37 protein-coding genes, 1 tRNA gene and 3 pseudogenes are annotated in these 49,649 nt (G+C 48.9%); 20 read left to right on the top strand and 21 right to left on the bottom strand.

What is annotated here, in order from left to right; translation table 11 throughout:
• Positions 1-119: 119 nt before the first annotated feature.
• The 3 genes from BWI93_RS11165 to BWI93_RS11155 form a co-directional block, all read right to left on the bottom strand.
• The gene (locus tag BWI93_RS11165) at positions 120-974 is read right to left on the bottom strand and encodes a sialate O-acetylesterase (RefSeq protein WP_094811255.1); all 855 of its coding nucleotides are present in this window, start codon (positions 972-974) and stop codon (positions 120-122) included.
• A gap of 230 nt (positions 975-1,204) precedes the next feature.
• Positions 1,205-2,761 (bottom strand): glycoside hydrolase 43 family protein, encoded by a 1,557-nt coding sequence (locus BWI93_RS11160; protein ID WP_094811253.1) that lies wholly within the window; start codon positions 2,759-2,761, stop codon positions 1,205-1,207.
• Positions 2,762-2,874: 113 nt separating this feature from the next.
• Positions 2,875-4,548, bottom strand: a complete 1,674-nt coding sequence (locus BWI93_RS11155; RefSeq protein WP_094811251.1) for a glycoside hydrolase family 43 protein — start codon at positions 4,546-4,548, stop codon at positions 2,875-2,877.
• A 423-nt stretch (positions 4,549-4,971) separates the two neighbouring features.
• On the opposite strand from BWI93_RS11155, the gene BWI93_RS11150 reads away from it, so the two are divergent.
• On the top strand, positions 4,972-8,148 hold the full coding sequence (locus BWI93_RS11150; RefSeq protein ID WP_094811249.1) for a TonB-dependent receptor: 3,177 nt from the start codon (positions 4,972-4,974) through the stop codon (positions 8,146-8,148).
• Between the two features lie 11 nt (positions 8,149-8,159).
• Positions 8,160-9,713, top strand: a complete 1,554-nt coding sequence (locus BWI93_RS11145; protein ID WP_094811247.1) for a RagB/SusD family nutrient uptake outer membrane protein — start codon at positions 8,160-8,162, stop codon at positions 9,711-9,713.
• Positions 9,714-9,938: 225 nt separating this feature from the next.
• Here the strand turns inward: BWI93_RS11145 and BWI93_RS11140 are convergent, their stop codons facing one another.
• From BWI93_RS11140 to BWI93_RS11130, 3 genes are all read right to left on the bottom strand, one after another.
• Positions 9,939-13,790 carry a hybrid sensor histidine kinase/response regulator transcription factor gene (locus BWI93_RS11140; RefSeq protein ID WP_094811245.1) on the bottom strand — a complete coding sequence of 1,284 codons (3,852 nt, stop codon included), beginning with the start codon at positions 13,788-13,790 and terminating at the stop codon, positions 9,939-9,941.
• 44 nt (positions 13,791-13,834) lie between these two features.
• Positions 13,835-14,086, bottom strand: a complete 252-nt coding sequence (locus tag BWI93_RS11135; protein WP_094811243.1) for a two-component regulator propeller domain-containing protein — start codon at positions 14,084-14,086, stop codon at positions 13,835-13,837.
• Positions 14,087-14,377: 291 nt separating this feature from the next.
• Positions 14,378-16,807, bottom strand: a complete 2,430-nt coding sequence (locus tag BWI93_RS11130; RefSeq protein WP_255157802.1) for a glycoside hydrolase N-terminal domain-containing protein — start codon at positions 16,805-16,807, stop codon at positions 14,378-14,380.
• 336 nt (positions 16,808-17,143) lie between these two features.
• On the opposite strand from BWI93_RS11130, the gene BWI93_RS11125 reads away from it, so the two are divergent.
• Positions 17,144-17,770, top strand: coding sequence for a sterol desaturase family protein (locus BWI93_RS11125; RefSeq protein WP_094811241.1), 627 nt, complete (start codon positions 17,144-17,146; stop codon positions 17,768-17,770).
• Positions 17,771-17,816: 46 nt separating this feature from the next.
• Here BWI93_RS11125 and BWI93_RS11120 read toward each other — a convergent pair whose 3' ends face one another.
• The 3 genes from BWI93_RS11120 to BWI93_RS11110 are packed head-to-tail and all read right to left on the bottom strand — an operon-like array spanning position 17,817 to position 20,071.
• Complete coding sequence (locus BWI93_RS11120; protein WP_094811239.1) at positions 17,817-18,749, bottom strand: carbon-nitrogen hydrolase family protein; 933 nt, start codon at positions 18,747-18,749, stop codon at positions 17,817-17,819.
• Between the two features lie 18 nt (positions 18,750-18,767).
• Positions 18,768-19,169, bottom strand: coding sequence for a DUF983 domain-containing protein (locus tag BWI93_RS11115; protein ID WP_233207734.1), 402 nt, complete (start codon positions 19,167-19,169; stop codon positions 18,768-18,770).
• Between the two features lie 17 nt (positions 19,170-19,186).
• Entirely contained in the window at positions 19,187-20,071 is an 885-nt protein-coding gene (locus BWI93_RS11110; protein ID WP_094811265.1) for an AraC family transcriptional regulator, read from the bottom strand.
• Between the two features lie 464 nt (positions 20,072-20,535).
• Here BWI93_RS11110 and BWI93_RS11105 point away from each other — a divergent pair, with 464 nt between their 5' ends.
• The 3 genes from BWI93_RS11105 (at position 20,536) to BWI93_RS11095 (ending at position 23,119) form a co-directional block, all read left to right on the top strand.
• Entirely contained in the window at positions 20,536-21,414 is an 879-nt protein-coding gene (locus BWI93_RS11105; RefSeq protein WP_094811237.1) for an AraC family transcriptional regulator, read from the top strand.
• A 70-nt stretch (positions 21,415-21,484) separates the two neighbouring features.
• Positions 21,485-22,468, top strand: a complete 984-nt coding sequence (locus BWI93_RS11100; RefSeq protein WP_094811235.1) for a type I glyceraldehyde-3-phosphate dehydrogenase — start codon at positions 21,485-21,487, stop codon at positions 22,466-22,468.
• A gap of 36 nt (positions 22,469-22,504) precedes the next feature.
• A complete protein-coding gene (locus BWI93_RS11095; RefSeq protein ID WP_094811233.1) occupies positions 22,505-23,119 on the top strand; it encodes a pyridoxamine 5'-phosphate oxidase family protein in 615 nt (204 codons plus the stop codon).
• 194 nt (positions 23,120-23,313) lie between these two features.
• On the opposite strand, the gene BWI93_RS11090 is transcribed toward BWI93_RS11095, so the two are convergent.
• Positions 23,314-23,387, bottom strand: a tRNA-Ala gene (locus BWI93_RS11090).
• A gap of 242 nt (positions 23,388-23,629) precedes the next feature.
• On the opposite strand from BWI93_RS11090, the gene BWI93_RS11085 reads away from it, so the two are divergent.
• From BWI93_RS11085 to pgi, 3 genes are all read left to right on the top strand, one after another.
• Positions 23,630-24,265 (top strand): peroxiredoxin, encoded by a 636-nt coding sequence (locus tag BWI93_RS11085; RefSeq protein WP_094811231.1) that lies wholly within the window; start codon positions 23,630-23,632, stop codon positions 24,263-24,265.
• A 205-nt stretch (positions 24,266-24,470) separates the two neighbouring features.
• Entirely contained in the window at positions 24,471-25,259 is a 789-nt protein-coding gene (locus tag BWI93_RS11080; protein WP_094811229.1) for a glycoside hydrolase family 25 protein, read from the top strand.
• Positions 25,260-25,421: 162 nt separating this feature from the next.
• A complete protein-coding gene (gene pgi / locus BWI93_RS11075; protein ID WP_094811227.1) occupies positions 25,422-27,068 on the top strand; it encodes a glucose-6-phosphate isomerase in 1,647 nt (548 codons plus the stop codon).
• Positions 27,069-27,317: 249 nt separating this feature from the next.
• Here the strand turns inward: pgi and BWI93_RS11070 are convergent, their stop codons facing one another.
• Both BWI93_RS11070 and hisS read right to left on the bottom strand, forming a co-directional pair.
• Positions 27,318-28,736 (bottom strand): WG repeat-containing protein, encoded by a 1,419-nt coding sequence (locus BWI93_RS11070; protein WP_094811225.1) that lies wholly within the window; start codon positions 28,734-28,736, stop codon positions 27,318-27,320.
• Positions 28,737-29,302: 566 nt separating this feature from the next.
• Positions 29,303-30,664 (bottom strand): histidine--tRNA ligase, encoded by a 1,362-nt coding sequence (hisS, locus tag BWI93_RS11065; RefSeq protein ID WP_094811263.1) that lies wholly within the window; start codon positions 30,662-30,664, stop codon positions 29,303-29,305.
• Positions 30,665-30,921: 257 nt separating this feature from the next.
• Between hisS and BWI93_RS27755 the strand changes: the two genes are divergently transcribed.
• Positions 30,922-31,068, top strand: coding sequence for a hypothetical protein (locus tag BWI93_RS27755; RefSeq protein WP_176454194.1), 147 nt, complete (start codon positions 30,922-30,924; stop codon positions 31,066-31,068).
• Between the two features lie 57 nt (positions 31,069-31,125).
• On the opposite strand, the gene BWI93_RS11060 is transcribed toward BWI93_RS27755, so the two are convergent.
• A complete protein-coding gene (locus BWI93_RS11060; protein ID WP_094811223.1) occupies positions 31,126-31,530 on the bottom strand; it encodes a hypothetical protein in 405 nt (134 codons plus the stop codon).
• Between the two features lie 167 nt (positions 31,531-31,697).
• Here BWI93_RS11060 and BWI93_RS11055 point away from each other — a divergent pair, with 167 nt between their 5' ends.
• From BWI93_RS11055 to BWI93_RS11045, 3 genes and pseudogenes are all read left to right on the top strand, one after another.
• The gene (locus BWI93_RS11055; protein ID WP_094811221.1) at positions 31,698-32,474 is read left to right on the top strand and encodes a DUF1080 domain-containing protein; all 777 of its coding nucleotides are present in this window, start codon (positions 31,698-31,700) and stop codon (positions 32,472-32,474) included.
• Positions 32,475-32,634: 160 nt separating this feature from the next.
• Entirely contained in the window at positions 32,635-33,399 is a 765-nt protein-coding gene (locus BWI93_RS11050; RefSeq protein WP_094811219.1) for a class I SAM-dependent methyltransferase, read from the top strand.
• Between the two features lie 52 nt (positions 33,400-33,451).
• Positions 33,452-34,740 (top strand): annotated as a pseudogene (locus tag BWI93_RS11045) (aminopeptidase P N-terminal domain-containing protein).
• Positions 34,741-35,184: 444 nt separating this feature from the next.
• Here the strand turns inward: BWI93_RS11045 and BWI93_RS11040 are convergent.
• Together BWI93_RS11040 and dacB are read right to left on the bottom strand one after the other, a co-directional pair.
• On the bottom strand, positions 35,185-35,709 hold the full coding sequence (locus tag BWI93_RS11040; RefSeq protein WP_094811217.1) for a DUF1003 domain-containing protein: 525 nt from the start codon (positions 35,707-35,709) through the stop codon (positions 35,185-35,187).
• Between the two features lie 43 nt (positions 35,710-35,752).
• Positions 35,753-37,231 (bottom strand): D-alanyl-D-alanine carboxypeptidase/D-alanyl-D-alanine-endopeptidase, encoded by a 1,479-nt coding sequence (gene dacB / locus BWI93_RS11035; protein WP_094811215.1) that lies wholly within the window; start codon positions 37,229-37,231, stop codon positions 35,753-35,755.
• Between the two features lie 294 nt (positions 37,232-37,525).
• On the opposite strand from dacB, the gene BWI93_RS11030 reads away from it, so the two are divergent.
• The 5 genes and pseudogenes from BWI93_RS11030 to BWI93_RS28705 form a co-directional block, all read left to right on the top strand.
• Positions 37,526-38,944 (top strand): MBL fold metallo-hydrolase RNA specificity domain-containing protein, encoded by a 1,419-nt coding sequence (locus BWI93_RS11030; protein ID WP_094811261.1) that lies wholly within the window; start codon positions 37,526-37,528, stop codon positions 38,942-38,944.
• Positions 38,945-39,094: 150 nt separating this feature from the next.
• Entirely contained in the window at positions 39,095-40,048 is a 954-nt protein-coding gene (locus tag BWI93_RS11025) for an acetyl-CoA carboxylase carboxyltransferase subunit alpha (RefSeq protein WP_094811213.1), read from the top strand.
• Between the two features lie 66 nt (positions 40,049-40,114).
• A complete protein-coding gene (locus BWI93_RS11020; protein ID WP_094811211.1) occupies positions 40,115-40,726 on the top strand; it encodes an HAD family phosphatase in 612 nt (203 codons plus the stop codon).
• A 36-nt stretch (positions 40,727-40,762) separates the two neighbouring features.
• Positions 40,763-41,911 carry a site-2 protease family protein gene (locus BWI93_RS11015; protein ID WP_094811209.1) on the top strand — a complete coding sequence of 383 codons (1,149 nt, stop codon included), beginning with the start codon at positions 40,763-40,765 and terminating at the stop codon, positions 41,909-41,911.
• Between the two features lie 98 nt (positions 41,912-42,009).
• A pseudogene (locus BWI93_RS28705) lies at positions 42,010-42,363 on the top strand (1-acyl-sn-glycerol-3-phosphate acyltransferase); the annotation flags it as partial.
• 199 nt (positions 42,364-42,562) lie between these two features.
• Here BWI93_RS28705 and lpxB read toward each other — a convergent pair.
• On the bottom strand, positions 42,563-43,669 hold the full coding sequence (lpxB, locus tag BWI93_RS11005) for a lipid-A-disaccharide synthase (protein WP_094811207.1): 1,107 nt from the start codon (positions 43,667-43,669) through the stop codon (positions 42,563-42,565).
• A gap of 141 nt (positions 43,670-43,810) precedes the next feature.
• On the bottom strand, positions 43,811-44,230 hold the full coding sequence (locus tag BWI93_RS11000) for a 6-carboxytetrahydropterin synthase (RefSeq protein WP_094811205.1): 420 nt from the start codon (positions 44,228-44,230) through the stop codon (positions 43,811-43,813).
• Positions 44,231-44,582: 352 nt separating this feature from the next.
• On the opposite strand from BWI93_RS11000, the pseudogene rfaD reads away from it, so the two are divergent.
• Together rfaD and nspC are read left to right on the top strand one after the other, a co-directional pair.
• Positions 44,583-45,547 (top strand): annotated as a pseudogene (rfaD, locus tag BWI93_RS10995) (ADP-glyceromanno-heptose 6-epimerase).
• A 133-nt stretch (positions 45,548-45,680) separates the two neighbouring features.
• Entirely contained in the window at positions 45,681-46,814 is a 1,134-nt protein-coding gene (nspC, locus tag BWI93_RS10990; protein ID WP_094811259.1) for a carboxynorspermidine decarboxylase, read from the top strand.
• A gap of 30 nt (positions 46,815-46,844) precedes the next feature.
• Here nspC and BWI93_RS10985 read toward each other — a convergent pair whose 3' ends face one another.
• The 4 genes from BWI93_RS10985 to BWI93_RS10970 all read right to left on the bottom strand — a co-directional run.
• The gene (locus BWI93_RS10985; RefSeq protein WP_094811203.1) at positions 46,845-47,261 is read right to left on the bottom strand and encodes a hypothetical protein; all 417 of its coding nucleotides are present in this window, start codon (positions 47,259-47,261) and stop codon (positions 46,845-46,847) included.
• A gap of 19 nt (positions 47,262-47,280) precedes the next feature.
• A complete protein-coding gene (locus tag BWI93_RS10980; RefSeq protein WP_141217432.1) occupies positions 47,281-47,640 on the bottom strand; it encodes a hypothetical protein in 360 nt (119 codons plus the stop codon).
• 143 nt (positions 47,641-47,783) lie between these two features.
• Entirely contained in the window at positions 47,784-48,329 is a 546-nt protein-coding gene (gene hslV, locus BWI93_RS10975) for an ATP-dependent protease subunit HslV (protein WP_094811199.1), read from the bottom strand.
• 160 nt (positions 48,330-48,489) lie between these two features.
• Positions 48,490-49,649 (bottom strand): dihydrolipoamide acetyltransferase family protein (locus BWI93_RS10970; RefSeq protein ID WP_141217431.1); only part of this gene is annotated, 1,160 nt, incomplete at its 5' end.

Raw genomic sequence — 49,649 nt, 5'->3', positions numbered from 1 at the left:
CGATGCCCGGCATGGAATGCATACGGACTAAATCACCAGCCGTGTTTGCAGGACGAAATAGTGATTCTTTGATGGGTGTTATTAGCAATTTCGAAATAGGCGACGTAACTAACCCATCCTTATTCCTTCACCTCATACCCCTGCAACGACAGCATCCGCACGGCGTAACGCTTACCCAATTCTCGGATGCTTTGGGAAGTAAAGTGGAGTTTATCCGGAACCGCCGGGAGGCCCGCCGAGGAAATGACGTAGGTCTTCGGAATCGTTTGGGGTAGCGTCGCGATGATGGCATTCATGCTGGCACATTTTCCACCCTGATCCTGGCTGACTACTTCGCCCGCGAGTAAGGGTACTGAATCCGGGGCCAGACCCAGATCTTTTAATAAGTCAGCGTATACTTTCTGAACTTTACCCGGCCAGGCTTCATCACCCGTATTGGACTCTCCCTGATGGAGCAAAATGCCTTTGATTACACCCTGTTTCTGGGCTAGTCGGGCCATGGTCAGCAGTCGTTCGTAGGGGTTGCCGCCGTACGCATTCGCCATATTGATCATCCAGGGTCTTTCAGCGGCCGAAGAATCCAGATACGCCCGATACTGGACTTTATCAAAAATCTCGATTTTACTACCACCCACCGCTACCGGTACGACACCCACCCGTATCGAGTCAGGTAAATGGGCGATCAGCGTACGGCCAAAATAGTCGGCCGGTGACAGGCGGGTATTACACCGAAACAGGGGTGGTTTAGCCGGGTACCATTGGCCCTGGCTTCGTCCCAGCTGCGGGCAATCCACCGCGGCCAGTACCTGAAACCGACTACTGACTGTGCTATCCTGAGCCTCGATCGCCGCGGGGCCTTCCATGTTCGACTGCCCCAGGCAGAGGTAAATATGAAAGTTAGGGTCTTGGGCAAACGCGTGTTCACGACCAAGCCAGGCGAAGAGCAACAACCCAAGGATACGGATCATTTTCATAGATTTAGGGGCAATTGAAAGGGTTGAAGGTTGAACCGGCAAAGGAAGACATACCCTCCAGCGTTTTTAAAGGCACGATTTAATGGTAGGAGAAACTTCTCTCTATTTCACTCAAACCCAGCGATAAAGCCTATCCAACCCACTTTATTTTTTGGCTTACGCCTTTCTATGTTGCTTGAAATAAAAGGCTTTGGAGCAGGGTCTGCTATTTCAATCATGAAGGGTCGCTTCTACGGTTGAGTGAGCGTATCACTGATGTGGAAGTAATCGAAATCAGCGTAGCCACCCGTCTGTTGCGTGGCGTAATTGAACAGGCCAAACCGGTAACCCATAAAATGCGGAATGGTATACGGCATTTTAAGCGACTCTCCGATACGCGTCCAGGTTTTGTTGTCGAGGCTGTAGAAGAAGTTTGCCGTGTCCTTCCGATCCCGGAAATTACATTCAGCCTTCAGGTATACCATCTTCTGAGGTAGCGGAATAGTTTGAAGCTCTGTCGGTTTTCCTTCCTTCATTTTAACCATCACTACGGAAGGTTTTCCCTGGATAATTTTGACCCCTACCAGACCATACTCCTTTTGCAACAGGCCTAAACCAGCAAAATCACCCTCCTTCATTTGAGAAACATCCAGGGCCGTCGTACTAGCTGATTCCGGTCCGATGGTCCGTTGGGTGAGGGTATTGCGGGCCTGCGTAAAGGACGTGTCGATTCGTCCGGTTTTCAGTCGTAAAAACCCTTTGCGTTCGCTGAGTGACCAGAGCTTCGGTTCGGGATTATGATTCCACTGCCAGACCAGTGGCAAGGTCGGTTCACCCTTTTTACGATTGAATTCGTCGGAGGCAACGATACCCGGAATCAGTCCTTTGCTCGCGGGCAAAGCCAGCTTTTCGGGCACTTTGCCGTTCTCTCCCAACACGGGCCAGCCATTTTCCCATTGTACCGGCACCAGGTACGGAATCCGACCCACGCCGCCAAAATCCCGGAACAGATAAGCGTACCATTTTCCGTCGGGCGTATCGATCAAACCACCCTGTGCCACGCCCAAATCCTGCAAGCCGACTTTGCCTTCCCAGGGGCCCGTAATTTTATCCGCCCGGTGAATCACTACCGTACGCATGCTTCCCTTGGGCCAGGTGATGTTGAAGAGGTAGTATTTCCCATTTACCTTGAATAACTGCGAACCTTCGGCGGGCAGTCCTCCGCCCGTACCGGAGGGTGCACTGGCATTTTCAATGATCACCTGTTCGGTAGTACCGGGCTTTACCCCGGAAAGGTCCGCCGAAAGTTCGATCAGCTTGATTTTGCCGCCGCCGTAAATCATGTATACCCGACCGTCATCGTCGAAAAACAGACTGTGATCGTGGTACGACGGTTTGAACGAGATCTCTTTCCAGGGACCTTTTTCAATATTCTGGGTGGAATAAATATAGGTTTTACCCGTCGTCTGAGCGAACGTCGTGACGTAGTACGTACCCTTGTGGTACCGCAGGCTACTGGCCCAGGAACCCCGGCCGTACGTACTCTTGCCGTTCGTCAGATTGAGTTCATCCATTTCCCCCAATCGATCATACGCGTAGCTCACCAGTTGCCAGTTGATTAAATCCTTGGACTTCATCAGGGGTAGGCCCGGACTCATGTGCATGGTGGTACTGCTCATGTAATACGTATCCCCTACCCGAATCATGGAAAGATCCGGTACATCGGCGAAGATGACCGGATTATGGGCCTGGGCGAACAAAAGCTGACCTGAGCAAAGCAAAAACAGTAGTATAAAGCTTCTTAGCATGTGTATCGGGTAGAGGTTAGGTAATGAAAGGACCTACAGAAAGCCCTAAATGGGCTCAGGAATAGGTTGCATCGCCCAGGCGACCTACCTATTCCTGCATTTTCCAACTCACTTTATTTATACATCGGATCCTTTCCTTCGTACTTCAAATAACGGAACGAAGCGGTATTGGAACTACTTTCACCGGAAGACGTAGCGTACATGCCGTACACGCAGCCAATGAAACCTCCCGCTACCTTGGTACTCAGGAACTTTCCGTCCATCTTATCTTTCAGCACTTGCCAATTTTTACCGTCCGTTGTATACGAGAAGCTGTAGGAATCGCCCTGCGAAGCAATACGGAGGTTTACCTTGTCAGCCGTGGTATTCAGCGGGGCTTCCGTCACTAGCTCCATCGATTTTTCGCGGGGTACACTCTTGAAAAGCTGAATGACGGGTTTTCCGTCTTTCTGGCCTTTACTCAGGAAATAGAAATGATGCTCATCCTGAAGGATTACCAGTCCTGCTTTTTCGTATTCTGCTTTTGGACTAAAACTCAGTTCGGTTTCAGCCGTGCTAAACAGGTGTTGCTGGCGTTTTCCTACGAAAGACGGATTACCCATTTCCATGCAGGTTTCGGGTTTCAGCTTCAGCGTCAGGCCCTGCTTTTTGGAAAGCGTATACGAGCCGGGATCTACCGTTCGCATGAATAGTAACGAAGGGTCCAGCGATTTTTCAAAGGTCATCGTATACCCAAAGTTACCTGACTGAGGCAGCAGATCTTTCGGCTTGCTTTCGGCGTAGTTGACCGGATAGGAATACTGAATTTCCTTATGATCGGGGTTGATGATTGGCCAGTCTTCCTTCCATTCTACGGGGGCAATGAAAGTTTCACGACCAGTATTGTAGAAATCACCCTCGTAAGGCCGAACGGCTAAAAAGATGGAATACGTCTTTCCATCGGGACCTTCCACAAACTGAGCGTGGCCAGCGGAAGTAACGGGGTTTTTCCGGTCTTCGGGTAAGCCTTTCTGCGTCAGGATGGGATTGTGCTCGTAGGGTATGTAAGGCCCCCAGACGGATTTACTCCGGAACACTACTTCGGAGTGGTTCACCGACGTGCCACCTTCGGCCGCATACAGGTAATACCAGTTGTTTCGCTTCAGAATATGCGGCCCTTCAATCCATACGGGCTTTTTGCTGATGTCTACCCCGCCGTTGACCAGTTGCTTTTCCTCACCTACTACTTTCAGATTCTGGTAATCAAATTCGTACATCCGAATGGTACGGTGGCCGGAATACTGGGGTTTGTTGTCGGGAGCGTCGCTGTTGTAGAGAATATAGGCCTTGTCGTTGTCATCGAAATACAGCGAAGGGTCGATGCCCCGAACCTGCGGAATCCGGACCGGATTACTCCAGGGTCCTGCCGGATTTTTAGCCGTTACGACAAAGTTACCGTCGTGATCAATGTCCGTACAGGTCACGTAATACGTGCCCTTGTGATAGCTGATGGCTGGAGCAAACAGGCCGCGTGTTAACCGCTCGCCCATGAAATCCATTTGGGAGGGGCGGTCAATGACATTGCCAATCTGCTTCCAGTTTTTTAAGTCTTTACTATGAAAAACGGGAATGCCGGGAAAGTAGGAAAACGTAGAATTAATGAGGTAATAATCTTTATCCACCTGCACAATACTCGGATCCGGATAGAAGCCCGATAGAATGGGATTGACTAAAGTAGTTTTCTGAGCTATTCCAGAATTCAGGCCCCAAAGGCAGAAAAAAAGAATGGACAGGATAGGTTTTCTCATGTTTCTGTAAGATCGATCCAATGATGTGTTAAGGTTCCTTTGTACTGGTACTATTCCGTAACTCTCCAGCATTCATTTGTAGCGGTCAGCGGAAAAAGCACCGGCTTCAAATGTAGCCTTAAGTAGAAAAAGCGGTAGGATAAAAATCTTCAAAAAAGGAGAAAAAATGTTTAATTAATTAAATATCAGCCCCTCCCAAAGGGTGTTTTTTTACATTATTTCTATATTTTTTTACATTTCTGCTACCTTTTGGCTTCTTCTGCACTCTAGTTTTGTTAAAGAATTTCAGCTCCCCTAAACGAGCGTAAGGCTTTTCAAAACGGCGATAAACCCGAAATTTTTAGCGTATCTACCCCACCTTGCAGGTACCTGACTGCACTCCTAATCCTATACCATTACTTCACAAAAGTTTCATTAAATGCTATGGATAAACCTGTAACATTCCGAGAACATCCGATCCGATGGATGATGATTCCGCCCGTCGTTTGTCTGCTATTACACATGCATTCGACCAGTGCAGCACCCAATTATGCCAGGCACGCTTTCGCTCCTACCCCCAGTACATGGAAGACGAACGCCCGGGTTGATCGGGTCATAACCGGGAGTATTAAAGATGAGCAGGGCCAGGCCGTGCCGGGCGTGAGTCTGTCCATTAAAGGCACGACGCAGGGTACGGTCACTGACGAACAGGGCCAGTTTCGGTTAATGATCCCCAATGATAACGTGACGCTGGTCGTCACGCATGTGGGGTATGCCAGTCAGGAAATCGTTGTGGGTACGCGATCGACGGTTGAGATCGTTTTGAAAAATGACCAGCGAGTCCTGAGCGAGGTCGTTGTGGTGGGTTATGGTACGCAACGCCGGGGAGCCATCACCGGAGCCGTTTCATCGGTTACCTCCAAAGCCCTGAATGAGTTACCGGTGGCGGGAATCGATCAGGCCTTGCAGGGACGGGTCGCGGGCTTAAACGTGACTAACAACGGATCGCCGGGGAGTGCTCCTATCGTTACCATTCGGGGGATTAGCTCCATCAGCTTTGCTTCCGATCCACTGTACGTGGTCGATGGGTTTCCCACGGCGATTTCCAACATCGACCCCCGCGACATTCAGTCGGCTGAAGTGCTGAAAGACGCCAGCTCCGCCGCCATTTACGGTTCCAGAGCTACCAATGGGGTCATTCTGATCACGACAAAAAAAGGTTCTTTACAGGATCGTTTGCGGGTTTCCTTTGATGCTTATTTCGGGGTTCAGAGTCCCACCCGGGAATTCAATCTGCTCAACACGCAGCAATACACGCAGTACGAAAGAGCCCTGAATGGTGCGGGCAGTTCATTGCCGCCTCGTCTGGAATCGGCTAATTTCAATCTTCCGATTTACGAAGGTGCTACGCAGACCTTTGCCCAGACCAATACCAACTGGCAACGGGAGTATTTCCGAAGAAACCAGCCGCTTCAGCAGTACAACGTCTCCCTGAGTGGCGGCAATGGGGCTTCGCGTTTTTATACAGGAGCGGGTTACTTCGATCAGCAGGGTATTGCTCAGGGCCTTAATTTCAAGCGTTTTAACTATCGTTTGAATTCGGAACATACCTTAAGCAAGATATTTACGTTCGGCGAAAATCTGTACATCAGTCAATCCAAACAGCGTTTCGACGTTTCGCAGGGAAACCGTACGCCCATTGTAAACCTCATCCGGATGCAGCCCTATCTGCCCGTGTATAACCCCAACAACCTGGGTGGATTCATGGGGCCGCAGAATAGCTTCGACGCCTCCGATCCGGTCAATCCCGTGGAGCGGGCTTTCCTCGTTGAAAACATCAACAATACGACCCGCATTCTGGGCACAGCGTACGTAAAAGTGAACATCGCCCCCTGGCTCCGATTCACGTCTACGTACGGTCTGGATTATTCAAATGCCTACATCACGAACTATACACCCATCCACAACGATGGCGGTACTTCCATTGCGGCAACGGCAAGTATCCAGAATCAGCGGCTGTTGACGAATACGCAACTATTCACCCAGCAGTTAACCTTCGAGAAGTCGTTCGAAGGCCATAACCTCGGGGCCACGGTTGTCTACGAAACCCAGAGTCAGAATGTGCGGAATGAAACCGCCAGCGGTACCCAGAGCACGAACGTGGTCCGTACGCTCAACGGAGCCAACAACGTGACCGCCAACAGCATTTATGAAACCAACTACATCCGCTCCATGGTGGGTCGGGTGACGTATGACTACAACGAGCGTTACATACTGGCGGCTTCACTTCGTCGGGATGGTCTGTCCGTATTTGCTCCGGGTAAGAAGTTCGAAAACTTTCCGGCCTTCTCTGCTGGCTGGCGAATCGACCGGGAAAACTTCATGAAAGAGGTACGTGGTATCTCGGAACTGAAACTCCGGGGCGGTTACGGAATCACCGGCATCAATGGCGTGCTGCTGGGTAACTATCCGTATCTGCAACCCATCCAGCGGAATCAGGCCACTTATCCGTTCAACGGTACGGTTATCAACGGCAACGGTTCGTTCTATAACGGTCTGAGCAATCCGGATCTAGCCTGGGAAAAAACCAAACAAACCAACGTGGGTCTGGACATGGGTTTTCTGGAAAATCGCTTAACCGTTGTGGCGGAGTACTTCCGGCGTCAAACGGATAACCTGATTCTGACCGTTCCTACGCCGACCAGCTTTGGTTTTGGCGGAGCCGGAACTCTGGCGAACGTAGCGGCGATGGAAAATAACGGAGTTGAATTTCAGGTGGGTTACCGTAAAACGCGGGGCGATTTCACCTGGAATGTGACGGGTTTAGTAAGCGTCATCCGAAATCAGGTGGTACGGCTGAATAACGAGAATGCCTCCATTACAGCCGGGGGTGATGCTGATTTTGGCGGCGGTGGTCCTTTGACGAATACCGTAGCCGGTCAGCCCGTGCAGTCGTTCTACGGTTACATCGTAGAAGGTATTTTCCAGAACGAAGCGGAAGTAACGTCCCACGCCACGCAAAGTGGAGCCGCTCCCGGGGATTTGAAGTTTAAAGATCTGGATGGCAACGGCGTTATTAATGATGATGACCGTACGTTCATTGGCAGTTTCCTGCCGAAATTCAGTTACTCGCTCAACTACGCGGCTAACTACAAAAACTTTGATTTCACGGTCTTCTTTCAGGGCGTACAGGGCAATAAAATCTTTAACGCCGCCCGGATTATTCGCGAAGGGATGCCTCGCCTGTTCAATGCCGATGTGGCCGTTCTAAACGCCTGGACACCTTCGAACACTACTACGGACATGCCAAGAGCCGTGAACGGAGACCCGAACCAGAACGTACGTCCCTCCACCCGCTGGATTGAAGACGGCTCGTATTTACGGTTTAAAAATGTCATGATTGGCTACAATGCCCCTGAATCCTGGACGAAACGTACCGGTGCTCTGGGCCTCAGCCGATTGCGTCTTTACCTCTCTGCTCAAAACCTGTTTACTATTACCAAGTACTCTGGTCTGGACCCGGAAATCGGTTCGAAGAACGGAACACTGACGAATGGTGTGGATTACGGTCAGTACCCCACGCCCCGATCATTTCAAGCAGGAATCCAGGCCACTTTTTAATGCATACTTGTATGAAACTATCTAAGCGAAGCATTCGGACGGCGTGTATAATGGTTATGCTGCCCATTATGTACTCCTGTAATGATAATACGTTGAATACCATTAACGAAAACGTGGTATCCACTACTGATTATTTTAAAAACAGTGATGAACTTCTGGCGGGTACCAATTCCATTTATGCCACGGTGCGTAACATTTCGCTGGTGGCCCGGGAGTGGTTTTTCCTCCATGACCTGCGAAGCGATGAGGTAGCCGCTGGTGGAAGTCAGCTGGAAGTACCCCGCTTTCAGATTCTAAGTGGCAATACAGATCCCACCAACAGCGTCATGAACTCGGTCTGGAATGGCTTGTATACCGTCATTCACCGGGCCAATACGGTTATCGAAAACGGGCCTAATGTGACGGATAATGCCGCCGTACGCGACCGGGCGGTGGCCGAAGCCAAATTCCTGCGAGCCTGGGCTTATTTTGAACTGGTTACTTTTTGGGGAGGCGTACCGCTGTACACAGCACCCGTTAAGTCGCCATCCGACTACCAGCCCCGAGCAGAGGTCAATGCGATCTATACCTTAATCATCGAAGATTTGCGTCAGGCGGCCGGTGCCTTACCCGGTAAAGCGGCTACGGATAAAGGACGAGCCACCAATGGTGCTGCCCATGCGTTGCTGGGCCGGGTGCTGATGCAGCGAAATGATTATGCCGGAGCCAAGGAAGCCTTGCTTAAAGTCACTACCTCCGGTGCGTATACGTTAACGGATCGCTACCTGGACAATTTTGAAGAGGAGACGGAATTTAATGCCGAGTCCATTTTCGAAGTTGCCTACGTCGATAAGGGGGATAATGATTTTAACTGGGGCGGCAACGATACCCCCAACTCCGCTCAATCGACCATTCGTAACCAGGAGTACAATCCGGTAGCGTGGCGAAACCTGATTCCCTCGGACAAGCTGCTGAATGAATTCGAAAACACGGCCACCGGAGCCGCCAAAACCGATCCCCGATTCAATTTCAGTTTCTACCAAACCGGTGATCGTTACAACAATGATGCGGATGTACTGACGGATGCGGATCAGAACGGTAATTCATCGGTAGTCAATGGTGTTCGCAAGAAAGTCAGCATCCGGAAGTTTATGATTCTGTACAAGGAAGGCAAATCCCGGGCTAGTTACCACCCCGGCGGTAATAATCAGCGGATTATCCGCTATGCCGAAGTACTGATCAACCTGGCCGAATGCGAAGCCGAGCTGGGGAATCTTACGGCGGCCGTTGGCTACCTCAATCAGGTTAGAGCCCGCAAAAGTGTAGCGATGCCCGCGTATCCGACGAGCCAATATCCCACCAGCACTAAAGCTCAGGTGATCAAAGCCGTCATGCACGAGAAAATGGTTGAACTTTCCGTGGAATGTATGCGTAGCATCGATATTCTCCGCTGGCGACCCAAGGGTTATTTCACGCAGGAACCATTCTCCTATTTCCGGGCGGGTCGGGATGAATTACTGCCCATTCCGGTGGCAGAACTGGACAATAATCCGCTGGTGAATGGCAAGCAAAATCCGGGTTATTAAGCAGTTCTGAATCCCTTGTCTGTTGTGTAGGCAAGCGGGAAAAGAAGGGAGCCTAGCTCTTATCCTGACCGCTGTACCACGGGCAAAAAATGAAAAGGCTCCAGAGGCAAATACGCTTCCGGAGCCTTTTCGTTTCACTGTTTCGCTTTGGATCCTTGTCTAAGTGTTTTATATGGATTTAGGTCATTACTCAAGCAGTACTACAGGTGAAATGCAGGCTCTGCTTTATACTGGATTTTCGGCTTTCATTCTCGCTTTCTGTATATACTCCGAAGGAGTCATGTTAAACTGAGCTTTGAACACCTTGGTAAAGTAGTTCGGGTTGGCGAAACCGATTTCGTACGCGACCTCGGCAATGTTCATATCGCTTTTGTGCAAGAGCAAAGCGGCCCGTTCCAGCTTGATGGATCGGATGTATTCAACCGGTGTCATGCCCGTAAACTCAAGCAATCGGTTGTACAGCGAAGCCCGGCTCATGGATAAGTGACTGCTTAGGGTTTCCACCGATAGCTGGGGATTGGCCAGATTGTCGTGTACGTAAGCCAGTACTTTCTCCAGGAATCGCTCCCGTTCCGGAACAATTTCCGGATTGGGCGAAGTCATGACGACCTGCTTGGTGTACGTATCCTTGAAGACCCGGTTGAGGGCGATCAGGCTATTCATCTTTGCCTGTAATACCGCAAAGTCAAAGGGTTTCGTAATGTAGTCCGTGGCCCCGGATTCCAGACCCGACAGCGGACCATTCTCTTCGACGGCCGCGGTTAACAAAATGATCGGAATGTGCTTCGTACGCTTATCGGCTCGCAGCTTTCGCGTTAGTTCCAGACCATTCATCTCGGGCATATTAATGTCACAGACGATTATATCGGGATGATGAAACAAAATCCGTTGCCAGGCTTCTTTCCCATTGGTAGCCTCGTAAAGCCGGTAAAAAGTCTTCAGATTTTCCTTGATGTAAAAACGAAAATCTTCGTCGTCTTCAACAATCAGTACCAAGGGTTGATCTGCATTTTTGGTGGACACGTCCACGGCTGGTAAATCTGCCAGCGGGTGCGTTACAGGCACTATCGTTTTGGTTACCTCGGCAACCTCCGGGCTCTCTTCCCGTTTCAGCCGTAACCGAAAGGTAAATTTGCTACCCAAGCCCACGGCACTTTCTACGTTGATTTGGCCGTCGTGCATTTTGACAAACTCTTTCACAATCGACAAACCAATGCCCGTACCCTGATTCAGGATGGCCGGCCCCGTATCATGCTGGAAAAAGCTTTCAAAAATCCGATCCTGAGCTTCGAGCGGAATGCCAATGCCTGAGTCTTTGATGGACACGCAGATGCAGGCGACCTCGGCGGTGGATTCCTCCGGGCATGCTTCCAGGTTTACCCGAATCGAACCTTTCTCCGGCGTAAACTTGAACGCATTAGATAACAGATTAAACAGGATTCGCTCGACTTTATTTTCGTCGAAATAGAGCGTTTCTTCCTCCATTTCACTCGAAAATGACAGGATGATATTCTTTCTTATCGCCAGATCATTGAACGCATACACGACGTCTTTTAGAAAGGCTACGATCGGGCCTTGCTTCAGGTGAAGTTTCAGCTCTTGTTCTTCCAGTTTTCTGAAATCGAGCAGCTGATTCACCAGATTACTCAACCGCCGGGCATTCCGATTGATGAGGTTTAGCTGATTGGCTGCACTTTCGTCAAAATTCTGTTTGAGTAGTTTTTCGGCCGGACCAACAATCAGCGAAATCGGCGTTCGGAATTCGTGACTGAGATTCGTCAGAAACTTGATTTTCATCCGATCAAATTCCCGCGAATATTCGGCCTCTTTACGCTGTTGTTCCAGCAATTGACTCGCCCGTAGTCGCTCCTGCTGGATGGCAAATTTTTGTTTCAGATTGTTGATGCTCCGGCGACGGATTAAATACAGAATGCCGAAAACAACCAGTACGTAAAAAGCATAGGCGTAAATCGTTAGCCAGAAGGGCGGAGCTACCCTGATTCGAACGGAGGTACCCTGGTTATTCCAGAGGCCATCGTTATTGGAAGCAATCACCTGAAAGGTATATTCCCCGGGGCTTAGGCTCGTATAATAGGCACTGTGTTCTTTCCCCGCATCAATCCACTGATTATCCACGCCTTCCAGTTTGTATTTGTACTGATTGTACTCGGGAACGGTGAAATTGAGGGCTTCGAAATTGATGGAGAAGTTCTGCTTGTAGGCCAGCCGAATTTCGCTGGCAGTCAGTAAGGACTGATTAATCGGCCCCTTCGGGGACGGAACCACGGCCTGATTATCAATCTTCAGTTCCGTCAGTACCACCTCGGGAATCTGGTTATTGATCTTGATATCCGATCGCTTGAAGTGATTGAATCCTCCCTGTCCACCGAAATACAACTCCCCGGTTGAAAGCTGTAAACCCGAACCCAACACAAAAGCTCCACCCTGCAAGCCGTGGTGATGGGTGTAGTTTTTAAATCGTTTGTTAACCGGATTGAAGCAGCTCAGACCTTTGTTCGTACTGAGCCAGAGTTCGCCCGTGGGGGTTTCGATGATTTTCAGAACTACCCCGTTAATCAGCCCGTCACTTTCCGACAATACCTGGAATTGCCTGCTTTGGGGACTCAGATACGCGAGCCCGTTTCCGTTGGTTCCTACCCAGATCGTTCCTTTGGCGTCTTCCTTGATGGACAGGATGTAATTGCTGGGTAAACCGCTGTTTCTTTTGTTGTAGAACGTAAAGGTTCTGGTTTTGGGGTCGTACACCGAAAGGCCGCCACCGAAGGTACCCGCCCAGATTCGGCCCGACTTGTCTTCTTCAAAGGCCCGGATGTAGTTGTTGGAAGGTTTGGTTTTATCATCCGTATGATCACTCGGATTCACCAGTTTTTCAATGGTGCTGGTCTGCACGTTGAGAATATTGATTCCCCCACCGTTCGTTCCAATCCAGAGATTCCCCTGCCGATCTTCTTTCAGGCAGAAGATGTCATTACAGTTCAGATCTTTTTCGCCAGGCCCTTTTTTAAACCGGGCATAGTGCTGCGAACCGGGTTGGTAACAAAACAATCCGTTCAGGTACGTACCAACCCATAATTGCTGGTTACGGCCCATTTCCAGAGCCAGAATACTCAAATCGTGTCTGATGTTCTTCCGATCGTCGGGTAACTGAATCGGTCTGAATACCTCTTTCTGCGGTAGGTATTCGTGCAAGCCTCCCCCATCGGTTCCCACAAAGACGCGGTCCCGGTACTCCGCAAACGAGGTCACCGTGGATGACCGCAGGCCAAATGCATCAAACGCGTTGCTTTGTTTGAGTTTGAAATGGCTCTGGCTTTTATCGTATTTATTCAGCCCGCCCTGATACGTTCCTACCCAGTAAATGCCCTTGTCATCCACCAGCACGGAACGGATGGATCGGCTACTCAAACTATGCGGATCGCGACTGTCGGGACCGTAGCTAACGATGTTCTCCGTATTCAGATCCAGCACGTCCAGGCCTTCGTCGGTTCCTACCCACAGCTTGCCGTTGTCATCCGCGGCCAGGGCGTAAATGGTGTTACTGCTGATCGAGCTTTGGCCCGGGGCGTACGTAAAATTTTTAAAATGATTCCCGTCCGATTCCAGCTTACTTAAGCCGCCAATGGTACCTACCCAGATCTGATTGCGGCTATCCTGAACGATCGCCGAAATGTAGTTGTGCGTAAGACTTCGGGGGTCCTGGTCTTCGTGCCGGTAATGCCGGAGGAGGGTATAGTTTTTATCGTATAGCCACAAACCCTTGTCGGTCCCGATCCACATCTGGTGCTTCTGATCCTGGAAGGTATAAAGCGAGGTCTGCCCTTCGAAGTTTTTCAGCAGCTTCTGGTAGGGCTTCTGAAGAATCAGTTTTTTGCTAACGGGATCAATGATATACAAGGCTCCGTAACTGGTCACCCAGAGATTTCCTTTATCGTCAGCCGTGATATGCGTAATGGCGGGCTGTATCTTCCGCTTATCCCCTACGGCTTCAAACGGAATAATGGAGTCGGAAAGTCGATCGTAATAGCTGAGCGAACCTCCATTGGTACCAATCCACAAATCCCCGTTCGCACTTTCAAACAGTACCGTAATATGATTAACCTTTAAGCCTTTGTTTTTTCAGCATCATGTCGGTAGATTTTGAAATTCGTACCGTCAAAACGATTCAATCCATCTTCAGTAGCCAACCAGAGAAAGCCGAAATGGTCCTTGCACAAACTGTAGATGGTACTGGAAGAGAGTCCATCTTTATTGGAATAACTTTTAAAGCCCAGAGGCAATTTCTGGGCGAATAACCCCGCATCATTCAGGATCGTTAGGAGGATCAGGAGGAAAAAACGTATGACTATCTTCATGCCTACTTGCAGCTATCGAAGCACTGATCCAGCCGTGAAGCCTATAGTAATACACCGTTGTAAGAACGGACTTCAGCCACTGGAAAAAGCTGGATTCACGGAGCAACCCTGACAAGGTGCTATCAAATAAGTCCAAAAGTTAATCTTTTTAATCCAGTATACGTATATCCGTCTCTCATTCCTTCAAATCTTTACTTGTTATCTCGTGCGGGAATAGCTGGTTTTCATGAATCCATCTGTTGGGGAAAATCGCACGAGACCACTTTCCCCAACAGATGAAACGCCCTTATCCTACTGACGGATCAGCGTGATCTGTTCCCCTTTTCGGGTGGGAATGTCGTACAGTTGGGTTGGCTTGAGGGTAAGACTAGTACGTGGAGCCTGATCCGAAATGACCGCCGCCGGAATATCTTCCGTATAATAATACGGATTGGCATTCGAGCCCGTAGCCTGATGTAACGTGAGTCCGCCCGTCCCCTGCAAGGCATTGGGCGTGCGAACCCGCAGGTTCCCCCCCAGCGTCGAGCGAATGACTACTTTCTTGATCTGGCCCTTTTCCCACTCCATCGCCAGGACTTCAAACCCGCCCCGGGCCCGTAGGCCTGCAATGCTACCCTGGGGCCACGCATCGGGCAAGGCCGGTAGTAAATGAATGGCCCCGTCGGCACTTTGGAGTAGCATTTCGGTAATGCCGGACGTACAGCCAAAGTTTCCGTCGATCTGGAACGGCGGGTGGGCATCGAATAAATTGGTATAGGTACCCCCACCCCCTTTATTGACACCGAGCGGCGTTAACTGATTCTGGATCAGTGTATACGCATGATTTCCATCCTGAAATTTAGCCCACCAGTTCACTTTCCAGCCCATACTCCAACCCGTGGATACATCACCGCGATGTAGAAGCGAAGTCCGGGCGGCAGTGAACAGCTCGGGCGTGCGATAGGCTGAAATCTGGCTGGATGGGAACAGGCCGTACAGATGCGAGACGTGGCGGTGCTTATCCTCCGGATCGTCCACATCGTCGAGCCATTCCTGCAATTGTCCGTGTTTGCCCACGTGCATCGGCGGCAGCTTACGCCGTTTTTCCTTGAGCATCGTTACAAAATCCGCATCCTTATTGAGGAGCTCCGCCGCTCGTATAGCCGTGCTGAATACGTCGAAAACAATCTGATTATCCATCGTGGTACCCGCGTCCACCGATGAGCCGCCGTGAGCCTGGGGAGCGTTTTCGGGCGACGTACTCGGCGTCACCACGAGCCAGTGGTACTTGGGGTGTTCGATCAAGAAATCGGCGTAGAACTGGGCCGCTCCCTTTAGAATGGGATACGCAGAAGCCAGAAATTTCTGATCGCCCGTGTACAGATAATGCTCCCAGAGGTGCTGACTCAGCCAGGCTCCGCCCGCCGTCCACATGCCCCAGAAGGCTCCGTCGATGGGGCCGTTAATTCGCCAGAGATCCGTATTGTGGTGAGCCATCCAGCCCCCGGCTCCGTACATGACCTTCGCCGTCTCCTGACCCGTTTCGGCCAGTTCCCGAACCAGGCGGAACAAGGGTTCGTGCATTTCGGACAGGTTGGTTTTTTCGGCTGGCCAGTAATTCATCTGGGTATTGATGTTAATGGTGTACTTACTGTCCCAGGGCGGTCGCATCCGGTGATTCCAGACCCCTTGCAGGTTGGCGGGCTGGCCACCGGGCTGGGAAGACGAAATCAGCAAATAGCGTCCGTATTGATAGTAGAGCGTCACGAGCTGCGGATCGTTCGTGAAGCGAAAGTTCTTCAGCCGTTCGTCCGTGGGCTGACTAGCCGCATCCGTAGTACCCAAATCAAATTTCACCCGATTAAAAAACTTCTGGTAGGCTTCGACATGCGGCTTTCGAATCGCCGGATAGGCTTTGGTGTAGGCCTTGTTCAGGTACGCCGCGGCCCGGGCATCCGCGTCCCCACCCAGGTCTTTGTAACTGTTGAAATTCGTAGCAATGGAGATGTACACGATTGCCTCGTTGGCTCCACTAACTACCAGCGAAGTATCCGTACCGGAAAGGCTTCCACCCGTGGTTTTCAGACGGGCGATGCTTTTAAATTTCACCATGCCCTTCACGCCTTCGTGATCGGAGGTGATTCCGGCCAGGGTAAGCTCCCGATTGGAGGTCCGGTTGCGTTCGGCTTTCAGGTGCGGGGAAGAAAAAGAAGCGGTAAAGGATAATTTCCCCGGCTTGCTGGCGGTCAGCCGCATGACGATCACCTGATCGGGAAAGGAAGCCAATGCTTCCCGGGTATAGGTCACATCCCCAACCGTGTAGGTGGTTCGGGCGATGGCCTGTTCAATATCCAGTTCCCGGGAATAGTTGGTAAAGGCCGTATGACCCTCGAAGGTAAGGTTCAGATTACCCACGGGCTGAAACATCTGTCCATGGGATTTCTTCGTCAAAATCGATTGATTGGCTCGCTGCTCCGCCTCCTTGTGTTTGCCATCAAAAATCAGTTGCCGTATCTCGGGCAGAGCCGCTAACGCATTGGGATTATCATTGCGGTTGGGGCTACCGCTCCAGACGGTATGTTCATTAAGCTGGATCGTTTCGGTACCCACGTTTCCGTACACCATGGCTCCCAGCCTGCCGTTACCCAGGGGCAAGGCGTTTTCCCAGACGGTTCCGGAGGGTTCTTTGTACCAAAGTTTCAGGGCTGGCTTTTGCTGCGAAAAGCCCAGGGCAGGTAGCATTAATAAAAGTAGGCAGAGGTAATGTCGGATCATCATTAGCAGTATAGAATAGGTTACTATAGGTATTACGTATAAATGTATAGGGTCATACTCCTATTTGGAAGTTGGTCCGTACACAATTTTTTTCGTCGAATCAAAATGACTTCATACTCGCTTGCGTACGGATTCATGACTGGCTTCTTTACCGCCGAATCCCTAGTAAGGAGATGGCGTATAGACGCTCCGCTTGTTAACCGCATTTCGCCTAACTTGTACCAGGATATCCCTATTGGGTACCATTAGCCGGGAAAAGAGCCGCTCTACCTTTGCTGATCGATTCGCTCCACTCGTCTTTCTATGGAAATAAACGCAGAAAACCCCCGGCCTAAGCACTCCGGTACCAAATCCCTTTTTACGAATCCAGTCTTGGAAGCCCTGTCGCGTACGCATATTGCGGTTCCTATTTCGATCTACCTACTTAGTTCGGCTGGTTTGGGCTGGTACGCCTTTACGCATACGGCATTACAGCGGATCATGATACTGGGTTTGTTTGGGCTGGGGATACTCGTCTTTACGCTGGTGGAATACGTCACTCACCGGGGCATTTTTCACATGGATCCTACCAACGCCATCAAATCCCGGTTGCAGTATACCTTCCACGGTATTCACCATGAGTACCCGAAGGATCAAACGCGATTAGCCATGCCGCCCGCTCTGGCCGTTTTGATTGGCTCCTCTTTATTTGGCGTTACCTTTTTGCTTTTAGGGGAAGCGGCTTACGCGTTCTTTCCCGGTTTTCTGGTGGGCTACGCGGGCTATCTGTTTGTACACTTCATCGTACACGCCTATCAGCCGCCCCGCAACTTATTCAAATGGCTTTGGATCAATCACGCCATCCATCATTATAAAGATGATACGCTGAACTACGGCGTTTCGTCTCCGCTGTGGGATTACATTTTCAGAACCTATTCTTCAAAAGGATAAAAGCAAAAGGCCCGGAACGTTGCTCCGGGCCTTTTACGCTATGCATTTACCGATCCACTTTCTGGGTATCGGGCTGGCCGTTCACCGTAAGCTGAAACACATCCGGACGCGAATAGTGACCCACGCAGTCAAAATCCAGCTTACTCTTGGCAAGGGTTGCAAAATCCAGCTCAGCGGTCAGCAATCCTTCCTGATTCCAAAGCGGCCCCGCGAGTACTTCCCCCATGGGTGAAAGTATCACACTGCCACCCGCACTCATGATCTCGGGCTCCTGACTCAGCTCGGCCTGATAGCGTTCGGGGTAGTCGCTTTTGCGTACAAACTGATTACAGGCCAGCACGAAACAACGTCCTTCGAGGGCAATGTGCTGCATAGTAGACTGCCAGGATTCCCGCGAATCGGCGGTGGGAGCCAAATACATTTCGACGCCTTTCTGATACAATGCCGTTCGGGCCAGGGGCATGTAGTTTTCCCAGCAGATCAGTCCACCTATTTTTCCCAGACGTGTATCGAGCGTAATTAGCGAACTTCCATCGCTTTCACCCCAAATGAACCGCTCCAGTCCCGTGGGTTTGAGTTTGCGATGTTTGCCCAGAATCTTTCCGTCGCTTCCGATGTAGAGAAGCGTACAGTACAACGATCCGCCGATGGGGTCCTTCTCCGTAATGCCCAGCCCTACCATGATTCCAGCCACCTGCACCGCTTGCTGGATGCGTCGAATGGCCTCCGAATCGACTTCGGGACTGTTTTTCCAGTAATCAAGCCAGGTTTCCCGGCCTTTTTCCGTACGACGGCCAATCATCGCCTCGAACGTGAGTCCCCTGGGATACGCCGGAAGAAAAGATTCCGGAAACAGCAGTAGTTCGCAATTCTGCTCGGCACCTTTTTTAATCCAGCTAAGGACCACTTCGACACTCCGCTCCAGGTCAAACAAAACGGGAGTAGCCTGTACTACGCCTACTTTTACTACATTCAGCATTCCTTGCTACGTTTAGAACTACACTTCCTTTTCCCGGGTAATCAGGCGGGGATTTTCCTCATATTCAATGCCCGAGAATAAGTAAATGTAAATTACGCGGGCTACTCTAAAGTTAAATGGCATAGTCGCCAGCATTAAGCCAATGGCTACGGATATGTAAACAAAGGCGGAGGGGTCCCCAAAGAAGTTAAAGAGAACGATGGCCGTACCCAATACTATCCCCACGGAGAGGGCATAACTGACATACGTGGCTCCAATAAAAAAGCCGGGTTCGTTTTCGTAACGTTGTCCGCAGTGCGGACAAAACGTGTACATCTGATCGAATTTTTTTACGTTCCAGAACGGGTATTTAAACAGATTTCCCTGTCGGCAATGGGGACATTTCGCGAGTACCATTCCCTGCAATTGACTTCGTTTCATTAGACTTGGGTGCTTGGTTAGGTATTACGTTTACGGAATTCTTCGGGAGTCGTTCCCGTATATTTTTTGAAAAACTTAGTAAAGTAGGAATTATCGCTAAAATTTAAGGCATAGGCGATTTCCGATATGTTCATTCCAAAGTTCATCAGCAGACGTTTCGCTTCGAGTAAAATTCGGTTCCGGATGAGCTCTCCGGCCTGCATTCCCAGGTGTTCCTTACATAGGGCATTCAAGTGATTGGGCGTGATGTACAGTAGCCGTGCGTACTCCATGGGCAGACGCAGGGTCATAAAATTCCGGTCAATCAACTTCTGATAATTCTTGAGAATGACGTAGTTATAGTTAGTAATCGGAAGGGTCGTTTTGGTCGCCGTGTGTGCTTCGACGGCAAAGAAAATTTGTAGTAATAGCACCTTTAAAAGATCCGACCGCTGCGGTACAGATTCCTGCTGCTTTTCCAGGAGTTGCTCAAACAGACCAGTCAGCGATTTCTGAATGGATTCGGGCAGATGAATAACGCTCTCCCGGGCGATTCCACTGAAAAACGAAAAGGTGTCCAGATAATCCGGACGCAACAGAAAGGATTGAAAAAAGGTACTGGAAAAGTTAATTACGTAGCCTTCCACCTCTCCCGTAAAATCCCAGGAATGCACCTGCCCCGGAATCATAAAGTAAATCTGAAAAGGCAGTACCGGAAAGCTTTCAAAGTCAATGGCGTGACTCCCCGCTCCTTTCGTAAACAGAACCAGATGGTAAAAATCGTGACGATGCAGCAGCCGCAGGTTTTTATGCTCCTGTACATATTCCGCAAACCGCTTGATTAAAAAATCCTCCGGCCGGTACTCGGCTAAAGAATAAATATTAACCATGGGAATGGCGAAGGATTCGGTTGACTGTTTCATACGGGGAACGTTAAGCATCTGGGTTGATTCAGAACCGCATTTTCATCTCGCTCTGTCCTAACAATCGTATCCAGCTAGTACCCGAAACGCAGCCGGGCAGGCAAAGCCCGGGAACGCTTACGGAGATAGGGTCAAAAGTAGAAGGGCTGGAGGTACGCTTCAGCGTACAGATTCTCGTTTTTGTGGTACTATTTACCGATGGGCTCTCATTGGGGCCATTTTTAAGGGTTAGTAGGAAAGGTAAGGACGGGCATATAAAATCTGTTATAACGCGTTGTCGAGGTCTATTGCTTCCGTTTATTAGTTAGTGTATCTATTCATCCGGGAACCTATTTTTCTCTCCTGTACTATGTTTAGTATCCCTTTCTAGATTATTCATTGGAGAAGGTAAACGTTCATAGGGGGCGATCGCTAACGATAGATTGAGCTCCTTTGTATCACCCTATCCATCCTTACGATCACCTATGACCTTCGAACATGACACCAACGAGCGTATACGCGTGTATGAACTCGATCCAAGCAACAGCCCATCGGTTTTCGAGGTTAAAGCGACGGATTTGACGTTTATCTGGAATACCGGAGAACGACTGGATCTGACCGTTGATAAAGTCCCCTATCGCCTCGCTCGAAATCAGATCATTTTCCTGACCGAATTTCATCACATTGATAGCATTGAATTGGAATCCGCCCGTATGGTTCGATTCAACCAGCCTTTCTACTGCATCATCAATCACGATAATGAAGTAGGCAGCAAAGGCTTTCTCTTTTTTGGGGCTTCAGGAATTCCGATTATCTCCATTGATGAAGCAATACTTTGGGAATTTGACATCTCCTGGCAATTATTTGAAGCCGAGATGCAACGAACCGATATTCTGAAGAAAGATATGTTACAGTCCATTCTTAAACGGATGCTGATTCTTTCGGCCCGGATCCTGCGAAAATCTACCGACTTTCATAAGCTGGAAAAAGGGCAAAGCGATCTCATTCGCGAATTCAACTATTTGGTGGAAAGACATTTTACCGAGCACCACGACGTGGCTTTTTACGCTTCTCAACTCAACAAATCGCCCAAGACCATTTCGAATGTATTTTCTGTAATTTCCAGCCGGGGACCGCAGCACATCATTCACGATCGCATTATGATGCACGCCCGGCGACAGATTGGCTACACGAACCTGTCCATCAAGGAAATTGCCTACGAGCTTGGCTACGAGGACATTCATTCCTTCAGCCGCTTTTTCAAGAAAAAAGAAGGCATCTCCCCCCTTCAGTATCGGGAAAAATTTTTAGCGAATACAACCTCGGAAGGAAAGATTGCTACCACCTCAGGAATCTATGCCTAACCCCGGCAATGAATTATGCTGCTATTTTGAAGCATGAAATCACTCTGGTTTCCTTCCTAAACATAGCATCATGAAAAAAATAGCCATTAACGGTTTTGGACGTATCGGCCGGGCCGCTCTTAAAGTAATCTTTGAAACCACTGATCTGGAACTGGTAGGGATCAATGACCTCATGAGCATTGAAAACGCTGCCTATCTGCTTAAATACGATACCAATTACGGTAAATACGAAAAAGAAGTCACCGTCGAGGGAGATACGATCCTAATTGATGGTAAAGCCATTCAGTATACCAGCATTCGGGATATTGAAAACCTGCCCTGGAAAGAACTGGAAGCCGAAGTAATCATTGAAAGCACGGGGATTTTTACCTCACAAGCTGCGGCAGATCAACACCTTGCCGCGGGAGCGAAATTCGTGGTCATCTCGGGTCCGACGAAAGATACGCCTACGGTGGTACACGGCGTAAATACGGAAGAGGGTAAAGTAGCCGTATTCTCGTGTGCGAGCTGTACCACCAACAACATCAGTCCCGTAATCGAAATACTGGGCCGTAGACTGGGTATTAAAAAAGCCATCCTCAACACGACGCACGCGTATACGGCCTCCCAGACCCTAGTGGATGCTCCTTCCAAACGCGAACCCCGGATGGGACGGGCAGCGGCTAATAACCTGGCCCCGGCGGCTACCGGTGCCGCCATTGCCACCACGAAAGCCTTACCGCAGTACGCCGGAAGATTCGACGGCATTGCCGTACGCGTACCCGTGGCCGTCGGTTCCATTTCGGACATTACCTTTATTGCCGAACGCCCAACCAGCGTTGAGGAAATCAATCAGATTCTGACCGAAGAAGCGGCTACGCCCCGGTACGAAAAAGTCCTCGCCGTTACGGATGAACCCCTGGTTTCCAGTGACATCGTCAAAAGCCCCTTTGCGGCAACGGTTGATCTGGAGATGACGCGGGTAGTGGATGGCGATCTGGTCAAAGTTATGGCGTGGTACGACAACGAATGGGGCTTCACCAACCAAATGATTCGACAAATTCAGTCCCTGTAGTAGAGTAACTTCCGTCGATTCTTAACCGTTACTACCATGAATTACGCAGCACTTGCCTTTACCGATGGCATCAAAGCAATCCAGGAACGCATGGGGAGTCGCAATGCCTACGAGCGGATGGAAAGAATGACCTACACGGAAGGCTTGACCGCCGTTGAGCGTAACTTCATTGGTCAGCTGGATAGCTTTTACCTGGCTTCTTCGGGAGCGAACGGCTTCCCCTATATTCAGCACCGGGGTGGGCCGAAGGGTTTTATTAAGGTACTTGATGACCAAACGATCGGTATCGTGGATTTTAGCGGAAACCGGCAGTACATTTCAGTCGGTAACATCGAACACAATCCAAACGTATCGCTGATGTTGCTCTCCTACCCGTTACGGGCCCGTTTGAAGCTATATGCCGAGGCCGAAATCGTGGAAATCCGCGACAACCCAGAGCTTTACGCATTACTCAAATCCGAGGATTATAAATTCAAATCCGAGCGGTTACTGCTGTTTCACATCCAAGCGTACGATTGGAATTGTCCGCAGCACATTACGCCTCGGTACACGTTGGAGGAGCTGGAAAAGGTTAATCAACCCAAAGATCAGTACATTCAGCAGTTGGAGCGGGAAATTAAAGTACTGCGGGCAAAACTCGGCGATTCGTAATAGGGACAAAGAAATCTTTGCTGTCGGGCAGGTTAACGCAACCATTCTCTGAAAATAGACTTGAGACCAGTGATGGAAAACTCAAGTCTATTTTCATTTTCCAGTACGCCGATTACTGGGCTAAAGGCGTATTCGTTCGTCCGATGCAACAAAAAAGGCTTTCAGAGGAATCCCTCTAAAAGCCTTCAAGGAAGTGGAGAAGATCGGGCTCGAACCGACGACCTCTTGCATGCCATGCAAGCGCTCTAGCCAACTGAGCTACATCCCCTTCTGAAATGTGGGTGCAAATATGTGGCTTTGAAAGGGCCTTGTCAAGCAAAAGACGAAGAAAACTTTCAATTTTCGGCGTTTTCGTTCTTCCCTCCAAAAAGATACCTGATAACCAACTAACAATCAGTGCAGTTGCAAAAAATAGAATAGTCTGGTAAACTAATAGAGTACTTGACTTGTTTATCTCAACGGAACGTTGAACCTTTGCGGACGTTCGATAAACCTTAAACTGATTCGATTATGTCCTTACGACTTGGAGACATCGCACCCGATTTTGAAGCAGATACCACCCAGGGCCACATCCGTTTTCACGAATGGCTGGGCGATAAATGGGGCTTACTCTTTTCACACCCCGCTGACTTTACGCCCGTATGTACGACGGAGCTTGGTAAAACCGCTTTACTGAAAGGCGATTTTGAAAGACGTGGTGTGAAAGTGATTGCCGTATCGGTAGATGATCTGGATTCTCACAACCGCTGGACGCCTGATATTGCCGAAGTAAGTGGTACGGAAGTCAATTTTCCCATCATCGCCGATTCGGACCGTAAAGTCGCTGAACTATACGATATGATTCACCCGAATGCCAGCGAAAAAGCAACGGTTCGTTCGGTGTTTGTCATTGGTCCCGATAAGAAAATCAAACTGACCCTGACCTATCCCGCATCCACGGGTCGTAATTTCCAGGAGATTCTGCGGGTCATTGATTCCCTGCAACTCACGGCTAATTACCAGGTAGCCACACCGGCCGACTGGAAAGACGGCGAAGACGTCATTGTAACGCCTGCCGTTTCCAATGATGCTCTGGCAGAGAAGTTTCCGAAAGGCGTTACGCACGTAAAACCTTACCTGCGTGTTACGCCGCAGCCGAATAAATAATAGGATTTACCATTTTTCGTTAAAAACCACAGCGTTACTCAATTATAGAGCGACGCTGTGGTTTTTGTTTAAGAACGTACCCGCTCTGTACACGAGCGGATGGCTTACCTAACCGCTTTACGTACAAATCCACCGGAAAACTGTAAACTGAAAACCGTAAACCAAGAACTCTCCCTTACTTTTACGGGCTCTTTTTCAAATTCGAATGCCTGCTCCAGTCAAACGCCGCTCACCGTTCAACGTAAAATTGCTCCTTGCCGTCAGTCTCCTGTGCATTGGGCTGATTGCCGCTTTTTTGTATTTCCGGTATCGCAATCCTACGCAAATTGAGTGGGATTACTCCCGAACCGCCAGCATTCGCATTCCCACGGAATATCCCGTCCACGGCATAGACGTGTCCAAACATCAGGGTAAAATTGAGTGGAGCGTGATTCGGGAGTCGGCTCTGGCGGACGAAGCTCGCCTGGAATTCGTATTTATCAAAGCTACCGAAGGCATTTCCATTCAGGATAAACGCTTCAAAAACAACTACAGCAGTGCTCGCCAAACGGGTTTACGCGTCGGTGCCTATCACTTTTTCATCCCCTGGCGGGACCCGGTTCCGCAGGCCGATAATTTCATCGAAACGGTACAACTGAAATCGGGTGATCTGCCACCAGTGCTGGACGTCGAATCCTCACACCCGCTCAAATCGGACGAACGGACCATCCGCGACATTCGTACCTGGCTGGAGTTAGTCGAAAAGGAATACGGCGTCAAACCCATCATTTACACCAATCGCCGCTTTTACCAGAAATTCATTCGGGGCAATTTCGACGAATATCCACTCTGGCTGGCCCATTACTCATCGGAACAACTGGCGGGTGATATCTCCGGGAAAGTCTGGTTCTGGCAGTATTCCGAACTGGGTCAGCTGAAAGGTATCAAGGGAAAGGTCGATTATAACGCATTTCTGGGAGATCTGAGCGAGCTGGAGCAAATCTGCCTTCCCTAGTCCAAAAAATTTCCCGAAAAGTTTTATTACGGAACTCTGCCCCCATTTGTTGGTTTTTATGGATGCAGTAGCCATTTTTGGCCCGCTTAAACGCAGTAGCATGAACCGGGGTTAATTATCCACTCATGCCCTGACGTATCCTATCATTCAGAGCCTTATCTTATGCTGAAGTCTATTCCATTTACTCAGAATCCTGCTTACGCAAAGCTTCTTGCTCATTTTGAGGCTACTCAATCCGTTCAGATTAAAGAATTATTTGCGGAAGATACCGAACGGTTCAATCGTTTTTCGACTCGTTTTGAAGACATCCTGCTCGATTACTCCAAAAACCGGATCACGGAAGAAACGAAACAGTTATTACTGGAACTGGCTCAGGGAGCCGAGCTGAAAGATGCCATCGAGCAGCTGTTCACCGGCCAGAAAATCAACGCGACCGAAGATCGGGCCGTACTCCACGTAGCCCTGCGGAACCGCTCGAATACACCTATTGAAGTGGACGGTGCGGATGTGATGCCCGAGGTGAATGCCGTACTGGATAAGATGAAAACGTTTTCCGAAAAAGTCATTTCCGGTGAGTGGAAAGGCTATACGGGCCAGGCTATTACGGATGTGGTGAACATTGGTATCGGGGGTTCGGATTTGGGTCCGGTGATGGTGACGGAGGCTCTGAAACCTTACAAAAATCACCTGAATCTGCATTTCGTATCCAACGTCGATGGTACGCACATTGCCGAAACGTTGAAGGCCGTCAATCCCGAAACGACCTTGTTTCTGATTGCTTCCAAGACGTTCACGACGCAGGAAACCATGACTAACGCCCACACGGCCCGTACCTGGTTGCTGGATGCGGCTGGTGATGATTCTGCCGTAGCGAAACACTTCGTGGCCATTTCAACCAACGAAAAAGAAGTCAGCAAATTCGGTATCGATACCGAAAACATGTTTGTCTTCTGGGATTGGGTAGGTGGTCGGTACTCCCTCTGGTCGGCGATTGGTTTGTCGATCATTCTGAGCGTAGGCTACGAAAATTTCGTGGAATTGCTCGAAGGGGCTCACGCCATGGATAACCACTTCCGGACGGCTGCTTTTGAAGAAAATATTCCCGTAACGCTGGCTTTACTGGGAATCTGGTACAATAACTTCTACGGTGCCCAAACGCAGGTTATTTTGCCCTACGATCAGTACCTGCACCGCTTTGCGGCGTACTTCCAGCAGGGCGATATGGAATCCAACGGCAAGTACGTCGGTCGCGATGGTCAAGCCGTAGATTACCAAACGGGACCCATCATCTGGGGTGAGCCCGGTACCAACGGTCAGCACGCCTTCTATCAACTCATTCACCAGGGTACGAAACTGATTCCGGCGGATTTCATTGCTCCGGCGATCAGCCACAACCCCATTGGTGAACACCATAAGATTCTGCTTTCTAACTTCTTCGCCCAGACGGAAGCGTTGATGAACGGTAAAACGTCTGAAGAGGTCATCGCCGAATTCCAGTCGAAAAACGTGAGTCCGGAAGTATACGAGTCGCTGGTAGCCTTTAAAGTATTTGAAGGAAACCGTCCGACCAACTCCTTTCTGGTCAAATCCATTACGCCCCGTACGCTGGGTAGCCTGATTGCTGCCTACGAACACAAGATTTTTGTACAGGGTGTCATCTGGAATATCTACAGCTTCGATCAGTGGGGGGTGGAACTGGGCAAGCAACTGGCCAGCAAAATCTATCCTGAACTGCAAAACGATGAGCCAGTCAACGATCACGATGGATCTACCAACGGCCTCATCAACGCTTACAAAGCCTGGCGTTAGTAAAAATACCGGAACGTTGTAACGTTCCCTGAATAAACGGCGTATCGTAGGTCAAAGCCCCTTTGCACGTATGATACGCCGTTTTTTTGCTTGCTTCGGCCCTTCCTTCGGACTGTTTGGAAGAAAATTCCCTTCGTTATCAACCTTTAACTCAAAGCCAGTCTGCCCCCTGCCTTACTGAGTTAGAGTAGAAAGACTCTTCCTCAAAGACGTGATCAATAGTCAGCATCCGTTTAAATTCGTACACTCCTACAATTTACGAGTGAATAGCTTTTCTTGACTTGCGTAACTCTTTCTCGTTTTAAAGAAATAAACCAGGTGCAGCAATAGCATCGTCCCTATTCCTAGTACATACACAATGTTATTAAAACCCTGTTCAAGTTTAGTATGGTTTTTATCAATGGTAAAGTGTCTGAAGAATGTTTTAACCGTAGCTTTTCCATTTCTGAAATAGGTTCCGGAAATATATTGAGGAGAAGCAATCGTTTTACCACTTCTGCTCACGTAGCCAATTCGATTATCCTGTACCACGATAGCTACATCTTCGTAGAAAGGCGATACGTTATCAAATGTAACGGGCACGACAATTTTACCTGTGGAATCCACCACGCCTTTTTTAGTCCCTTCCTGTACAATGGAATAATCGTCTTTAATTGAAAGAATGGAGTCTGCTTTTAAAGGGTAGATAAACTCATTATTTTTCTGAAGTAAGCCCCATTTATTATTTTTCTTCGCCCAAATTTTCGAAGAAGGTGTATGGATGAAATCCTGATAGTGAGGTTTTATTACTTCCTTTCCCGCGATCACATCAACATAACCATACTTATTATGCAGTTTGGTTTTATATAACCCATTCCAGTGGGTTGAAGCAGAGGTGTCAATCAGATCATAGGATAACTTTAATGTTAACTCAGCCTTTTCACCCAAAAGCCCATACTTCCCATTTTTTGCAACTACCTGCTTTGCATTCCAGTCGCCGGGCAGATCAATAAAATCATAAACTTTAGGGATGAGGTATTCTCCTTTGTGGCTAATAAAATTATACTGTTGATGGCCTAAACGCACATGACAAATACCATTTTGAAAATTTGATGAATGATAGGGACTAAATTCTTTCTCAAAGACTCTTCGATTGTTAGCATCAACAAAATATCCTTTAGTATAGGTACTATCAACGACGTAAACTAATCCTTCTCTAAAATGCCAAACGTCTCTATACATTAGTGGGATAACTAAATGCCCCGATCTATCTATTAAACCCATCCGGGTCGGCTCCAACAGGAAATCAAATCTCCCATCGTGATCAGGATTTCGCTGGACTACTCTTGCAAAACCATCGCTAAACGCCGAAATATCATCGTAGGGTTGCCTGGAAAGCCTCACGCCTTCTTTAGTATGCAAATAGGTCAGATAGCCTTTCTTAAAGTAAATCGTATCATTCGTTTTCCGAATGACTGGCATGTTGATAATCTTTTTGCAGATAAACAGATCGTCACTTGCGTAAACCTCGTCATACTGATTAGCCCAATCGGGCAGATTAATAACTCTTTTCCGTTGAGGTATATCATTCGTGGATGATGATTGGTATTTTGTCGTTTGACTATAGCTATACGTTGCCATAGCAAGCAATAAAAATAGAATTCGCATGAATTTAGAAGGCTGTACCATAATCAATCATCGGGTTTATTCTAATTAATTACATCAATTGTTTCGCTGAATCGCTAGTCAACTTAGTGAATAATTACCTATAAATTATACCTATCCTGAACTGCATTTAAAATTGGCAGTGCATCAGAAATGTATATAAAATAAAATCAACCTCATGCTGGAATAAACTTCAGCAGCCGAGCTCATAATTAATCGACTTATGTCTTAGCAAACCTTTTCTATCAGACTATCACCGAAATCGAGCGTTTACCCAGATAATTCCATTCATTTTCCTGCTTCTAGACCTCCTTGTACGACGTAAAGGTCTTTTTCAACATCATTTACGCACCTTTGCCCAGCGTTTTGTTTTCCGCTTAGAGTCGTAACCTAGCCGCCTGACTCAGACTTGATCTGAGACGAATAGTTTGCCCGTATCTGAATAGCGTCGCTAGCTTCGGTTAAAGCCCGAGACTAGCCAGGGTTTGTTACTTTAACCCTTTCTTCCAAAGCATAGAAAGAATGACGGTATTCGCCTAAAAAAGAGGGCATCTCCTTTCGGAAATGCCCTCTTTCAGTATCAAGTGCTTTTACTTCAGTGCATCAATTAAGGCCTCAGCGGTTACTTTCTGCTGCTCGCCCGTCGTCATATTTTTCAGCGTTAACTGACCAGAGGCGATTTCCTCTGAACCAATGAGTACCACGAAGGGAATTTTCTTTCGGTCGGCGTAATCGAGCTGCTTTTTGAGCTTGGACGACTCCGGATACAACTCGGCGTTGATGCCGGCTTGCCGGACTTTTTGTAACAACGGCAGCGAATAGGTTTCGCCCGCAGCATCGAAATTAGCAAAGAGTACTTTCGTCGTTACGCTCTGATTTTCCGGGAAGAGTTGTAGTTCTTCCATCACATCATAGATCCGATCTACGCCTAGCGAAATCCCTACCCCGGACAGATTGGGTACCCCAAAGGCCGCCGTCAGGTTATCATACCGCCCCCCGCCGGAAATACTACCGATCTGGACGCCGCCCGCTTTTACTTCAAAAATGGCTCCAGTATAATAGCTAAGTCCACGGGCCAGCGTAATATCGAGCTGAATTTTTTTGTCCGAAATTCCCATCGTCCGAATCATCCGCCAGAGCGTTTCCAGCTCCTGCACACCTTTCATCCCAACCTGCGAATTCTGTAACCAGTCTTTCAGGTTTTCAAAGGTTTCGCGATTGGAGGTCATTGGGCCGAACAGCGGCTGTAGCTTCTTGATGGAAGCATCCGAAAGCCCTTTCTCGCTTAACTCCTCCTCTACTTTTTCCTTGCCAACTTTGTCGAGTTTGTCGATGGCTACAAACAGAGCGGCTTCCTTACCGGCTACCCCAATCACCTCAGCAATCCCGCTAAGAATCTTCCGGTTATTGATTTTGATCGTGAAATCGTTGATCGATAAACCTGCGAAAATTTCGTGCAGCATCGCTACGATTTCCGTTTCACACAGCAGGGAATCCGTACCTACAATATCCGCATCGCACTGGTAAAATTCGCGGTACCGGCCTTTCTGGGGCCGATCCGCCCGCCAGACCGGTTGCAACTGGTAGCGTTTAAAGGGAAACGTCAGCTCGCCCCGGTTCATCACGACGTAGCGGGCAAAAGGTACGGTCAGGTCATAACGAAGCCCTTTTTCGGCGATTTTGGGCGTCAGTTTCTTGTATCCTTCTTCCACATCAGCTGTTTCAATTTTATCCAGAAAATTACCTGAATTCAGAACTTTGAAGAGTAGCTGATCTCCTTCTTCGCCGTATTTACCCATCAGTACCGACAGGTTTTCCAGCGTAGGCGTTTCGAGGGGTTGAAATCCATATTTCTGAAACGTGCGGCGGATGGTATCGAAAATGAAGTTTCGTTTCACCATTTGCTCCGGACCGAAGTCACGGGTGCCGCGGGGTAAGCTTGGTTTTTGTATACTCATGATCTATGTTTCACAGGAGTGGGGATTTGCTCTCCTGAAGGGCTCTGGTTCATCCTGGGCCACAAAAATAGCATTCAAAGCCCGAAGCGAGGGGGATTCGTTTAAAATTCCTTCATTTTTAAACGACTCTTTACTTGATTTGTGGATAAAAACAAGTATTTTTGCGGCTCATTTTGAGGTTCTGAGTATGAGTATCTGGTATTCCTGGATTACTCGAATCGGTGACCAGTCATACCAAACTGAACAAAATCATGGGTGTATCACAACTGAAGCGTAAAGACCGCAGAAACAAGTCTATCGCTAACAACCGCATCGCTACGATCAAACGCCTCACGCTGAAGCCGACGATCAAGAAAGTAGATGTTGAAGCCATCAAAGCTTCTTTCGAACAGAAATAATTGGCAGTTCGGGCATTCTTGCCTATTCTGCCTTTCTATTGATGCATTGAAACCCCGCTAAATGGATTTAGCGGGGTTTTCTTTTTCCTTCTCTTTGTGGGATTTCTCCTCTTTAGGCTTTTGCTTTTTAGCCGCCGCTTCTTTCCGATGAGCCAGCTCCCGGCGATTTTTCCGAAAAAACCGACGCATTTCCTTCCGCGTATCTACCCGTACCCGCATTTGCAGGGCATTGCCGTACATAATCATTCCGCCAACCACGAGGGCAATCGCGTAAATGCCCAGAAGAAACCAGCGATTAAAGACTTCGTTGGTAGACTCTAGCCATACGGCTTTCGCCAGCACAATGATGCCGTAGACAAATACAATCAGGCTCACAATCGATAACAGCGTGGATTTGGTCTGCAAACTCATGCGTTTAACGATCTTCCGGCCCGGAGCTTTTTTATATTCAACAATTTTCATAGTTCGTACAGGTTCTTTAAAATACAACCCTGAAAAGAGCCGTATAGTTTGGGGGGTGAAGTACTAGAATTACGCTAAAAAATCCTTTTTTTTCAAAAAGTAGCTGTACACCCGCTAACATCACGTAATTTTCAGTCGCAATCTTACTTTCAAATTTGATATTACCAATGCAGATCGCTCAAAAGCTAACTCTCACGCTGTGCTTATCCGTCGCAGCACTGGGCTTTACCTCGGCTCAGGACCAACGAGCTGTCAAGAAAAACTATCTCGTTAAACCGGAAGAAACGGAATTCTGGGATCCCGAAATCCCAACGGTTACGCCCGGTCAGTCCTATGGCCTGCCCCCCTCGGATGCCATCATTCTCTTTGATGGTAAAAACCTCGACAACTGGGTTACCGTGAAAGACGGCAGTCCTGCCAAATGGGAAGTGAAAGACGGAGCCTTCTCGGTGGTGAAAGGAGCGGGTAACATTTCAACCAAGCAGGATTTCCAGGATTATCAATTGCACATCGAGTGGCGTTCACCCAATGAGCCCGAAACGCTGAAGAGTCAGGGTAAAGGGAACAGCGGTATTTTCATGCAGGGGATGTACGAAGTACAGGTACTCAACAGCTACAAAAATCGCTCGTACCGTAACGGTCAGGCCGGATCGATCTACAAACAAACGCCCCCGATGATCAACCCCATTCGTCCGATGGGTGAATGGAATACGTACGATATCATCTATACGGCTCCCCGCTTTAACCAGAATGGTGGTGTGGAAACGCCTCCGTACGTAACGGTTATTTTCAACGGAGTCATCGTTCAGAACCATACCAAGATTCAGGGTTCAACGGAGTACATCGGTGCTCCGAAAAACGTTCCCCACGGTAAAGGCCCAATCAGTTTACAGGACCACGGCAATGCGGTAAGCTTCCGTAACGTCTGGATTCGCGAACTGTAAGCGACTACCGCGGACAACCTTGAGAGGACAGATTATAGAGAATAGGCATTAGATTCTGGAAAGTCAGCGTCTGATGGCTCTGCTCTATAATCTGTCCTCTTCGATTTAAATCTGTCCGCCGCCGTTTATCTTTGTCGCTTATTCCGTAATCTTTACTCCAGTGAAGCGTCTCATTTCCTTTATTCTTCGTACGGTTCCCCGGCCCGTTTTGCAACGGGTGAGTTATATTCCCCTGAAAATCACGGCGTTTTTCCTGAAAGGTACCGATAAAGAATGTCCCGTTTGTGGCCAGACGTTTCGGCGGTTTCTCCCCTACGGCCGTTTGCAGTCGCGGGCCAATGCCCTGTGTCCCAACTGTCTGGCTCTGGAACGGCATCGGCTGATGTACCTGTATCTACAGGAACGAACCGACTTTTTCAAAGGGAAAAAACGGGTACTGCACGTCGCTCCGGAGCACTGCTTCATGGAACGCTTCGAGAAAATACACGGTGAAGGATACATCACCGCCGACATCGAAAGTCCGCTGGCGAAAGTCAAAATGGACATTCACCAGATTCCTTTCCCCGACAATAGCTTTGATGTTGCGTTTTGTAATCACGTGCTCGAACACGTGGACGACTATCATCAGGCAACCCGCGAATTACACCGCGTACTGAAACCCGGCGGCTGGGCGATTATCCAGTCACCGCAGGACTGGTCGAAACCGCATACGTTCGAAGATCCTACCATCACCGACCCGAAAGAACGGGAACGTATTTTCTGGCAAAATGACCACCTCCGCCTGTTCGGACAGGATTATGGTCAGGAGCTGGCCAAGGGTGGATTCAAGGTTACTGAAGACCGCTTTGTATTGGAAATGCCTCGCGAACGGGTAGAACGGTACGCCCTGCCGAGTAAGGAGATTATTTATTATTGTCAGAAGTAAACTTTAGACTACCCCGGGTATCCGTATCATACCCGTAAACAACCTGAAAAGTATGAAGTACCATCCGATTCCGAATACCCTGTTTATCAAAAACCGGCAACGGCTTAGTACCCTGCTGAAGCCCAAGTCGATCGCCATTCTTCATTCCAATGACGTATTACCGACCAACGCCGATGGTACGTTGCGGTTCCGTCAGAACAATGATCTCTTTTACGTATCGGGTATCGATCAGGAAGAAAGTATCGTCGTACTGTTTCCGGATGCTCCCGACGAAAAACACCGTGAGATTCTGTTCCTGCGGGAAACGAACGAACACATTGCCGTTTGGGAAGGCTACAAATACACCAAAGAACACGCTCGGGAAGTATCGGGCATTCAGACCGTATACTGGACCCGGCAATTCGACAGCATTCTCCGCACGCTCATTTTCGAAGCCGAACATATTTACCTGAATACCAATGAACATACGCGGGCTGACATCATCGTGGAAAGCCGCGATGCCCGGTTCATCAAGCAGTATCAGGAACGCTTCCCTTTACACCAATCGAGCGGCTGGCTCCGCTGATGCACAATCTGCGGGCCATCAAACAAAGCGAAGAAATTCCCTTGTTGCAGGAAGCCATGCGGATTACGGAAGACGGCTTCCGTCGTTTGCTGAAGTTTGTCAAACCGGGTGTTTGGGAGTACGAAATCGAGGCTGAACTCCTGCACGAATTTGTTCGCCAACGCTCGAAAGGGTTTGCGTACGAACCCATCATTGCGACGGGAGCGAATGCCTGCGTATTGCACTACCTCTCCAATGACCAGCAGTGCCAGGCCGGCGAAGTCATTCTGCTGGACGTGGCAGCCGAATACGCCAATTACAACGCCGACCTGACTCGCTCGATCCCCGTATCGGGCCGTTACACGCCCCGGCAACGGGAGGTATACGAGGCGGTACACCGCGTGATGAAGGAAGCAACGGCTATGCTCGTACCCGGTAACTTATGGGATGAGTACCACAAGGAAGTCGGCAAGATCATGGAAAGCGAGCTGAAAGGCCTCGGACTCATCACCCAGCACGATATTGACCACCAGGACCCCGACTGGCCCGCGTACAAAAAGTACTTCATGCACGGCACTTCCCACTTCCTCGGACTGGACGTGCACGATGTAGGCAGCAAATACCGACGCTTCGAAGCGGGCATGGTATTCACCTGTGAGCCAGGCATTTATATTCCGGAAGAAAAACTGGGTATTCGTCTGGAAAACAATATCTTGATTACCGAAACGGGTAATATTGATATGATGGCAAACATTCCAGTGGACGCCGATGAAATTGAAGCGTTAATGAACGCTTAACCAAAAAAGGGAGCCGAAACGCTCCCTTTTTTTATGTTTTCCAGGGGTGCAACCCCTGGCTATTAGCATTAAACCCTTCGGTGTTAGGGAACGTGCTATCCCACCCAGGTCGCTAGTCACCCTTCGAGCATCCAACCCCGGAGGAGTTTAATCTGATTAACCCCGTATGCAATGCGGGGTACTGCAACCGCACTCAATCCTCCTATGCAATGCATGAGCACCTTATTTACTTCCCCACTGGTGCAGGTTTCTTAACCTGTACCCATAATCAGGCAGGTTCTTACCTGCCTTTATGCTTTCATTTATTGCCATAACTGGACAGTTGGAAACGGGTACAGGTTGGGAAACCTGCACCCGTTTCTCCTTACTTCATCACACCCTTCCCTACCGAAGACTCAACTCCAAGAAGTTCAACAAACAGAGCTTAGTTGCCACGTGGGCGTGCTATGCACCTTTCTTACTCTGCATTTCCTTACGCATCTCCAGCACTTCTTCCAGCAGACAATTCATTTTCTCATGCAACTGCTGAATTTCAATTTCCGCTTTCAAATTAATGGCGTAATCGTTGCGGGCCCGTTCGCGGTCTTTGGCTTCCTGCCGATTCTGACTCATCATAATAATGGGTGCCTGAATAGCTGCCAGGCAGGACAAAATCAGATTGAGCAAAATGAAGGGATACGGATCAAACGGTTTTTGCCACAAAAACAGGCTGTTCACGATAATCCAGAGCAAAAGAAAGCTCATAAATCCAATGATAAACTTCCAGCTTCCCCCAAACTCGGCTACGCGGTCAGCCATTTTGTTCCCCCAGCTTTCTTCACTTTCTGCTTCCGTATCCGCTACCGTTTGCGTAATCAGCGACTCATCCCCTAGCGTTTGCTGGACCAGTTGCTGCATCTCCAGTAATCGCTGATTCGAGGCAGAATCCTCCAGTTTCCAGTTCTTTAAATGCCGATGCGACTTATTCATCTTATTAATTTTTAACGTTACTATATCGTTTTAATAACTAATATTACAAATCAACCATTTGTACCATTAGCTTTTCCAACTCACGATAGGCACTACCGAAATCAGAATCATACTGTTGCAGATTTAGAGCAAAGGTGTACTGTTCACCGTTTTTACCAGTGAAATACCCCGCATAGGCTCGAGAGCCGCCAATACTTCCACTTTTGGCCCGTACGTTACCAGCAGCTCGGGTGCCTCTGCCCAGATTCTTAACGGTACCGTTTTTCCCGAGAATAGCAATCGTTGAATAAAAGGCCGCGAAGTACGGCTCTCGGGCTGCATAAGCTAGAATTTCAGTCATGTTATCCAGGGTGAGTACACTCTGGGGAGAGAGACCGCTGCCATCCTTGATACGAAAACCGGGTAATTTCAGTCCTTTGGCTTTCCAGACGTCCTGCAAAGCCCGCACCCCTTCTTCGGTGGTATTACCATAATTGAGAGCGACCCCAACCGTTTTCAGAAAAGCTTCGGCGTATAAATTGATACTCTGAAAGTTACACTCCGTGATTAAGTCTTTCAGTACGGGTGATTGTACGACACTCAGGGTATCCCGTGTAGCCGGTCGGGCATTTGTACGCAGGTAGTCAAACGCCGTTGTGGGCTCCTGACCCGTCATGATTCCGTTTTCTGCCAACAAATCCCGTAGCGACTGGGCCGCGTACAGGCCCGGATGGGCAATGCTGCCGGATACGCCAAATTCCTTCGGACCTTTGGGTACAAATCCATCCAAAAAATACTGCGTCCCCAGCGGTGACGTATAGATATTAACCTGATCACCTGTTTTGGCAGCATCCGTCCGTACCCGGTTGATGAGCGTGTAGCGGGGCAGTGCAGGCTCCGTTCGCAGCAGAGCGGCCGAATCGCCTACCTGACTACCGGGCTTAAATACGGCCCGGAATTTGTTTTCATTCACATTCAATCCGCTCACCCCCGCCCCGTAGTAGTTGCCCAGATCATCCCAGGGCCAACCGCCGGGTATCGTATTTTCGTCGAAAAGCGTACCGTCACCAATAACCTGACCCGTCACGTAGCGGATGCTTTTAGCCTGGAGAGCGGTCATCCAGCTTTTCAGGAGTTCAGAGAGTGTAGGCGTACTTTTAAATCGACCACTGCCCAGCGAGGGATCGCCGGAACCGCGAATCCAGAGGTTTCCCAGCAGGGTATCATTGCGGACGATGCCGTCGGTTTCGAGCGTGGTGGTATACGTGTAGTTTTCATTCAGTACCGCCAGTGCCGTAGCGGTAGTGATAAGCTTCATCGTTGAGGCCGGTGGTACGGACTTGCGATGCTGATAAGCCAGCACGGTTTCACCCGTACGCGTCGACTTGATACAGGCGGATACGAAGCCGTGTTGCATGAAAAAACTGGTTTGGAGTGAATCCAAATGGCGGATGAGAGCATCACGTACAAGCGTATCGGGTTTCTGAGCAAAGGTCTGGGAAGAAAAAAACAGCGATAAAAGCAGAAAATAGATGCGATTCATTGGTGTTTGACAAGGAGTAGGATGCTCAACTTCGTAATTCTTTTGGTAGCTTTGCCTGATTTGCTAGCAACTAACTAAGAAGCCACAGGTGTAGACCGACACGAATGTACACCGCTTTTCCGCCTGAAAACAGGGTACGCCCTATGAAATCTTACCCAAAGATGCTTCAGGCAGCAAGCGGAATTCCTTCTCCGATTTAAAACCCTCCATCCCACCATCGGGACACCGCCCTCTGAGGAGTCAGCGGTGGAAGGTTCGGCAAAAACTGGATCGCTGTGGCTGTATGATGATACGATGAAACTAACTTTTTGGGGTGCAGCCCGGCAGGTGACGGGCAGTATGTATTTACTGGAGCTGGAGGATAATTACCGAATTCTGATTGATTGTGGTACCAATATGGAGCGAAATCTGGAAGAGGAGGAAGAAAATAAGCCCTTGTTCCCCTTTGACGCTTCAAGCCTGAATCTGGTGTTGCTCACCCACGCTCACATCGACCATTCCGGGAATATACCCAATCTATACCGCGACGGCTACGAAGGTCAGGTCTTGTGTACGACCCCTACCTACGAGCTTTCCCGACTGCTGTTAATGGATGCGGCTCACCTGAACCAGAAGAAACTGCAACGGGCCACGGGCGATTCCAACAAAAAGAAGAAACGGATGGCCCGCCTCGAAAAAAAGGGCGATCTGTACCTGGACAAACAGGTCGATGACTCCCTGGAAAACTTCGTTACCATCGCGTTTAATCAGAAATTCCAGGTTACGGACAACCTGTGGCTGACCTTCATTCCGGCAGGTCACCTGCTGGGAGCGGCTCACATCATTCTGGAAACGAAAGAAAAAGGAGAGAAAAAATCGATTTGCTTTTCGGGTGATCTGGGGCGTAAAAATTATCCCCTGCACGTCGAGCCCAGCCCCGTACCGCAGGTGGATTATCTGGTTTGTGAAAGCACCTACGGTAGCCGTTTACACGAAGATAACCGTTCCCCCGAGGAAGCTCTGGCCGATGTGATTCGCCGTACCTGCATCAATATTCCGGGGCGTCTGATTATTCCTGCTTTCTCAGTAGGCCGGACGCAGGCTTTACTCTTTACGCTGAATCGCCTGTATTCCGAGCAGGGTTTTAAACCGATTCGCGTATTTAGCGACAGCCCCTTGGCTCATTCGACGACGAAAGTTTACGATCGTCACAGCAAATTTCTCAATCCCGAATCGCAGGACTTTAAACAAAAGCACGGTCGTCTGTTCGATTTTCAGAACCTGACTTTTATCGAAAGTGAAAAGGCGAGTCGGGCCATCTCCAATCATAACGAACCCTGTATCATTATTTCAGCTTCGGGCATGGTTTCCGGTGGCCGGGTCGAACAACACGTGGCCGCCAACATCGGCAATCCGTACTGTACGATTCTGCTGGTAGGTTACGCCGCCGAAGATACGCTGGGCTGGCGATTGCTGAACGGACAGAATACGCTACGAATCAAGGACAACGAATACGCGGTTCAGGCAAAAATTGAAAAAATTGATGTCTTCAGTGGACACGGTGATCAGCAGGATCTCGTAAATTTTGTCAAACAACAATCGCCGCAGAAACTTAAAAAGATTTTTCTCATTCACGGCGAAGAAACCTCCATGCAAACCTTTGCCAATCGACTTAATGACGAAGGTTTCGACGATGTCCGGATTCCCATGAAAGGAGAGAGTTTCGAATTATAAATCATTTACTAAAGCGGAAAGAACGGCGAGGCATTCGTTACTCAAAATGCTAATTTCCACCGTAACCCCGCTTTTCTTATTACTTTTGTTGTGTTCTAACCTTTGGGTACGTGGCCAATGGCTCACGAATAAGAACTCAGAAACTTGTTTATGCGAACATTACTCGACTTTGAACGGCCCATTGCCGAACTCGAATCCCGAATTGACGAAATGAAACGGCTGGCCGCCGACAAAAACCTTGATGTTTCGGCAGCTACCGCAGTCTTAGAAAACCAGTTAGTAGATCTTAAGAAAGAGACGTTTCGTAACCTGACTCGCTGGCAGCGGGTACAAGTTTCGCGTCACCCCGATCGTCCGTATACGCAAGATTACCTACACCGGATCTGTACGGATTTTATTGAAATCCACGGCGATCGTCAGGTTGCCGATGATAAGGCGATTGTGGGTGGTTTTGCGAATATCGATGGTCACCCCGTCATGATCATTGGTCAGCAGAAAGGCCGTAATACCAAAGAGCGGCAGTACCGCAACTTCGGTATGCCCAACCCCGAAGGCTATCGCAAGGCCCTGCGTCTGATGAAAATGGCAGAAAAATTCAACTGTCCCATCATTACGCTTATTGATACGCCCGGTGCGTTCCCCGGATTGGAAGCGGAAGAACGCGGACAGGGTGAAGCCATTGCCCGTAATCTTCGGGATATGTTCATGTTAACCGTACCCGTCATTTGTATCGTCATTGGCGAAGGAGCTTCCGGTGGAGCCCTGGGTATTGCCATTGGCGATCAGGTACTGATGCTGGAAAATACCTGGTATTCGGTGATCTCTCCGGAATCCTGCTCGTCGATCCTCTGGCGGAGCTGGGATTACAAGGAACAGGCCGCTGAAGCCCTCAAGCTTACCGCAACGGACATGAGTAGCAATGGACTGGTCGATGGAATCATTCCTGAACCCCTCGGCGGTGCTCACCTCGACCACGACCGGATGTCCGAGATTCTCAAAGGAGAAATCATCAACCGACTCATTGCCCTACAGGCTCTTTCACCCGAAGAACGGATCAATCAACGCATTGAGAAATTCTCAAAAATGGGCGTGTTTGTTGAGTAAGTTTTCGCGATCGGTCTACCGTATTTCTGGTACGCCACAGGTAGACCGATCGCTATTCTTCTTCCTATGATCAAAAACCTCATTTTCGATATGGGGAATGTCATCATTGATATTGACGTTCCTCTCACCTATCGGGCGTTTGCCGAACTGGCGGGTATTTCTGAAGAAGAAGCCACGCGTCTGTTTCACGAAAAAGCGTTCTTCCATCAGTTTGAGATTGGAAAAATCAACGAAGCGGATTTTAAAGCGTTGCTTCGTAAAGAATTCAATAGCGACTGGTCGGACGAAACCATCGATACGGCCTGGTGTACGCTGTTGCTCGACATGCCCAAGGCCCGCCTCGATCGCATTCAGGAACTCCGTAAATCGTATCGCGTATTTCTGTTGAGTAATACGAATCCCATTCACGTTCGGGAAATCGTGAAGCGAGCCGCCGCCATGGCCTATGATTTCATGAGTCTCTTTGAAAAACCTTTTCTTTCGTACGAAATGGGTTTCATGAAACCCGATCCGGAATTTTACCGTCACGCCCTCCAGGAAGGGGGTGGTCTTTTGCCGGAAGAAAGTGTATTTATTGACGATAACGCTGATAATATTGAATCAGCTGCAACCGTTGGTATACAAACCATCTGGTTGAATCCGCTCGGCACCGTACTTGATAAATTACTCGATTACTAACCCGCCGGAGCCACATTTCTCGAAAGCCTTGACTGTATGAGCCGTACCCGGCGTCGTTTATATACCCAACTCATTTTATTTGTTCTAACCATTGTGACCACGACGATTGCGGGGGCAGAATGGACGAACGGAACTTCTCTTTTTTACGCCAATCCTCCCTTGACCCTTTCGGACATTCTGGGCGGACTGGCGTTTTCAGTTCCTTTTCTGGCAGTACTGACTGTACATGAATTTGGCCATTATTTCACGGCTCGCCTCAACAAGGTTAAGGTTACACTACCCTACTACATTCCCCTCTGGCTCGGCCCTTTCACTACGATTGGTACCATGGGAGCATTTATCAAGCTCCGTAGCCGGGTGAAGACCAATATTCAGTACTTTGACATCGGCATAGCGGGACCGCTGGCGGGCTTTTTCGTGGCATTGGGTCTGCTTTGGTACGGCTTTACCCACTTACCACCACCGGATTATATCTTTACGGTACATCCTGAGTGGCGGCAGTTCGGCAGTAACTATGCCCAGTATGTGTATACCCCACAAGCCATGGAAGGCCGGGGGGCAGTAGGCCTGGGGGATAATCTTCTCTTTTGGTTTTTCAAGAAATACGTTGCCATTGGTACCGTACCGCACCAGTACGATCTGGTGAATTACCCCTTTTTGTTCGCGGGTTATCTATCGCTGTTTTTTACGGCTCTGAACTTGTTCCCCATCGGTCAGCTCGATGGTGGGCACATTTTGTACGGACTCGTGGGGCGTCGGGTTCACCAGATTATATCCCCGATTATCTTCGTGGGATTTCTGTTCTACGCAGGCCTGGGCTGGTTCCGGTACCAGGATTTTGTGGTGGCCGATACCAATGACTTTCTCATTCAGGCGGGATACCTGCTGGCTTATATCGGCATGTTGTTTCTGGCTCTAAGCCGGATTCACGACGATCGGCTGATCGTCGTTGCCCTGGCTCTGGGTATTGTACTCAGTCAGCTGGTTCTGAGTTATTTCTTTCCGCAACTCGAAGGCTACCGGGGTTTTGTACCCTTTGCTTTCATGCTGGGACGATTCCTGGGTATTCACCATCCACCGGCCGATTACGAAGTGCCTATCGGCCTGCCTCGTCAGATTTTGGGCTGGTTCTCGCTAGCCGTTTTTGTGGTATGTTTCAGTCCACAACCCTTTGTAGTATATTAATAAAAATCCTAGCAAGAGGAAGGATTTTTATTAAATTTCCCGGCAAACGGTCATTATCCAATCAACTGAAAACCGTAAACGCTAAACTGTAAACACGAATGTTTCGTTGGCTCGCCGCAAGCCTTTTTCGTTTATCGGGCTGGAAAATTGCTGGTCCCTCCCCCAAAATATTACCTAAGTTTGTACTCATGGTAGCTCCGCACGCCACCTCTACCGACTTCTTCGTTGGGGTTGGAGCACGGGCCGCCATTGATACCTGGATTTATTATCTGGGGAAAAAAGAGCTGTTCAAACCTGCACCGATCGCCTGGTTTATGAAGGCACTGGGTGGTTATCCCGTGGATCGAGGACGAACCAAAAACTTCGTCGACAGTGTAGTCGATCTGTTTAACAGCAAAAAGGAATTTCGGATTTGCATTACGCCGGAAGGGACTCGGGCTGATGTTACGGAGCTGAAAACGGGCTTTTACTACATGGCCTTGGGAGCGAACGTACCGATTGTATTCTGTGCCTTCGATTATGGTCGGAAACTGGTGTACTTTGACGAACCATTCTGGCCTACGGGCAACTGGGAGCAGGACAAAATCGTCATGGCCCGCTTTTTCGATACGGTACACGGAACGAAAAATCCTGGATACGCAATTATCTGTCTCAGGCCTGATTTTTCAGGTACGCTACCATGCGGCGACCCGCTCGTTCGGAGGCTCCGGTTTCGCCCATTTTTTCGTGTAGATCCTGGTACTGACGCAGCATCTTCTCGCGACTCGTTCCCTGCACAATCTTTTGCAACTCCTGAGCGATCTGTTCGGTCGTTAGGTCGTGCTGAATCAATTCTTTGACGACTTCCTGATTGGCAATCAGATTCACCAGCGAAATATACGGCACGCGAATCAGGCGTTTGGCGATGTGATACGACAATCCGTTGGCCTCGTAGCAGACGACTTCCGGAACGTTAAACAAAGCCGTTTCCAGCGTCGCCGTACCCGAAGTAACCAGAGCCGCGTGAGCAACGGTCAGTAAATCGTAGGACGCATTGGTTACGAACGATACGTCCGATACGGAAGTTTCGTACAGCGTCTCGGACAAGTTGGAAACCTTCGCTACTACAAATTGATAGTCGGGAAACTGACTTCGTACCGATAACATTTTGGGCAACATCCGGCGTACCTCCTCTACCCGACTGCCCGGCAATAAGGCAATGATCGGACGGGAATCGAGCTGGTTCTTAGTTCGGAAATCCGGATCGGGCGTAAACGAATCAATGGCATCCAACAGCGGGTTGCCCACGTAATCGACCTCGTAATCGAACTTCCGAAAAAAGTCCACTTCGAACGGAAAAATACAAAACATGCGATCCACTACCCGCTTGATCTTCAGTGCTCGCTTCTGATTCCAGGCCCATACTTTCGGGGAAATGTAGTAGAACGTCCGGATGCCGTGCTGTTTGGCAAAAGTCGCCATTCGCAGGTTGAATCCGGCGTAATCAATGAGAATCAGAACATCGGGTTGAAAGGCCAGAATCTGGGCCTTGCATTCCTTCATCTGCCGCCGGATCGTACTCAGATTTTTGGCCACCTCCCAAAAACCCATAAACGCTGAATCGCGGTAATGATGTAGTAATTCGGCTCCGGCTGCCTCCATATCTTCCCCACCCCAGCATTGGATAATCGCCGACGCATCGTGCTGACGAATGCCCTTAATCAGGTTTGATCCGTGTAAATCACCCGAGCGTTCGCCGGCAATGAGGAAGTACTTCATTTAGTTGACAGTTTTCAATTTCTAGTTTTCAGTTTGGAACTTACCGTTTTCAGTAAAACTACGTACTCACTATTGAATGGAATTGGCCCATTACAGTAGCTAAATTACTGAAAACGGTAAACTGCAAATTGAAAACTAGTTTTACCCGAAATACTCTACAAAATTCTTGGGTGTTTCGATGAGTTTCAGGCTGTGGAGCTGGCTGCGGCCCTGCGTGAATTCTGCGACGACGGGAGCCAGAATCTTCCAGATTTCCATGATGAATACTTCGCAGGTCGGAATTTTATCCTTCAGAAAATCTACTTCCAGATTCAGATTCCGGTGATCGACCCGCTCGACAATTTGCTCTTTAACAATCTTGCCCAGCTGTTTCATGTCCATCACAAAACCAGTATCCGGATGCGGTATGCCTTTGACCGTTACAATCAATTCGAAGTTATGCCCGTGATAGTACGGATTGGCACAGGGGCCGAATACTTCAAAGTTCTGTTCGTCGCTCCAACTCGGATTATAAACCCGGTGAGCCGCGTTAAAATGTTCTACTCTTGATACGTATACCATCGTTCAGTGTGTTCTAAAGCCTCGTTTCTATCCGTCACGGTGGGAACGACCTAGCACCGCTGAAAATAGACCGCAAAGGTACGCTTTTCTCAACGGATTTAATACGTAACCTCTTTTAATGATTCCACAGGACGGATTTCGTAGGTTTATACGTCAGCCAAGGTTAAATTTTGATGTTCATTTATAGGATACGTACTATTTTATCTTTTCATATACCGATACGCATTGCAGATATTATTAGATAAATACAATTTATTCATTAAATCTTGACTAGGTTTTCGTAGGGAGTCCTCCTACCTTTGTTTCCTTATATTTTACGCATCAGAAATCTCTCCATACCCTGCGAGTATCTATGATTATTGTTACCGGAGCTGCTGGCTTTATTGGAAGTAATCTTATCCAAAGGCTAAATCAGGATAAATTCAACTTTATCATCGCCGTTGATGATTTCTCGGATCCTGTCAAACGCAAAAATCTGGAAAATAAACAGATTCAGGAGTACGTTGATCGGGAGCATTTCTTCGACTGGCTCGATCAGAATTATCATGAAGTAGAGTTTATTTTTCATATTGGTGCCCGCACGGATACCACGGAATTTAACTACGAGATTTTTGATCATCTCAACGTTAATTATTCCAAGCAAATCTGGCGTAAATGCGTAGCTACCAAATTCCTTTGGTATACGCTTCGTCGGCCGCTACCTACGGACTGGGTGAATTAGGCTACGAGGACAACGAAACGTTAATCCCTCAGCTTAAGCCTCTTAACCCCTACGGAGATTCTAAAAATCAATTTGATATCTGGGCGTTAGAGCAGGAAGAAAAACCCTTCTTCTGGGCGGGTTTGAAATTCTTCAACGTATACGGCCCTAACGAGTATCACAAAGGCCGCATGGCTTCGGTGATTATGCACGCTCACCGGCAGATTAAAGCTACGGGACAGATGAAGCTTTTCCGTTCGCATAACCCTGAGTTCAAGGATGGCGAACAAATGCGGGATTTTGTGTACGTGAAAGATGTAGTAGAAGTTTGCCTCTTTCTGATGTACAGCCGCAAGCATTCGGGGATTTACAACCTCGGTAGTGGAAAAGCCCGTACCTTCCTGGATCTGGTGACGAACACGTTCAAAGCCATGAACCTGGAACCCCAGATTGATTTCATCGATACGCCCATCGACATTCGCGATACGTACCAGTACTTCACGGAAGCAGCCATGAGTAAACTTCGTTCCATTGGTTATGAAAAGCCCTTCCACACGCTGGAAGAAGGCGTTGCCGATTACGTAGGGAATTATCTGGTGAGCGAACGTTACGTATAAAACGACTCAATACTTTTAAGTCGACGCCTGGAGAACTTTCTTCAGGCGTTATTTTATAGAGGTTTACAAAAACTTAATACTCCGATTGAACGACGGCGGTTCGATTACTCAACGTCTGATTTATTTTTGCGGTATGAACTATGATCTGATCCCTTCTCCCTGTTTTGTACTGGAAGAAGCCAAATTAAAGCGTAACCTGGAGTTGCTTCGCTACGTGCAGCAGCAGGCCGGGGTAGAAATCATTTGTGCCCTGAAAGGCTTTTCGATGTTTAGTACGTTCCCGATGCTTCGGAATTATCTCGCCGGAGCTACGGCCAGTAGTATCAACGAAGCCCGGCTTATCAACGAGGAATGGGGAACGAAGGCTCACTCCTACGTACCCGCCATTCGGGAAGATGAGATTGAAGAACTAATTGAACGATCTACGCATTTGACCTTTAATTCCTGGCGTCAATTCGAAAAATTCGGCAAACAGGCGGCGGCAGCTGGCGTATCGGTAGGTATTCGCATCAATCCGCAGTACTCGGAAGTCACCACGGATTTGTACAATCCCTGCGTGCCGGGTTCGCGTTTGGGCGTCATTCGGGCCGTATTCCCCGATCAGCTGCCAGCTGAAATTGAAGGGCTACACTTCCATACCCTTTGCGAGAACGATTCGCATACGCTGGAGCGGACGCTCGTACACGTCGAGCAACGGTTCGGTGATTTACTTCAGCAGGTCAAATGGATCAATATGGGCGGTGGTCACCTGATTACGCGGGCCGATTACGATCCGGAGCATTTGATTTCGGTCTTAAAAGCATTTAAAGCCAAGTTCCCACATCTGAAGATTATCATGGAGCCGGGTTCGGCCGTGGGCTGGCAAACGGGCGTACTGGTTTCAACCGTACTCGATGTAGTGGATGCTCAGGGAATCAATGTGGCCATGCTGGATACGTCCTTTTCGGCTCACATGCCCGACACCCTGGAAATGCCCTACAAACCGCGGATCATCGGGGCTCATCAGGACCCCGTGGCCGGTAAACCTACCTACCGCATGGGTGGCAGTACCTGTCTGGCCGGTGATTACATGGGCGATTACAGTTTCGACGCGGATTTGCAGGAAGGCGACACGATCGTTTTCGACGATATGATTCACTACACCATGGTGAAAACGACGACCTTCAACGGCGTGAATTTACCCAGCATTGGTATCTGGAAAGAGGACGGCACCTTTGAACTCGTTCGCAGCTACGGCTACGAAAGCTATAAGGACCGACTTTCCTAATCATAAAAAAGGGGCTTAAGAGCCCCTTTTTTATTGGATTCGAATGAACCACAGCGAACAGCCTTCCTGACAAATTGGATCGAGCCGTAAGGTATCATTTCGCACCCGATAGCCGTGCCGGTTCCCGCCGTATTGTGCACTCGTATCAGCGGGTGATCGATGAAGGTAGAGGTATTCACGGTTGATAGTATAGCTACGAACCGACGCGTAATTTCTCAATTCAACGCCCGTAGCTACCACGGTGGAATCCTTTTGAAAGCGTAAGGTCTGGGGAGGATTCAGTGGAATTTTGTGGGTGAAGAATTCTCCATTCCAATCTCCTCGTTCAACCAGCAACCACTTTCCTACAAGACCTTCTCCAGTTGCTCGTTCGATTCCTTCCAGTGGGTCTTTCCGGCAGGCCGTTGCCAGGATCAGCAGGGTTATTGCGAGTACGTAGGTTTTCATAGCTTCCTGATTAAATAATTTATCGAATGCGTACGTAAGCCGTATGGCAGCCCTCCACACAAGGCGGTATAATCCATAGCGTATCCGGACTGAGTTTATAGGCAAATTTGTAAGACTGCTTATTCGTCAGTATCAGATGGGAATCATCCATCGAAAATTTTTGGGAAGGCACATTCCCTAAATTCAGCACGTTCTCATTGCGAGTAAACTCAATGATCTCTGCCGTATCGGCTGCTACGGGCACCGTATACAGGCGATCGCCCGGTGAATAGCTGTACTCAAACAACCGCCATTTCCCGTAGATTCTTGCGTCGTATGCCTGCTCTTTTTCACAACCCATCAGGAGTGTGACCAATGCTAGTATTCCAATCTTTTTCATGAGTCATTCATTTTGTACAAGACCCCCTTCGTGAAAAGATCGTTGGAATGTTGTCGGATGAACTGGTATTTTTCTAGGATAGCTAAACAAAAAATGCCAGCTTCCGCTGGCATTTTTCAAACCTTTATACTGCACAAGTACGTTTATCCTACTTTTTCCACCACCAGGTTATGGTTCGTGTAAATACAGATGTCAGCGGCAATGTGCAGACTTTCGCGTACCATTTCTTCAGCTGATAAATTGGTCGCGTGTTTCTTCAATGCAATGGCTGCTGCCTGAGCAAAGTTGGAGCCGGAACCGATGGCAGCAATACCATTTTCGGGTTCCAGTACATCACCCGTACCGGAGATGATGAGAATCTCCTCCGAATTAGCAACGATCAGCATGGCTTCCAGCTTTCGGAGGTAGCGATCCGTACGCCAATCCTTCGCCAGCTCAATGGCGGCCCGCTTCATATTCTGACCGTAGGCGTTGAGCTTTTCCTCAAAGCGTTCAATCAGAGTGAATGCATCGGCCGTACTACCCGCGAATCCAGCGACAATTTTTCCGCCCGACAATTTCCGGATTTTTCGAACGTTGGCTTTAGCTACCGTATTTCCCATGGTAGCCTGCCCATCAGCACCCACTACCACTTCGCCATTATGTACGACGCCCAGTACGGTTGTCGAGTGAATTTCTGCTTCTTTCATTGCTTATTCATGGTTAAAAAAGCGGCCCCGAATCCAAATCCGGGGCCGCTTTATGCGATAGTTGACTGTTTCAAGTTTTCCGTTTGCAGGTATGATCGACTGCAACTGTTGCTAGCAATAGCTCCTAACTGAAAACGGAAAACCCTAAACTGAAAACTCATTATACCAGCATCCGCATCGGATCTTCGAGGAGTTGCTTGAACGTTTGCAGGAAGGCTGCTCCCGTTGCTCCGTCAACCGATCGGTGATCGCAGGCTAGCGTTACTTTCATGATGTTAGTAGCGTAGAACTCACCGGCATCATTCACCGCTACGGTTTTCTTGATTCCGCCTACGGCCAGAATACAGGAGTCCGGAGAGTTAATGATCGGATTGAATTCTTCAACGCCGAACATGCCCAGGTTCGAGATACTGAAGGTAGAACCTTCCATATCTTTCGGCTGAAGCTTTTTGTTTTTGGCTTTTCCGGCGTAGTCTTTCACTTCGGTAGAAATCGTCGAAAGCGTTTTCTGATCGGAGTTGCGGATTACAGGTACCACCAGACCGTCTTCCACTGCTACCGCTACACCAATGTTGATGTACTTGTACCGACGGATTTTATCGCCCAGCCAGGAAGCATTCACAGCGGGGTGCTCCCGCAGAGCCAGAGCCGCGGCCTTGATGGTAAAGTCATTGAATGAAATTTTCGCGGGCGATATTTCATTCAACTGCGAACGCAGCTTGATGGCTTTGTCCATCGTGATTTCCATCGTCAGATAGAAGTGCGGAGCCGTGTACAGCGACTCAGACAGACGACGGGCGATGGTTTTACGCATCGACGAGACGGGCAGGTCTTCGTACTCACCCGCGGGCTCAGGAACCGCTACGGGTTTCTGTGGCTGAGCGGCCGGTTGGGCCGGTGCCGCCGCCGGAGCTGCTGCAGCTGGAGCCGAAGCTTCTTTCGCCGCTGGCGTAAAGGTATCGAGGTCTTTCTTCACGATGCGTCCGTTTTCACCGGAACCCGTTACGTCAGAAAGGTTGATGCCTTTGTCTTTGGCAATGGATTTAGCTAACGGAGAGGCTTTGATACGGCCTTCGGCATCGCTGGATTGCGTTGCATCAGCCGCCTGTTCTTTCGAATCCTCAGCCGGAGCTTCGGCTTTGGTTTCTTCAGCCGCGGGAGCCGTTCCATTTTCAGCGTCGAGAATAGCCTGATAGTTGGCTCCTTCTTCGCCTACAATCGCAATGATCTGGTTGACTTTCGCCGCCTGACCTGCTTCCACGCCTACGTACAACAGCGTACCGTCTTCGTAGTTTTCCAGTTCCATCGTGGCTTTATCGG

This window comes from Siphonobacter sp. BAB-5385 (genome assembly GCF_002261125.1).
Classification (GTDB): domain Bacteria; phylum Bacteroidota; class Bacteroidia; order Cytophagales; family Spirosomataceae; genus Siphonobacter.
The sequence above is the reverse complement of the archived record's forward strand: the minus strand, read 5'-3'. Positions and strand labels throughout refer to the sequence as shown.

Excerpts from the sequence above, each read along its gene's own strand:
- BWI93_RS11165 (WP_094811255.1), bottom strand. The coding sequence starts at position 974 with ATGAAAATGATCCGTATCCTTGGGTTGTTGCTCTTCGCCTGGCTTGGT.
- BWI93_RS11160 (WP_094811253.1), bottom strand. The coding sequence starts at position 2,761 with ATGCTAAGAAGCTTTATACTACTGTTTTTGCTTTGCTCAGGTCAGCTT.
- BWI93_RS11155 (WP_094811251.1), bottom strand. The coding sequence starts at position 4,548 with ATGAGAAAACCTATCCTGTCCATTCTTTTTTTCTGCCTTTGGGGCCTG.
- BWI93_RS11150 (WP_094811249.1), top strand. The coding sequence starts at position 4,972 with ATGGATAAACCTGTAACATTCCGAGAACATCCGATCCGATGGATGATG.
- BWI93_RS11145 (WP_094811247.1), top strand. The coding sequence starts at position 8,160 with ATGAAACTATCTAAGCGAAGCATTCGGACGGCGTGTATAATGGTTATG.
- BWI93_RS11135 (WP_094811243.1), bottom strand. The coding sequence starts at position 14,086 with ATGAAGATAGTCATACGTTTTTTCCTCCTGATCCTCCTAACGATCCTG.
- BWI93_RS11130 (WP_255157802.1), bottom strand. The coding sequence starts at position 16,807 with ATGCTACCTGCCCTGGGCTTTTCGCAGCAAAAGCCAGCCCTGAAACTT.
- BWI93_RS11125 (WP_094811241.1), top strand. The coding sequence starts at position 17,144 with ATGGAAATAAACGCAGAAAACCCCCGGCCTAAGCACTCCGGTACCAAA.
- BWI93_RS11120 (WP_094811239.1), bottom strand. The coding sequence starts at position 18,749 with ATGCTGAATGTAGTAAAAGTAGGCGTAGTACAGGCTACTCCCGTTTTG.
- BWI93_RS11115 (WP_233207734.1), bottom strand. The coding sequence starts at position 19,169 with ATGAAACGAAGTCAATTGCAGGGAATGGTACTCGCGAAATGTCCCCAT.
- BWI93_RS11110 (WP_094811265.1), bottom strand. The coding sequence starts at position 20,071 with ATGAAACAGTCAACCGAATCCTTCGCCATTCCCATGGTTAATATTTAT.
- BWI93_RS11105 (WP_094811237.1), top strand. The coding sequence starts at position 20,536 with ATGACCTTCGAACATGACACCAACGAGCGTATACGCGTGTATGAACTC.
- BWI93_RS11100 (WP_094811235.1), top strand. The coding sequence starts at position 21,485 with ATGAAAAAAATAGCCATTAACGGTTTTGGACGTATCGGCCGGGCCGCT.
- BWI93_RS11095 (WP_094811233.1), top strand. The coding sequence starts at position 22,505 with ATGAATTACGCAGCACTTGCCTTTACCGATGGCATCAAAGCAATCCAG.
- BWI93_RS11085 (WP_094811231.1), top strand. The coding sequence starts at position 23,630 with ATGTCCTTACGACTTGGAGACATCGCACCCGATTTTGAAGCAGATACC.
- BWI93_RS11080 (WP_094811229.1), top strand. The coding sequence starts at position 24,471 with ATGCCTGCTCCAGTCAAACGCCGCTCACCGTTCAACGTAAAATTGCTC.
- pgi (WP_094811227.1), top strand. The coding sequence starts at position 25,422 with ATGCTGAAGTCTATTCCATTTACTCAGAATCCTGCTTACGCAAAGCTT.
- BWI93_RS11070 (WP_094811225.1), bottom strand. The coding sequence starts at position 28,736 with ATGGTACAGCCTTCTAAATTCATGCGAATTCTATTTTTATTGCTTGCT.
- BWI93_RS27755 (WP_176454194.1), top strand. The coding sequence starts at position 30,922 with ATGGGTGTATCACAACTGAAGCGTAAAGACCGCAGAAACAAGTCTATC.
- BWI93_RS11060 (WP_094811223.1), bottom strand. The coding sequence starts at position 31,530 with ATGAAAATTGTTGAATATAAAAAAGCTCCGGGCCGGAAGATCGTTAAA.
- BWI93_RS11055 (WP_094811221.1), top strand. The coding sequence starts at position 31,698 with ATGCAGATCGCTCAAAAGCTAACTCTCACGCTGTGCTTATCCGTCGCA.
- BWI93_RS11040 (WP_094811217.1), bottom strand. The coding sequence starts at position 35,709 with ATGAATAAGTCGCATCGGCATTTAAAGAACTGGAAACTGGAGGATTCT.
- dacB (WP_094811215.1), bottom strand. The coding sequence starts at position 37,231 with ATGAATCGCATCTATTTTCTGCTTTTATCGCTGTTTTTTTCTTCCCAG.
- BWI93_RS11030 (WP_094811261.1), top strand. The coding sequence starts at position 37,526 with ATGAAACTAACTTTTTGGGGTGCAGCCCGGCAGGTGACGGGCAGTATG.
- BWI93_RS11025 (WP_094811213.1), top strand. The coding sequence starts at position 39,095 with ATGCGAACATTACTCGACTTTGAACGGCCCATTGCCGAACTCGAATCC.
- BWI93_RS11020 (WP_094811211.1), top strand. The coding sequence starts at position 40,115 with ATGATCAAAAACCTCATTTTCGATATGGGGAATGTCATCATTGATATT.
- BWI93_RS11015 (WP_094811209.1), top strand. The coding sequence starts at position 40,763 with ATGAGCCGTACCCGGCGTCGTTTATATACCCAACTCATTTTATTTGTT.
- lpxB (WP_094811207.1), bottom strand. The coding sequence starts at position 43,669 with ATGAAGTACTTCCTCATTGCCGGCGAACGCTCGGGTGATTTACACGGA.
- BWI93_RS11000 (WP_094811205.1), bottom strand. The coding sequence starts at position 44,230 with ATGGTATACGTATCAAGAGTAGAACATTTTAACGCGGCTCACCGGGTT.
- nspC (WP_094811259.1), top strand. The coding sequence starts at position 45,681 with ATGAACTATGATCTGATCCCTTCTCCCTGTTTTGTACTGGAAGAAGCC.
- BWI93_RS10985 (WP_094811203.1), bottom strand. The coding sequence starts at position 47,261 with ATGAAAACCTACGTACTCGCAATAACCCTGCTGATCCTGGCAACGGCC.
- BWI93_RS10980 (WP_141217432.1), bottom strand. The coding sequence starts at position 47,640 with ATGAAAAAGATTGGAATACTAGCATTGGTCACACTCCTGATGGGTTGT.
- hslV (WP_094811199.1), bottom strand. The coding sequence starts at position 48,329 with ATGAAAGAAGCAGAAATTCACTCGACAACCGTACTGGGCGTCGTACAT.